Source organism: Metabacillus sp. 22489, from assembly GCF_052044855.1.
Taxonomy (GTDB): Bacteria; Bacillota; Bacilli; order Bacillales; family Bacillaceae; genus Metabacillus; species Metabacillus niabensis.
The window spans coordinates 1-57,671 of record NZ_JBQENT010000014.1; the positions used below are offsets into that span (position 1 = coordinate 1).

At 36.6% G+C, this 57,671-nt stretch carries 52 protein-coding genes (1 of these 52 running past the window's edge); 16 read left to right on the forward strand and 36 right to left on the reverse strand.

Annotation, left to right across the window (positions count from 1 at the left end; genetic code table 11):
• Positions 1–171 precede the first annotated feature (171 nt).
• Both ACTJJ9_RS10410 and ACTJJ9_RS10415 read right to left on the reverse strand, forming a co-directional pair.
• Positions 172–996 (reverse strand): aldo/keto reductase, encoded by an 825-nt coding sequence (locus ACTJJ9_RS10410; protein ID WP_145582429.1) that lies wholly within the window; start codon positions 994–996, stop codon positions 172–174.
• A gap of 73 nt (positions 997–1,069) precedes the next feature.
• Complete coding sequence (locus tag ACTJJ9_RS10415; protein ID WP_145582430.1) at positions 1,070–2,281, reverse strand: multidrug effflux MFS transporter; 1,212 nt, start codon at positions 2,279–2,281, stop codon at positions 1,070–1,072.
• Positions 2,282–2,700: 419 nt separating this feature from the next.
• Between ACTJJ9_RS10415 and ACTJJ9_RS10420 the strand changes: the two genes are divergently transcribed.
• Positions 2,701–3,366 carry a type 1 glutamine amidotransferase domain-containing protein gene (locus tag ACTJJ9_RS10420; RefSeq protein WP_145582431.1) on the forward strand — a complete coding sequence of 222 codons (666 nt, stop codon included), beginning with the start codon at positions 2,701–2,703 and terminating at the stop codon, positions 3,364–3,366.
• A gap of 22 nt (positions 3,367–3,388) precedes the next feature.
• A complete protein-coding gene (locus ACTJJ9_RS10425) occupies positions 3,389–3,583 on the forward strand; it encodes a tautomerase family protein (RefSeq protein WP_095302147.1) in 195 nt (64 codons plus the stop codon).
• A gap of 124 nt (positions 3,584–3,707) precedes the next feature.
• Here the strand turns inward: ACTJJ9_RS10425 and ACTJJ9_RS10430 are convergent, their stop codons facing one another.
• Positions 3,708–5,513, reverse strand: coding sequence for a M3 family oligoendopeptidase (locus ACTJJ9_RS10430; protein WP_145582432.1), 1,806 nt, complete (start codon positions 5,511–5,513; stop codon positions 3,708–3,710).
• Positions 5,514–5,964: 451 nt separating this feature from the next.
• On the opposite strand from ACTJJ9_RS10430, the gene ACTJJ9_RS10435 reads away from it, so the two are divergent.
• From ACTJJ9_RS10435 to uraH, 4 genes are read left to right on the forward strand one after another with little or no spacing between them, the layout of a single operon-like run.
• A complete protein-coding gene (locus ACTJJ9_RS10435; RefSeq protein WP_145582433.1) occupies positions 5,965–7,293 on the forward strand; it encodes a nucleobase:cation symporter-2 family protein in 1,329 nt (442 codons plus the stop codon).
• Positions 7,294–7,308: 15 nt separating this feature from the next.
• Positions 7,309–7,821, forward strand: a complete 513-nt coding sequence (uraD, locus tag ACTJJ9_RS10440) for a 2-oxo-4-hydroxy-4-carboxy-5-ureidoimidazoline decarboxylase (RefSeq protein ID WP_145582434.1) — start codon at positions 7,309–7,311, stop codon at positions 7,819–7,821.
• A 43-nt stretch (positions 7,822–7,864) separates the two neighbouring features.
• The gene (locus ACTJJ9_RS10445) at positions 7,865–9,292 is read left to right on the forward strand and encodes an NAD(P)-binding domain-containing protein (RefSeq protein WP_145582435.1); all 1,428 of its coding nucleotides are present in this window, start codon (positions 7,865–7,867) and stop codon (positions 9,290–9,292) included.
• 32 nt (positions 9,293–9,324) lie between these two features.
• Positions 9,325–9,678, forward strand: a complete 354-nt coding sequence (uraH, locus tag ACTJJ9_RS10450) for a hydroxyisourate hydrolase (protein ID WP_145582436.1) — start codon at positions 9,325–9,327, stop codon at positions 9,676–9,678.
• Positions 9,679–9,748: 70 nt separating this feature from the next.
• Here the strand turns inward: uraH and ACTJJ9_RS10455 are convergent, their stop codons facing one another.
• The 6 genes from ACTJJ9_RS10455 to allC all read right to left on the reverse strand — a co-directional run bounded on the left by ACTJJ9_RS10455 (position 9,749) and on the right by allC (position 17,293).
• Positions 9,749–11,125, reverse strand: coding sequence for an allantoinase (locus tag ACTJJ9_RS10455; RefSeq protein ID WP_145582437.1), 1,377 nt, complete (start codon positions 11,123–11,125; stop codon positions 9,749–9,751).
• Positions 11,126–11,312: 187 nt separating this feature from the next.
• A complete protein-coding gene (locus tag ACTJJ9_RS10460) occupies positions 11,313–12,179 on the reverse strand; it encodes a fumarylacetoacetate hydrolase family protein (RefSeq protein ID WP_440768652.1) in 867 nt (288 codons plus the stop codon).
• An 11-nt stretch (positions 12,180–12,190) separates the two neighbouring features.
• The gene (locus ACTJJ9_RS10465) at positions 12,191–13,348 is read right to left on the reverse strand and encodes an amidase (protein WP_145582439.1); all 1,158 of its coding nucleotides are present in this window, start codon (positions 13,346–13,348) and stop codon (positions 12,191–12,193) included.
• A 52-nt stretch (positions 13,349–13,400) separates the two neighbouring features.
• On the reverse strand, positions 13,401–14,717 hold the full coding sequence (locus ACTJJ9_RS10470) for a uracil/xanthine transporter (protein ID WP_145582440.1): 1,317 nt from the start codon (positions 14,715–14,717) through the stop codon (positions 13,401–13,403).
• A 69-nt stretch (positions 14,718–14,786) separates the two neighbouring features.
• Entirely contained in the window at positions 14,787–16,031 is a 1,245-nt protein-coding gene (locus ACTJJ9_RS10475) for a pyridoxal-phosphate-dependent aminotransferase family protein (protein WP_145582441.1), read from the reverse strand.
• Positions 16,028–17,293: an allantoate deiminase gene (gene allC, locus ACTJJ9_RS10480; RefSeq protein ID WP_145582442.1), complete on the reverse strand. Its 1,266-nt coding sequence runs from the start codon at positions 17,291–17,293 to the stop codon at positions 16,028–16,030. Before allC ends, ACTJJ9_RS10475 begins: the two co-directional genes overlap by 4 nt.
• A gap of 207 nt (positions 17,294–17,500) precedes the next feature.
• Here allC and ACTJJ9_RS10485 point away from each other — a divergent pair, with 207 nt between their 5' ends.
• Positions 17,501–19,123: a PucR family transcriptional regulator gene (locus ACTJJ9_RS10485; protein ID WP_145582443.1), complete on the forward strand. Its 1,623-nt coding sequence runs from the start codon at positions 17,501–17,503 to the stop codon at positions 19,121–19,123.
• 159 nt (positions 19,124–19,282) lie between these two features.
• On the opposite strand, the gene ACTJJ9_RS10490 is transcribed toward ACTJJ9_RS10485, so the two are convergent.
• Both ACTJJ9_RS10490 and ACTJJ9_RS10495 read right to left on the reverse strand, forming a co-directional pair.
• Positions 19,283–19,636, reverse strand: coding sequence for a hypothetical protein (locus tag ACTJJ9_RS10490; protein ID WP_440768653.1), 354 nt, complete (start codon positions 19,634–19,636; stop codon positions 19,283–19,285).
• Between the two features lie 42 nt (positions 19,637–19,678).
• Positions 19,679–20,053, reverse strand: coding sequence for a class I SAM-dependent methyltransferase (locus ACTJJ9_RS10495; protein WP_440768654.1), 375 nt, complete (start codon positions 20,051–20,053; stop codon positions 19,679–19,681).
• Between the two features lie 340 nt (positions 20,054–20,393).
• On the opposite strand from ACTJJ9_RS10495, the gene ACTJJ9_RS10500 reads away from it, so the two are divergent.
• Genes ACTJJ9_RS10500 through ACTJJ9_RS10510 form a run of 3 tightly spaced genes read left to right on the forward strand, consistent with a single transcriptional unit; the run spans position 20,394 to position 23,958 of the window.
• A complete protein-coding gene (locus ACTJJ9_RS10500) occupies positions 20,394–21,749 on the forward strand; it encodes a spore germination protein (RefSeq protein ID WP_145582444.1) in 1,356 nt (451 codons plus the stop codon).
• Positions 21,746–22,840 carry a GerAB/ArcD/ProY family transporter gene (locus ACTJJ9_RS10505; RefSeq protein WP_145582445.1) on the forward strand — a complete coding sequence of 365 codons (1,095 nt, stop codon included), beginning with the start codon at positions 21,746–21,748 and terminating at the stop codon, positions 22,838–22,840. The genes ACTJJ9_RS10500 and ACTJJ9_RS10505 overlap by 4 nt, the downstream gene beginning before the upstream one ends.
• Positions 22,837–23,958 (forward strand): Ger(x)C family spore germination protein, encoded by a 1,122-nt coding sequence (locus tag ACTJJ9_RS10510; RefSeq protein ID WP_145582446.1) that lies wholly within the window; start codon positions 22,837–22,839, stop codon positions 23,956–23,958. The genes ACTJJ9_RS10505 and ACTJJ9_RS10510 overlap by 4 nt, the downstream gene beginning before the upstream one ends.
• Positions 23,959–24,083: 125 nt before the next feature.
• On the opposite strand, the gene ACTJJ9_RS10515 is transcribed toward ACTJJ9_RS10510, so the two are convergent.
• Positions 24,084–27,497, reverse strand: coding sequence for a glycoside hydrolase family 2 TIM barrel-domain containing protein (locus ACTJJ9_RS10515; RefSeq protein ID WP_145582447.1), 3,414 nt, complete (start codon positions 27,495–27,497; stop codon positions 24,084–24,086).
• 241 nt (positions 27,498–27,738) lie between these two features.
• Here ACTJJ9_RS10515 and ACTJJ9_RS10520 point away from each other — a divergent pair, with 241 nt between their 5' ends.
• Complete coding sequence (locus ACTJJ9_RS10520; protein ID WP_249922082.1) at positions 27,739–28,059, forward strand: DUF3784 domain-containing protein; 321 nt, start codon at positions 27,739–27,741, stop codon at positions 28,057–28,059.
• A 73-nt stretch (positions 28,060–28,132) separates the two neighbouring features.
• Positions 28,133–28,432, forward strand: coding sequence for a TIGR04104 family putative zinc finger protein (locus ACTJJ9_RS10525; RefSeq protein WP_174880084.1), 300 nt, complete (start codon positions 28,133–28,135; stop codon positions 28,430–28,432).
• Between the two features lie 212 nt (positions 28,433–28,644).
• Here ACTJJ9_RS10525 and ACTJJ9_RS10530 read toward each other — a convergent pair whose 3' ends face one another.
• The 6 genes from ACTJJ9_RS10530 to ACTJJ9_RS10555 all read right to left on the reverse strand — a co-directional run bounded on the left by ACTJJ9_RS10530 (position 28,645) and on the right by ACTJJ9_RS10555 (position 34,359).
• Positions 28,645–28,965 (reverse strand): hypothetical protein, encoded by a 321-nt coding sequence (locus tag ACTJJ9_RS10530; RefSeq protein ID WP_145582448.1) that lies wholly within the window; start codon positions 28,963–28,965, stop codon positions 28,645–28,647.
• A 426-nt stretch (positions 28,966–29,391) separates the two neighbouring features.
• Positions 29,392–30,015 (reverse strand): YesL family protein, encoded by a 624-nt coding sequence (locus ACTJJ9_RS10535; protein WP_145582449.1) that lies wholly within the window; start codon positions 30,013–30,015, stop codon positions 29,392–29,394.
• 30 nt (positions 30,016–30,045) lie between these two features.
• Positions 30,046–30,924: a carbohydrate ABC transporter permease gene (locus ACTJJ9_RS10540; protein WP_145582450.1), complete on the reverse strand. Its 879-nt coding sequence runs from the start codon at positions 30,922–30,924 to the stop codon at positions 30,046–30,048.
• 14 nt (positions 30,925–30,938) lie between these two features.
• Positions 30,939–31,838, reverse strand: coding sequence for a carbohydrate ABC transporter permease (locus tag ACTJJ9_RS10545; RefSeq protein ID WP_440768655.1), 900 nt, complete (start codon positions 31,836–31,838; stop codon positions 30,939–30,941).
• 49 nt (positions 31,839–31,887) lie between these two features.
• Positions 31,888–33,159 (reverse strand): ABC transporter substrate-binding protein, encoded by a 1,272-nt coding sequence (locus ACTJJ9_RS10550; RefSeq protein WP_255451921.1) that lies wholly within the window; start codon positions 33,157–33,159, stop codon positions 31,888–31,890.
• Positions 33,160–33,546: 387 nt separating this feature from the next.
• A complete protein-coding gene (locus tag ACTJJ9_RS10555; RefSeq protein WP_145582452.1) occupies positions 33,547–34,359 on the reverse strand; it encodes a YwqG family protein in 813 nt (270 codons plus the stop codon).
• A 560-nt stretch (positions 34,360–34,919) separates the two neighbouring features.
• Between ACTJJ9_RS10555 and ACTJJ9_RS10560 the strand changes: the two genes are divergently transcribed.
• Positions 34,920–35,423, forward strand: coding sequence for a hypothetical protein (locus ACTJJ9_RS10560; RefSeq protein WP_145582453.1), 504 nt, complete (start codon positions 34,920–34,922; stop codon positions 35,421–35,423).
• Between the two features lie 172 nt (positions 35,424–35,595).
• Here the strand turns inward: ACTJJ9_RS10560 and ACTJJ9_RS10565 are convergent, their stop codons facing one another.
• The 7 genes from ACTJJ9_RS10565 to ACTJJ9_RS10595 all read right to left on the reverse strand — a co-directional run bounded on the left by ACTJJ9_RS10565 (position 35,596) and on the right by ACTJJ9_RS10595 (position 40,524).
• A complete protein-coding gene (locus ACTJJ9_RS10565) occupies positions 35,596–36,048 on the reverse strand; it encodes a YrhA family protein (protein WP_145582454.1) in 453 nt (150 codons plus the stop codon).
• Between the two features lie 74 nt (positions 36,049–36,122).
• A complete protein-coding gene (locus tag ACTJJ9_RS10570) occupies positions 36,123–37,304 on the reverse strand; it encodes a macrolide family glycosyltransferase (protein WP_145582455.1) in 1,182 nt (393 codons plus the stop codon).
• Complete coding sequence (locus ACTJJ9_RS10575) at positions 37,301–37,741, reverse strand: helix-turn-helix transcriptional regulator (protein ID WP_095303112.1); 441 nt, start codon at positions 37,739–37,741, stop codon at positions 37,301–37,303. Before ACTJJ9_RS10575 ends, ACTJJ9_RS10570 begins: the two co-directional genes overlap by 4 nt.
• Positions 37,742–37,999: 258 nt before the next feature.
• The gene (locus ACTJJ9_RS10580; protein ID WP_145582456.1) at positions 38,000–38,194 is read right to left on the reverse strand and encodes a cysteine-rich CWC family protein; all 195 of its coding nucleotides are present in this window, start codon (positions 38,192–38,194) and stop codon (positions 38,000–38,002) included.
• A 249-nt stretch (positions 38,195–38,443) separates the two neighbouring features.
• Positions 38,444–39,058 (reverse strand): C45 family peptidase, encoded by a 615-nt coding sequence (locus ACTJJ9_RS10585; RefSeq protein ID WP_145582457.1) that lies wholly within the window; start codon positions 39,056–39,058, stop codon positions 38,444–38,446.
• 131 nt (positions 39,059–39,189) lie between these two features.
• Positions 39,190–39,429, reverse strand: a complete 240-nt coding sequence (locus ACTJJ9_RS10590) for a hypothetical protein (RefSeq protein ID WP_095303109.1) — start codon at positions 39,427–39,429, stop codon at positions 39,190–39,192.
• Positions 39,430–39,687: 258 nt separating this feature from the next.
• Complete coding sequence (locus ACTJJ9_RS10595) at positions 39,688–40,524, reverse strand: AraC family transcriptional regulator (RefSeq protein WP_095303108.1); 837 nt, start codon at positions 40,522–40,524, stop codon at positions 39,688–39,690.
• Positions 40,525–40,670: 146 nt separating this feature from the next.
• Here ACTJJ9_RS10595 and ACTJJ9_RS10600 point away from each other — a divergent pair, with 146 nt between their 5' ends.
• Positions 40,671–41,792 carry a glycoside hydrolase family 88/105 protein gene (locus ACTJJ9_RS10600; protein ID WP_145582458.1) on the forward strand — a complete coding sequence of 374 codons (1,122 nt, stop codon included), beginning with the start codon at positions 40,671–40,673 and terminating at the stop codon, positions 41,790–41,792.
• A complete protein-coding gene (locus ACTJJ9_RS10605; protein ID WP_145582459.1) occupies positions 41,762–41,998 on the forward strand; it encodes a hypothetical protein in 237 nt (78 codons plus the stop codon). Before ACTJJ9_RS10600 ends, ACTJJ9_RS10605 begins: the two co-directional genes overlap by 31 nt.
• A gap of 56 nt (positions 41,999–42,054) precedes the next feature.
• On the opposite strand, the gene ACTJJ9_RS10610 is transcribed toward ACTJJ9_RS10605, so the two are convergent.
• The 8 genes from ACTJJ9_RS10610 to ACTJJ9_RS10645 form a co-directional block, all read right to left on the reverse strand.
• Positions 42,055–43,365 carry a prolyl oligopeptidase family serine peptidase gene (locus ACTJJ9_RS10610; RefSeq protein ID WP_145582474.1) on the reverse strand — a complete coding sequence of 437 codons (1,311 nt, stop codon included), beginning with the start codon at positions 43,363–43,365 and terminating at the stop codon, positions 42,055–42,057.
• A gap of 507 nt (positions 43,366–43,872) precedes the next feature.
• Positions 43,873–44,370, reverse strand: coding sequence for a PTS glucose transporter subunit IIA (locus tag ACTJJ9_RS10615; protein WP_145582460.1), 498 nt, complete (start codon positions 44,368–44,370; stop codon positions 43,873–43,875).
• Between the two features lie 120 nt (positions 44,371–44,490).
• Positions 44,491–45,777: an apiosidase-like domain-containing protein gene (locus ACTJJ9_RS10620; protein ID WP_145582461.1), complete on the reverse strand. Its 1,287-nt coding sequence runs from the start codon at positions 45,775–45,777 to the stop codon at positions 44,491–44,493.
• 131 nt (positions 45,778–45,908) lie between these two features.
• Positions 45,909–47,300, reverse strand: a complete 1,392-nt coding sequence (locus ACTJJ9_RS10625; RefSeq protein ID WP_145582462.1) for a PTS transporter subunit EIIC — start codon at positions 47,298–47,300, stop codon at positions 45,909–45,911.
• Between the two features lie 186 nt (positions 47,301–47,486).
• Positions 47,487–48,971 (reverse strand): glycerol kinase GlpK, encoded by a 1,485-nt coding sequence (glpK, locus tag ACTJJ9_RS10630; RefSeq protein WP_145582463.1) that lies wholly within the window; start codon positions 48,969–48,971, stop codon positions 47,487–47,489.
• A 12-nt stretch (positions 48,972–48,983) separates the two neighbouring features.
• Positions 48,984–49,949 carry a transketolase C-terminal domain-containing protein gene (locus ACTJJ9_RS10635; RefSeq protein ID WP_145582464.1) on the reverse strand — a complete coding sequence of 322 codons (966 nt, stop codon included), beginning with the start codon at positions 49,947–49,949 and terminating at the stop codon, positions 48,984–48,986.
• The gene (locus ACTJJ9_RS10640) at positions 49,946–50,776 is read right to left on the reverse strand and encodes a transketolase (protein ID WP_145582465.1); all 831 of its coding nucleotides are present in this window, start codon (positions 50,774–50,776) and stop codon (positions 49,946–49,948) included. The genes ACTJJ9_RS10635 and ACTJJ9_RS10640 overlap by 4 nt, the downstream gene beginning before the upstream one ends.
• Positions 50,777–50,807: 31 nt before the next feature.
• Positions 50,808–52,244 (reverse strand): L-fucose/L-arabinose isomerase family protein, encoded by a 1,437-nt coding sequence (locus ACTJJ9_RS10645; protein WP_145582466.1) that lies wholly within the window; start codon positions 52,242–52,244, stop codon positions 50,808–50,810.
• 419 nt (positions 52,245–52,663) lie between these two features.
• Here ACTJJ9_RS10645 and ACTJJ9_RS10650 point away from each other — a divergent pair, with 419 nt between their 5' ends.
• Entirely contained in the window at positions 52,664–53,698 is a 1,035-nt protein-coding gene (locus tag ACTJJ9_RS10650) for a LacI family DNA-binding transcriptional regulator (RefSeq protein ID WP_145582467.1), read from the forward strand.
• 452 nt (positions 53,699–54,150) lie between these two features.
• Here the strand turns inward: ACTJJ9_RS10650 and ACTJJ9_RS10655 are convergent, their stop codons facing one another.
• From ACTJJ9_RS10655 to ACTJJ9_RS10665, 3 genes are all read right to left on the reverse strand, one after another.
• Complete coding sequence (locus tag ACTJJ9_RS10655; RefSeq protein WP_145582468.1) at positions 54,151–55,785, reverse strand: extracellular solute-binding protein; 1,635 nt, start codon at positions 55,783–55,785, stop codon at positions 54,151–54,153.
• Positions 55,786–55,880: 95 nt separating this feature from the next.
• Entirely contained in the window at positions 55,881–56,777 is an 897-nt protein-coding gene (locus ACTJJ9_RS10660; protein WP_145582469.1) for a carbohydrate ABC transporter permease, read from the reverse strand.
• A 16-nt stretch (positions 56,778–56,793) separates the two neighbouring features.
• A protein-coding gene (locus ACTJJ9_RS10665; protein WP_370877257.1) for an ABC transporter permease crosses the window boundary here: on the reverse strand, positions 56,794–57,671 show its 3' portion. Its footprint extends 94 nt past the window's final position; the window shows 878 of its 972 coding nt (coding positions 95–972); its start codon lies off the right edge, out of view — the gene reads right to left on this strand; it ends in the stop codon at positions 56,794–56,796.

A 57,671-nucleotide genomic window follows, 5' to 3' on the forward strand; every position in this document is an offset into this window, starting at 1 on the left:
TATGCTCATATTTTGGTTGGGGAACCAAAAATATTTTAGCACCACGGAAGAGTTTTTTTAATACCACGCTGAAAGCTTTTTGGAACCCTAGGCCTAGCCTAGGGTTTTCTTTTTCACAATCAGCAAAACCCATTCCGAATTAGAATGGGTTTTAACCGTTGGATTTATTTTTTAACGAACATGTAATTCGTTAGGATGTGCCCCTTTACGACGATTGCGATTCAATTGATTGATTTGTTCCATTTCATCACTTGATAACTCGAAATCAAATACTTGAAAATTCTCTTCGATACGTGATGGAGTAACAGACTTAGGGATAATGATCGTATTGTTTTGCAAGTGCCAACGCAACACAACTTGAGCTGGAGATTTACTATATGACTTAGCGATGTTTTGAATCACTTCATCCTGCAACACTTCACCACCTTGGTCAAGCGGACTCCAAGCTTCAACAAAAATATTATGTTTTGCACAAAATTCCTTTAACTCATTTTGCGCAAGGTATGGATGACATTCAACCTGATTTAATACAGGTACAACTTCACATTCATTTAGAATCCGTTCTAAATGCTCGATTTCAAAGTTACATACACCAATTGCTTTAACACGACCATCATGATAAAGCTTTTCTAACGCCTTATATGTTTCAACATATTGGTCAAATTTCGGTGTTGGCCAATGTATCAAGTATAAATCGACATAATCAAGTCCTAGTCTTTCTAAGCTTTCATCAAATGCTCGTAATGTGTTTTCATAGCCTTGATCCGAGTTCCACACCTTTGTTGTAATAAATAACTCTTCCCGAGGAACCGAGGATTGCGCGATCGCCTTTCCAACACCTTTTTCATTTTTATAAATCATTGCTGTATCAATGGAGCGGTAACCAACTTCCAATGCTTTTGCAACTGCCGCTGTTGCTTCCTCATCTCCTACCTGCCAAACTCCAAATCCGAGCTGTGGCATCTTTAAACCATTATTAAGTGTGACGTAATTCATTTTATGTATCTCCTTTTTTATGTATTTTTACTAACCTTAAAGGAAATTTACCCCTAAAAGATTAGTTTACCGCTTATTTTGTAGCTTGAACCTTTAATGAAGCTTTTCGCACAAATCCATAATAGGATAAAAACGCTAAAAAGCTTGCTGAAAATATTATAATCCCCATAGGAATCGCTGAATATTCTCCTGCTACACCTACCAACGGGGCGGTTAATGAGCCAAGTAAAAATGGCAATAAACCTAACAATGCAGATGCGCTACCAGCAATATGCCCCTGTGTCTCCATTGCTAGGGAAAAAGAAGTAGTTGAAATGATTCCAATGGATGAGACAAAAAAGAAAATCGGAATCGCAACAACAATTAGCGGTGCCTTCATCAATAGCGCTATTAGTAAAACAGCACTTGCTATGTTCGAAATCGTTAATCCAATCTTTAAGAAGGTCTTCTCAGGAATAATATCTGTTAAGCGGCCAACTAATTGTGTTCCAATAATTAGAGCGAAACCATTTATTCCAAATAAGAGACTAAATACTTGAGGTGTTACCCCATAAATATTTTGATAAACAAAAGGAATTCCTGACACATAGGCAAAGATACCCGCAATGATAAAACCTTGAGTAAGGGCATATCCTGCGAACTTTCGATCCTTTAATAAAGAACCAAAATTTTTAAATGTTTGCGAAATATTACTTTGGACACGTTTATGTTCAGGAAGTGTTTCTTCAAGTTTTAAGGTTACGAGTATAACGAGTAAAATTCCAATACATGCCAATACAAGAAACACTCCAGACCAATTTGTAAATGCAAGGACACCACCCCCCGCAATCGGTGCAACAATCGGTCCAAGGTTACCAACTAACATTAATAAAGCAAAAAATTTCGTCAGTTCTCTCCCACTATAAACGTCACGGACAATCGCACGCGAAATGACGAGTCCACCTGCAGCTGAAAACCCTTGGATAAAGCGAGCTGCAATAAAAATTGATATCGATGGAGCGAAAGCACAAATGACAGAAGTAACCAAATACAAAATAAGGAATATTTGCAATGGTTTCCGACGGCCTTGTACATCACTCATCGGCCCTATAATCAATTGTCCTAACCCTAATCCTAATAGGCACGACGTTAAGCTTATTTGTACTAATGATGCTGTTGTCCCATACTCCTTAACAATCGTGGGGAAAGAAGGTAAATACATATCAATTGTAAAGGGACCTAATAGAGCAAGTGATCCTAGGAGCAATGCAAGCTGCAAACGTCTCCTGCCTGTTATTTCATTCATCTTTTTCCTACCTTTCTAGTAAACTTACTATAATAAATTTATGTATAGCCATGAATTAAAGTAAAAATCAAAAACAACTAAAATTTATTTAAATTTCAGGAAATCCTACGGTAAATTATCTAACATTTCATAGCATCCCCATTACAAATATACGGAACTTAATAGGATTTTAATAAGCTTGCTAAAGGTACTTGATGAAATAAATTAGATGTCCCCTGCTACGATTCGGTAACACAACTTCCACAATAACGATTGTATTCTTTCTCATACTAACTAATCAACAATTTTGATTCGAATCGGATTTATTATACGATGAAACTCTTTATTTCTATTCATAATCATTGTATTTATTCTTAAATGATCACCCATACTATCTTTGGATGAATGATGAATAGATGACATTTAGGAGGAAAGCAATAATGGGTGCTCAAAAAAATGTACTGTTTGTTGTCACTAACCATACGAAAATAACAAACGATCATAAAACAGGGCTTTGGTTAGAAGAATTTGCAGTTCCTTATTTAGTTTTTAAAGATAAGGGATATAACGTAAAGGTAACGAGTATTGAAGGTGGTGAAGTTCCGCTTGACCCAAATAGTATTGAAGATAAACCAGAGTGGAAAGCGGCGGAAGATGAATTGAAGAATACCTCTAAATTAAGCAAGGATGATGCGGGGCAATATGATGCCATTTTCCTTCCGGGTGGTCATGGCACAATGTTTGATTTCCCTGAAAACGAAACATTGCTTTCCATTTTACAGCAATTTGCTGAAAAAGAAAAAGTAATTGGTTCTGTTTGCCACGGTCCAGCTGGCCTTGTAAATGTTACCTATAAAGACGGGACCCCTTTTGTAAAAGGAAAAACACTGACTGCTTTTACAGATGAGGAAGAAGTTGACATGCAGCTCGACATCCATATGCCCTTTCTGCTTGAAACAAAGCTACGTGAAAAAGGAGCAAATTTTGTTCGAGGTGAAAAATGGTCAGACTTTTCCGTCCGTGATGGACAGTTAGTAACTGGACAAAATCCGCAATCAAGTCAAAGTGCTGCACTTAAAGTCGTTGAAGCTTTAGAAACAGTTTAATTGATTTGGAGGTTCTTGACCTATGCCCTTTATTACAATAAAGGTACTTGAAGGAAAAACGATTGAGCAAAAACGGAGCCTTGTGCAAAAAATGAGCAAGGTAGTTGCCGAAACATTTGATGTTGAACAAGATAAAATCTTTATTTTCTTTGAAGATTTAAAAAAAGAGGATTATGGCAAGCAGGGAGACCTAGCTCTATATTTTGAAAATTCTTGATTCACCTTAACTAGTAAAGCAGGTAAAGAAATATCCTGTTTTATCTTTACCTGCTTCTTACAATCGGAATGAAATTAGGAAATAAAAATACATTTACCTTTACGCTAGAAAATTATCAGTTCCTTTACAGTCTATCATTTGTTAAGCTTATAAACTCTTCGGCATCCTTTGCTATAAGCTGGACACCAGCCTCCCAAAAGTCCAGTTTTGTAATATCCACTCCTAAATGCTTCATCGCTAAATCTTCAACCTTCATTGAGCCTGTATCACGCAGTAAAGCAATGTACTTATCCTCAAAGCCCTCTGGATTTTTTAAGTATTCACTGTATACACCAAGACTGAATAAATAGCCAAAAGTATAAGGGAAGTTATAAAATGGGACATCATCAATAAAGAAGTGAAGCTTGCTGCACCAGAAATGTGGGTGGTAGCTCGATAAACTATCACCATACGCTTCTTTTTGCGCATTAACCATCAATTCATTGATTCGTTGCTCAGAAACGATTCCTTTTGAACGTTCTTCATAAAACGATTTTTCGAAAAGAAAGCGAGCATGAATATTTAAAAACATTGCCGTTGCGTTTTCTAATTTCGTGTTTAATAACGTGATTTTTTCTTCTGTCGTTTTTGCCTTTGCAATCGTTGCATTGCTAATGATTGTCTCAGCAAAGGTACTTGCCGTTTCCGCAACATTCATTGCATAATTTCGATTTAACGACGGCAAATCTCTCATCACATAGCTATGGAATGCATGGCCTAATTCATGAGCCAATGTACTAGTATCATTAGAAGAGCCTGTAAATGTCATAAATATCCGTGATTCCTCTGATTCAGGAAGCTCCTCACAATAGCCACCAGGACGTTTATTTGGACGATCCTCCGCTTCAACCCAGCGATTTTCCAATGCATGCTTCGCAAAGCTCGCAAGCTTCGGTCCAAAGCTAGCAAAGTTTTCAATCACAAAATCACATGCTTCATCATACGTATACCGTGGTGGTTTCACATCACCAAAGGCTACAGGGGCATCAACATCCTGCCAGCCTAATTTATCCATTCCTAAAATCTTAGCTTTTTGCTTCAATAAAGCGATAAACGGCTGTTTATGTTTGGACACCGCTTGCCACATCGCATTTAAAGTCTCTTCAGACATTCGGTTATATTCCAAGGGCTCCTCTAGGAAGTTTTCCCGGCCATGAGCCTTTTGCAAGGTGAGACGATAGCCATCTAAATGATTTAACGTATCAGCAAAAATTGGCGCATATTTTGTCCATGCTGCCTCCCAATTGTCAAACAGTTGCTTTCTCACTTCAGGGTCTGGGTCAGCGTACATACGATTCATTGCTTGCCCAACTGAATATTCCGTTGTGTTTCCTTCTTTATCGGTATACGGAATAGTGATAATCGAAACGGTTGTATCATACAATTGACTCCATGCAGCTAAGCCATCCTTATTTAAATTAGTGATTAGCTTTTCTTCTTCCTCTGATAATAAACGTTTCCCATTATCACGAATTTCGTTTAATGCGAAAGCCACTTCTTTTAATTGGTCATCCTCTAACAGAGTTTGCCATGCCTCATCCGAAATAGAGACGAGCTTCTTTGAGAAAATCGTTGAATAGGTTTCAACCTCACCTAATAAATCAATAATTTGCCCCATAACAACATTTGCGTGCTCATCATTTGTATATGCATCATGCCACATTTGGACAAATGTTCTAGCTTGACCTAAACCCTTTTCAACGCTTTCTTCTTTATGTAAGATTTTTTTCAGTGGCTCTTGTGAATTATTTTCAGCAACATTCCACGATATGATAAGTGTTTGATACTCTTTTATTTCTTCTTTAAGATTATGTAATTTTTCTTGCAGCTCCTGTGATTTGGTACCACCCGGAAAAATCGCATCTAAGTCCCATGTATCTGCGTACTTCAATTGAATCACTCCTTTTCTACTACCATTTTAACCCTTTATTTTACGAAGGCAAATAATAAAGTATGACAAAGAAGAAAACCTCCCTATAAAACTTCTACTTCCAATTAACTTTCTGCAAACACTTACATATTTTTGCTTCGAGCTTTCCTTCAAGCCTTTATTATCAGTTTCAGTCTTGAAGTTTCCGTTTAAATATTATCTTTAGACAATTACTTAAAACAATGGAACAAAATGTGACATAACTAAAATAAACTCCACACGATTTGTGATTCTTTTTTTAATATTCTTCTTTTATAAATTAGAAAAATATCATTTTTTATACAACATGCCTAATAAAAAAACCGTTTTTTGTCAGTTTATACAATGACAGTTTTCAGAATATTTATTATTATGTAAACATTAGATACATTATACGTTAGAATTTCTAACACGTAAAATAAGGAGGTTCATTATGACTAAAAAAATTGGAAAACCAGAAATTTTCTCTTTAGGCTTACAGCATGTACTCGCGATGTATGCCGGTGCAATTTTAGTTCCGCTTGTTGTTGGAGGTGCCCTGCAATTCACCCCCCAGCAAATCGCCTTTCTTGTCTCAATTGATTTGCTGACATGTGGAATTGCTACAATTCTACAATCGATGAAAGGGAAATATATCGGACTTGGACTTCCTGTCGTATTAGGAACTTCGTTTGTCGCGGTTTCCCCAATGATTATGATCGGGACGAATTATGGGATTTCTGCGATTTACGGGTCAATTATAGCAGCAGGAATTTTCATTATCCTATTTTCGGGTTTGTTCGGTAAATTAATTAAGCTATTTCCACCAGTTGTAACAGGAACCGTTGTTAGCATTATCGGATTATCGCTCATCCCAACTGGAATAAAAAACATGGGCGGAGGTGCTTCAAGTTCTGACTTTGGTTCGGCTGAAAACCTCATCCTCTCATTTGGAGTTTTAGCAGTCATTTTAGTGATGAATCGGTTTTTAAAAGGGTTTCTTCGTGCCATTTCTGTACTGACAGGGATTATTGTCGGAACAATTGCCGCAGCTTTCATGGGAAAAATAGATACAGTGGCTGTAGCAGATGCAAATTGGTTCCATATCCCAACACCTTTTCATTTCAGTACTCCTTCCTTTGAAATCGTCCCAATCTTAACGATGATTTTAGTCGGGATCGTTATTCTCGTCGAATCAACAGGAGCCTTTCTTGCACTTGCGAAAATGACTGACAGAGAATTAACTGAAAAAGAAATTACCCGTGGGTATAGAACGGAAGGAATTGCATTTACTCTTGGGGGAATTTTTAACGCCTTTCCTTATAGTACGTTCGCACAAAATGTTGGGCTCATTCAATTATCAGGAATCAAAACAAGGTCTGTCACGATTGCTGCTGGTTTTATCTTAATCGGATTAGGGTTAGTACCGAAAATCGCAGCTTTAGCAACCTTAATCCCAACTGCGGTATTAGGTGGGGCAACAGTTATTATGTTTGGAATGGTAGTGTCATCTGGGATTAAGATGCTAAACGGTGTTGATTTTACAGATAACAACAATCTATTAATTATTGCTTGCTCGATTTCATTAGGTCTAGGTGCAACAGTTGTACCAGAGCTTTTCGCCGGCTTACCAGCTACCCTTCGAATCATTGTTAGTGATGGGATTATTACAGGAAGCCTAACTGCCATTATCTTAAATATGATTTTTAATATGCGTCCAAAGCGTTCTATACAAGTGATACCTGATGCGACGTTAGAGCCGAAAGTAAAAAATTTATCGTAAATGGAGTTTGATGACATGTATACACTCGAAACATTAAATAGCTCTTCCTCTAAGCAATTCATCGAAATTGTCGAAGGGATATTCGAACATTCACCATGGATTGCTGAAAAAGCTGAAAAATCAAAACCATTCACCTCCATCGAGCAGCTATTTCAGAAAATGGTTAGTATTGTCGAAAATTCTTCACTAGAAAAAAAGCTCAAGCTCATTAAAGCCCATCCTAATTTAGGAGAAAGAGTAGCAATGACGACAGATTCAATCAACGAACAAAAAGGTGCAGGATTACAAGATCTAACCCCTGAAGAATACAGCAACTTTATCAACTTAAATAAAAGGTACATGGAAAAGTTTGACTTCCCCTTCATCATTGCAGTTCGCGGTAAAAATAAGGAGCAAATTTACGACGCAATGAAAGCGAGAATCGATCACGAAATCGATCTTGAGTTTCACACCGCGTTAAAGGAAATCTTCAAAATTGCAAAGTTTCGTTTAGAAGAAAAAATAATCCCAACTGCTGTTACTGAATAAGAAAGACATCTTAAAGAATTTTTGAAATGAAAGGATGAAAATGATGAGTCTCGAAGCATTAAATGAACGAGTAAAAAAAGAATTATCCTATCTTGCCATCGATCTTAAGGAATGGGAACAGCAAATACCTTATTCTGAAGGACATGTGTATGATGTAATTATTGTCGGCGGTGGTCTAGGAGGTCTAGGAACAGCATTTGGTCTTAAGCGCGAACGAATATCGAATATTCTCGTCCTTGATGAAAATGTCGCAGGGTTTGAAGGTCCATGGGAAACATACGCACGGATGGTTACTTTACGTACACCTAAACATTTGACCTCAATTGATCTTGGCATCCCCTCCCTCACCTTTCGTTCATACTGGGAAGCGCAATTTGGAGAAAAGAGCTGGGAAGCGATCGATAAAATTCCTCGCGGAGATTGGATGAATTACTTACGGTGGTATCGCAAAGTGCTTCATTTACCAGTCATCAATGAGGTAAAATTAACATTGATTGAGCCTTTAGAAAATGGAATATATAGGCTTCATGTCACTGGTAATGGAGCACCTGCAAGTTCACTATTAGCACGTAAAGTTATTTTAGCTACAGGAATTCAAGGTGGTGGTGAATGGCATGTGCCTACATTCATTTCAGAAAACTTACCAGCAAATCTATACAGTCATACGTCACAGCCAATCGACATTTCTTCGTTAAAAGGGAAAAGGATTGCGATTTTAGGAGGAGGAGCTTCTGCGTTTGATAACGCTAATTTCGCCCTTTCCGAAGGGGTATCAGAAGCACATGTATTTGTTCGTCGTAATGAGCTGCCGCGAATCAACCCGATTCGGCAAATGGAAAAATCCGGTCTCATCGAACGATTTCATTCATTGCCAGACGAAGATAAATATGCTGTTATGTCCCATTTCTTTAAAAATAATCAGCCACCGACAAACGACACTTACGAGCGGGCAGCCTCATGGACAGGATTCCATCTTCACTTAGGTTCACCTTGGCTAAATGTTGAGTCTAAAGGAAATGAAGCGATCGTAACAACACCAAAAGGGACATTTTCATTTGATTTCTTAATGATTAGTACCGGTCTCATTACCGATCCTGCCCTTCGTCCTGAATTAAGACTTATCGAAAAACATATTGCCCGCTGGGGTGACCGCTATAAAGCTCCAAAGGATGTCGCTAATCCAATGATTGATGCTCATCCATATTTAACTCCAGGCTTTGGACTTCAAAGCAAGGAAAAAGCAGAAAAAAAACTGCTAGAAGGCATTTTCACATATAATTATTCAGCATTAATTAGCTGCGGAATTGTTGCTTCTGCTCTTTCTGGTATGAAATTTGGGATTCCTAGATTAGTAGTAGCCGTTTCTGAACAGCTTTTTCTTGACAAGCGAAAAGACGTGCTTGAGCAATACTATTCGTACAATGAGCCTGAATTCGTTAGTGACCTGAAAAAACCTATTCGAAACATATAATCTGTTACAAAATGCAAAGGAGAATCCTATAAATGTCTGGACTTACAACACATGTGCTCGATTTGACTCATGGCCAACCAGCCAAAAATGTTAAAATTGAGTTATATTATTTGCAATCTGGCGAATCAACATTACTAAAATCAGTTGCAACAAATGAAGATGGACGGCTCGATTCCCCTCTTTTATTAGAAAACGAGATGAAGATCGGAACTTACGAGATCATCTTTCATGTCGGAGACTACTTTCACAGCAAAAGCATTGACCTTCCGAGCCCTGCCTTTTTAGAAACCGTGCCTGTCCGCTTCGGGATCGCAAATCTAGAAAGTCACTATCATGTCCCACTATTAATCTCTCCTTGGGGCTATCAAGTTTATCGTGGAAGTTAAAAAAGAGACATTCTTTTCGGTTTGATCCGATTGGAATGTCTCTTTTTAGTAGAAAAATGGAATCAGAAACTCATTTTACATATTCAACTTTTTCAGGTTTAACCCACTCCCCTTTAGCTTTCCCTGCCACAACCTTACCATCCTGGTAAACGATTTTTCCTTTACTAATTGTTGCAACAACCTTACTCGGGAATGTATGGCCAATATATAAACTTTCTTTATGCTTGGCAAGGAAATTTTCCTTTGTTACTGTAAAGGAATCTTCTAATGATAGAATCGCTAAATCAGCATCATAGCCTACTGCAATTTTCCCTTTCCGTTCTGAAAGCCCAAATCTCTCCGCTGGTGCCGATGCTGTTAATTGCGCGATCGTTTCAAACGGAATATTATATTTAATGGCTAGTTCAAGCAACGATAATAATGTGAATTGTCCACCGCTAATTCCACCCCACGCAGCAAATAAATGATGCTTTTTCGGATCTTTTAAATCAAAAGGACATGGCGAATGATCCGAGGAGACCATATCAAATTTTTGGTTGATGACAAGTGAAATTAACTTCTCCTGCTCTTCTTTTTCCCGTAATGGTGGTGCACATTTTGCAATGGTTCCCAATTCACGTAAGTGTTGGTGATTGAACAGTAAATAATGCGGACAAGTTTCAACTGTAATATCCATTCCACTATGTTTTGCTTGTTCGATTTTTTCAATCGCCAACGCGGAGCTTATATGGACGAAATGAAGCGGACAACCTGTAAGCTCTGCATAGTATATCGCCCGCTCCACCGCTTCAACCTCCGCCATAATCGGTCTTGATTCGAGATAATCATCCGCACTAAAAGCGCCAGCCTGTTCTTTCTCAGCTTTTAACCAATTCGTAATCGAAGCACTTTCTGAATGAAGTGCTAATACCTTCCCCGTTTTTGCAATTATTTTCATCCCATTAAGCAATGTCATATCATCTACTGAGGCAAATTCTTTGTTGCCTGTTTCAGAAAGAAACGCTTTAAAACCAATAACTCCAGCTTCAGCAAGTGGTTCTAAATCCTTTTCACTTCCAGGAACAAGCCCACCCCATAAGCTAAAGTCGACGAACGACTTCAACTTCCCGATCTCTGCCTTCTCGGTTAATGCCTTAACATTAACGGTTGAAGGAATGCCATTCAACGGCATATCAAAGTAAGTCGTACAGCCTCCTGCCGCCATCATCATCGAACCTGTATGGAAGCCCTCCCAACTCTCTCTACCAGGTTCACTAAAATGTACATGTACATCAATCACCCCCGGAAAAATATAATGATTTTCTGCATTTAGCATCACACTAGCGTTAGCTTGGATACCTTTTTGAAGTGCGACAATCCGTCCATCCTTTATCCCAATATCCGTTTCCTTTACTCCATCAGGAAGGACAGCTTTGCCATTTTTAATTACAACGTCTAATCGTTCCATTACAAGTGCCCCTTTCACAAAACAAAATGATATATATTCTGACATGAGATGTTAATTGTGTTTCCTATATTTTAAATCAACTACTAATACGAATCATTAATAAATTCGTGAATTTTTCATTTTTGCTTTGTATAAAATAACTAAAAAACCAAGCACCTATTGTGATTGGTTCTTCCTTCAAATAATTTTATTTAAAATCAATAACAGGGTTTCGTAATGCTTTAAAACCATCAATCTGGCATTCTATAAAATCTCCATCTCGAATTACGACTGAACCTGGTGTACCCGTCATGATGACATCACCTGGATTGAGCGTCATAATCTGTGAAAAATAGGAAACGATAAATGAAGGCTTGTACATCATATTAGCAACCGTATTATGATGTGCCTCTTCTCCATTTAAAACGGTTTTAACGATTATCTGCTTGAGATCTGTATATTCATCAGCCGTGATGAAATAAGGACCGAAGCTAAAAAATGTATCAAAGCTTTTTGACCTTTGCAAAAAACGAGGATTTTTCGCATGAATATCCTTTGTTGTTACATCAATCGCTGTTGTGTATCCAGCAATTACCGATAGTGCATCCGCCTCAGCAATATCCTTGCATGATTCCCCGATGATAATCGCAAGTTCTGCTTCTGCCGTTACTTGCCTTGATTGACGAGGGAGAGTAATCGCTTCTCCATGTCCTATTAAACTCGTAACTGGTTTCATAAAAATAATCGGATCTTCCTCAGGTGGCTTCCCCGTTAATTCGATTGCCTTATCGAAATAATTCATCCCTACACCCCAAATGCTTTGGGGATGCCGATAAAGTGGAGCGAACACTGCTTCTTCTACTGAAATGCTTGGAAGATGAGACAGTTTACGTTCACCTTCATTTTTATACCAATCGATTAATTCTACTAATTGGTTTGTTTGTAAAAGCTGAAAAAGGTCAGTACCCCATTTTTTCTTTTCCAGTTCATTGATTGTTTGAATGAGAATGAACCGTCCTGAAAAAATAATCGTTGCCTCTTCTTTTCCAGCTATTTGAACCGTTGCTAGCTTCATATTTTTTCTCCTTATTTTTCACCATATAATTTATTTACCCAATGTAGTAGCTTACGATCATTGTTTTGATTAGCTATAAATGATAGCCCTAGTGGTAAGCCATGAACGTTTACCGGAACCGTCACCTGTGGTAAACCAGCCAAGCCAGCAATACAAGTTAATTGCATCGCTCTTGCGCGATACTTGTCAGCTTTTTCTCCATGCAAATTTAATAACGGGGCTGCACCAGGAGCAGTTGGAATGATAAGAATGCCATCATTACCTAAAAGACTTGATAGATCCTGAATAATTTTTTCCCTTAATAGAATTGGCTCGTTGCATTCAAGTTTATTCAACGTACTTGCCCATTGAAATCTTTCGGCAATTCCTGGTCCAAATGTAGGGTTTTCTGCTTGAATCCATTCGCCATGCTCTTCCCAAATCTCTATGCCTTGGAGGATACGAAACGTGTTAGCCCATTCATCAAGACCTTCAGCGGAGATCTGCTTCCACTCAGCATTGTCCGTGTTTTCAATCGTCGATAATAATGCTTGTTTGTCATGCTTCTTCAATAACGCCCATGCGTCCTCACCTAATAAAATTTGCTGAAAGCATCCTTCTTCGCTTTGGTCATTAAGGAGAACATCTCCTACCTTGATTAATAAATTGAGGTCCTTTGACATCCAGCCAACGGTATCAAAGCTTTTTGCTAATGGGATCACACCTTCAATTGGCACTACTCCATGCGTCGGTCTGAACCCATAAATTCCACAATACGATGAAGGAATTCGTACAGAGCCACCTGTATCTGTTCCTAATGAAAAATCAACTAATCCAGCCGAAACTGCAACAGCTGACCCACTTGAGGATCCTCCTGGTATCCTCGTTTTATCTATCGGGTTTACTGGTGTACCATAATGAACGTTTTCCCCGTTTAAGCTATACATAAGTTCATCTGTATGAACAGTTCCCGTTAGCTTTGCACCATGATGGAGGAGCGTTTTTATGACTTTTGCATGATCAGTTGCATATTCATGTGTTCGATACCAATCAGGATTTCCCGCATGATTCCTATAACCTGCAATAGAAAACACATCTTTAACAGCAAAAGTTAACCCGTTTAACCGTCCACTTCCTGTTGGTTCTACTATAATCTTTTCATCAACGAATGCATTCCATTTATCTGACATTTTCATAACCTCCACCAAATTAGATTTGCTCTATATGCTGTTTTTTAAATCTTTAGCTTAAAAAGAGCCGTTTTTTCTTTCGATATTGTTTGAATTTAATATTTTCTAGTAAAATCGATAATAAAATCCCTATTAACAAACCATTGCTCATTAACGGACGATTAAAGGAAGGAATTGATTGAAAATAGGACAAAGGAAAGGTCATAAAAATAACTCCAGTAAATAATGGTATGCCTAAGCGATAAAGATTCGCTGTCGTTAAAGTAATTTGCATAAAATACTGGAGCGAGGATTGTAAAAGCCGTAAATATGCAACAAATAACACTGCGCTTCCAACACTTAAAGGTAATTTTGCCATGAACTGGCTAACCTGAGGTATGATACCCATTGCCATAAACATCGCACTACCGAGAATAAAGGGAAGTATTTCGATAATCTTCGTTTGCCGAAGTAATCCGATTGATGAAACATATGGTGCAAATGGAACAAGCCCTAATATTCCCGCGATAATCGTAAACATCCCACTAATTGTAAATGAACGTCGAAATTCATTTGTTGTCGTATGTGATTGATAAATTGAATCTGTTCCTATTAAAGCGCCAAATGTATTTGAGGTGTTAAGAAAGCCAGCAACGATGACAGTGAAAATAATCCCTAAATCAATGGAAGGCGTACCGAGCGGAAACAATTCGATGACCATTTTACCAGCCACATCAATCCCCTCTCTATTTAACAACAGTTCAAACAAAACCCACCCAACAATAATTCCGGTTAGTAAAGAATACTTCCTAATTATCGGCGTTGCTTTCAAACTTATGACCATAACGATGCCTGCTATACTGCAGGAAAGAAGAAAAACAGGCAGATCAATTTCCCCCGTTTTTTCTTGCCCTCCGAAAGGTATGCCTAGCATCCCTTGTAGAAAGATCGTATTCAGCCTACATCCTAACAAAAACATAAAAACTGCCATCACACCAGAATTAAATAGCTTTGAAAAATAGGGAGCTAGACCACATAATCCGATCAATATCGTCAAGATTCCCGCAAGAATAACTCCAACAGCAAGGCTACCCCCAAGAGATGCAAGCGACATCCCTTGGGAGGGGGCCGCGTAGCATAAGCTTAGAATAACTCCCCACCATAGTCCAGACTGCCCTTCCATCACTGAACGTTTATGTCCAGTAACTGCTTGTAGCATAGATGCTAATCCTGTAAATAGAAATGAAAATTGCAGTAATGTAATGATTTTTTCCTGAGGGAGTTGGAAGGCAGCACCGATTGTAATCGGAATCACAACTGTATTTGTAAATAGGAAAAAAAGCCATTGCAGCCCTGCTAGCCAAGGTTGTAAATTGAAAAGCCGTTTCATATAACCACCTTCTAATCGCTTAGAGAAATAGCATACCGCTACAAAAGCCTCGCTATTTTTATTCTTTCCCTATGATTTCACGACGATATTTTTACTTTCGTAAACATTTAAGGCTGCTTGCAAGGCATTTCCTGCTTGAACCTTCACTTGATGGCGAAGCAATACAGCTTCAAGAGCTGCTAAAACAAATAAGATATTTTCCTTTCGACAGCTGTAGCCCATTGTCCCGATGCGCCAAATTTTCCCGTGTAATGGACCAAATGAGCTAGCAATTTCAATTCCAAACTGATGTAAAAGCATCATTCTGACAGATTCACCATCAACACCATCCGGAATTTTCACACAGGTTACCATTGGCAGCTTCCATGGGACATCATTAAATAATTCTAATCCCATAGCCTTTACTCCTTCGATTAATGCTTTTTCGTGAAAACGATGTCTAGCAAACCTTTCTTCAAGCCCTTCCTGCAGGACGATTCTTACCCCCTCGCGCAAAGCATAAAGCATCGAGGTTGCTTCAGTATGGTGATTCAATCTTCTCGGTCCCCAATAATCCTGAAGCTGGCTCAAGTCAAAATAATTACTACGGATCGGATTAAGCACATCCTTCTGATCCGCTTCAGTAGAAATTCCTCTTTCAACCTTTTTTCGCGCTGCCACTACCTGTTCAACGCGGGCATTATACGTAATCGGCGCCATACCAGATGGAACGGATAAGCATTTTTGCGTGCCTCCGATAACTGCATCTAATTGCCATTCATCTACTTTTACGTCTGTCCCACCAATCGTAGCTACTGCATCAACAATACATAGAACGTCAAGCTCACGGCAGGCTGGACCGATCTGGTCCAACGGCTGCATACAGCCTGTTGATGTTTCACCGTGAACAATCGCCAGTACATCCGGCTTGACACGTTTCATTTCCTCGATGATTACCTCTTGCTCGAATACTTCTCCCCATTCACATTCGATAATATGGATTTCCGCTCCATTCCGTTCCGCAATTTCCGTTAATAAATGTCCAAATCTCCCGTAAATTGGAATCAATACTTTATCACCTTGTTTAATTACACTGCATAAAACAGCCTCAAGACCAGATCGCGATGTTCCATCAATCGGAAACGCCCACTGATTTTTCGTTTGAAATACGTCCCTTAGCATTTCCATTGTTTCATTCATTAGTTGTGTAAACGCTGGGTCAAACTGACCTAATATGGGCGTGCTCATCGCACGAAGCACTCTCGGGTCAACCTCAACAGGTCCTGGTGTCATAATCGTTCGTAATGGTGTATTGATTTCATGAAACGTACTCATTCGAAATTTCCTCCTTCATAAGCTAATTTATATAAAATCTTGATTAATAGTTGAATTCCTCTTTCTAGATCCTCTGTTTTCGTAAATTCGTTCGGGGAATGGCTAACCCCATTTTTACTTGGTACAAATAGTAAAGAGGTTGGGCAAAATTCCCCAAATATTTGCGAGTCATGGCCGGCACCACTTGTCATTTTTTTGTATGGAATTTGCTCTTTTATTAGTAAAGCCTCTGAAATGCTATTCAGCTTTTCAGACATTTTTACCGGTTTCTCCTTCATCCAATTATGAACCGTTACTTCTGTCTGGTGCTTGCTTGCAATCAATAAAAATTGCTCAAATATAACCTGGCAAAAAGATTCGAGAACATGCTCATCACGATGACGGATATCAAGAGAAAATGTAATCGCGCCTGGAATGACATTCGCTAGATTTGGCTCGATAACCATTTGTCCAACCGTAGCTACTAAATCAGGAGATGTTTCCTTTGCTTTTTTCATCACATATTGAATAAGCTCTGCAGCCGTATGCATCGCATCCTTGCGCCATGACATCGGTGTTGTCCCAGCATGATTACTCTCACCGATTACCGTAACATTGTATCTTCTTTGACCGACGATATGACTAACGATCCCAATCGATTTCTCTTCACGTTCCAACATTTCACCTTGTTCAATATGCAGCTCAACAAAGCATTCAAGATCATTGCGTAAAGACTGTTGGTAGTTTCCTTTCCCAAATCCCGCTTCCTGCATCGCTGTGACAAAGGAAATCCCTTGTGAATCAGTCAAATGTTCGATATCGTTTATCGTCTTAACACCAGTAATACTTCCTGAACCCCAATATGTCATCGGAAAACGACTTCCCTCTTCCTCACATAATGAGACGACCTCGATATTTTTTTTCGGTTGCCCGTAATTCTCATATAAATATTGAAGGGCAATGATCCCTGCAATTATTCCGTACGCACCATCATATTTACCGCCATCTATTACCGTATCAATATGCGAACCTGTTAAAATTGTCGTATTACTTTTTGTATAAGCTGGCAATCTACCAAATAAATTACCGACATCATCATAATAGACTTCAAGTCCAATCTGTTTCATTTGTTTTTCTAACCCTTGCTGTGCAGCCTGCCAGCTAGACGAATACAACGGTCGAGTGACACCGTTTTTTTCGCTTTTACCGAATGATGCGAGCCACTCGACCATTTCTTCGATTTGCTCAAAAAACGTAGGTGTTTTCGTTTCATCTATAATCAATCGAATCCCCCTCTATATCGTAAATCATTTTTCTTATGTTATAATTCTTTACATCATCAGGAATATAAATCGATTGTAAAAGAAAAACATCGTAAAATCATTCACATAAATGTAGAATATTTGGTCATTTCATTGTATAAATTAACTAAAATTTTGCTTGATTGATAATCTGTTATGTAAATCATCCTTACAAGGGAGCGAACATGAATGAAATTATATGATTTATTAAAGCTGCCAATTTTTAACGGGGCAACAATTGCTGCTGGTGAAAACGGTATTTCACGTGAAGTTAATACGGTAAATATGATGGATGCGCCTGATATTATTCATTTTTTAAAGGAGCATGATTTACTTGTCACAACCGCCTTTCATTTTAAAGATGACCTAGAATCATTACTGTGCCTCATTGTGGAAATGAATAAGCAAGGATGCGCTGCATTAGGCATTAAAACAAAGAGATTCATAGATAACATTCCTGAAAAAGCAATTGCCCTTGCAAATGAGCTTGAGTTTCCACTAATTGAACTGCCTGTTCAAACCTCTTTAGGGGATATTGTTAATCAGTCTTTAAGCTACATTCTTGATATTCGAACAAACGAACTCCATCAAGCAATGCAAGCACATCAACAATTTACAAATGATGTTATGAGCGGGCAAGGGATCGAAAAAATTTTAAAAAGCCTATCCTCTCTTATAAATTTTCCGGTTGTGTTATTAAATCATCATCTACGGCCAATCGATAAGCTTGTAAAGAAAATCACATTTTTAGAAAGTCTAGAAAAAATGGTGATAAGAGGGTATTCGTTCCATTGGCCAAAAACAATGATGTCTAGCTTTTCTTTGTTAACTGAAACGAGAGATACAATTACCCTTTTCCCTGTTTATACACATAAAAAGCAGTTCAGTTACCTTGCAATTATTGGATTCATCCCCTCAACAGACAGATCAACGATTTTAACGATTGAACAGGCAACAAATGTCATCGCATTTGAGCTGATGAAAAAAAATGCCTTAAACCAGCATTCAAGACGGATTCGAAATGAATTTTTTACAAAGTTCATTAATCAAACATTTTCAACAAATGAAGAGGTAATCAGCAGAGGACTCGAATTTGGCTTACAAAATGAGCAAAGGTATCTTTGCATCGTAGGGGATATTGACATACAGGACAAAAGCACACGGGCGCTTCAATTTCAGTCTGAGCAAGAGCTTATTTATGAAACGATCGAAGCGGAAATAAAGTCTTTCGAGCAAACGATTCATATGTTTACGATTGACCGTTCATACATACTTCTTGCTGAGCTAGAACGAAACTGGAAAACGGTTGAGGCTTCTTTTCTTCATTTACTCGAAACGATTCAATTAAAAATTTCAACCCATTTTCGCCAAAGCATTTCCTTTGGAATAAGCAATTATGCTGAACAGCTTCTCCACATACCTGTTTCATATAAGGAAGCATTGGATGCGTTATACTATGGAAATATGTTAGGGAAAAAACAATTTATTGAAGTTTACCAGCCAAAGGAGGTACCTGAAATTCTTCGTATGCTCCCCTATGATCAATTAAAAAAGTTTTATGTTGATACGTTCCAAGCATTTGCCAATGAACCGAAAAAGGATCATGAGGAGCTTCTTAAAACATTATCAGTATATTTAGAAACACACTGTCAGCTTTCAGAAACAGCTAAACGGTTGTATATCCATCGAAATACCGTCATTTACCGTTTAGAAAAATGTGAAGAAATAATTGGCAGAAGCATAAAGGATCCAGAGGAAACACTCCGTTTACGTCTTGGATTTCGGATTAAAGCGTTACTTCAAGGGATATAACATTTATTTTTTTTATATACGAATGATTCATAAACAGGCAAAAAGCTCTCAATAGATGAACTGCCCCATAAACGTTAGTTCGATGCCTAGCTTTCTTGGATCAGATTCATTGACGAGAAGCTTTTTGTTTGCAGTGTACTCCTTCAATTACCAAAGGCGTTAATTCGCAACTGCTTTTACGATTATCGCTTCACCTTGGAAGGAGATGACTTGGTTATTCTCAATTACAATCTTAAATTTTGTTTTTATTTTTTCAGAAGCATTCGCGATATATTTGTTTAATGCATTCTTTTCTTCCTGAGGGAGGTTCATGCGATTGCACCATGTGTCAAATTGAAATGTTTTTACAAAACGATGCCATTCAACTATTTCAAATCCTGATAATTCAAGCATCTGAATCCATTCACTCTTTTTCCAAGCTCGAAAATGACTGTAATCTCGAGTTTTTTCGATGTAATTATAAAACTGATCAAGATCATTGTCCTCTGGGACAACATTATCAATAAGTAACAACTGTCCGTTTTGCTTTAATACGCGCTGAACCTCGGAAACAAACTATTGCACATTCGGAAAATGATGTGGAGCAATTCTACATGTAACGAGATCAAAAACATCATTAGAAAATGGTAGATGTTCAGCGTCTCCTTCGATATATTCAACATTCTCATTCCGATTGTTCTTTATAAAGGTTTGAGCCGAGTCTAACCTTTCTCGTGTTAAGTCTAGGGCGGTAACTTTTTTTACATGAGGTGCAAATGCATTTGCGGTATGGCCACCACCTGTTGCGACATCGAGTAATAATTCATCTCCAGATATTGTAGCGATCTCAAGGAGCTTGTTGAGATCCTTCCCATCTTTATGAATCGGACTATGAACATATGATTCTGCACTTTTACTAAATTGTTGCTGAACTGCCTTTTTAATATTCATGACTTACCCTCCATTCACTTTTATATCTTTACTATATAGCTAATATCTCATAAAGAAAATGAATGTTATTTTATAGATAGTCATAAGGAAAACTTATTCCTTATTACTGGATATAGCATAGTAGCTTTTAAAAAAATAAGGCTGTTGTTTTTTAAGCATTTTGTTGATTAGAATAGATAAATCTTGTCATCTCAATACACCCTCTCTTCATGCCCGTTCTTCCCTTTCTAAAAACACATAATTAAATGTATGAGGATTGTTATTCAGGTAAAGATATACATAAAAATTCCTTAACAATTAAATCCTTAAATGAAGGAAAAATCTACTAGGAGAGCATTTGATGCAATCAACAAAAGAATCTCGTGAGACATTGGACTGGTTAGCAGAACAATTAAAGCCATCTAATGATTTCGTATCAAAGCCCTTACATATGGATGAAAAACATATGGAGCTTTTATACATCAAGACAGTTATCGATGGAGACAAGCTCCAGCAGCTTATTATAAAGCCCTTTTTTGAATTGGTTAACGATTTGCATGTAGAAGCATATTTGAACTCACTTCCTAACGTACAGGACATAAATGGTAAAGAACAAATTGCACTTGAATTAACGAAGGGTAGCGTTGTTGTTGCCATTCGAGATCAGCTGGTCTTGTTGGATATAAAAAAGGTCAACACAGATACGGTATTGCAAACAAGTATCGAACCAACGATTCAAGGACCGCAATTATCTCTAAGTGAGGATATCTCGACAAATATCAATCTTATCCGCCAACGCTATCACAAACCATCGCTAACAGTAGAGATGATGGAAATTGGAGAAAAAACCCATCAATCATTAGCAATTATTTATGATGAAGACGTTGTCCTAAAGGATGTTCTTGAACGTATTAAAAGAAAGCTAAATTCCCTTAAAATACCTGCAATCCAATCAACATCAGAGCTTAACCGTTTATTAAACGAAAAAAAACGCTCGTTAATGCCTATTATGATGTTGACCGAGCGAACGGACCGGGTCGTCTATAATCTTGCTGGCGGGAAAGTGATCCTTTTACTTGATGGTGGGCATACGACTGTTATGGCACCTGTCGTGTTTATGGATTTTATGACCTCGATGGATGACAAATACCAATCTTATTGGATTACGAAATTTTTGAAATTCCTCCGCTATTTTGGCTTGTTTGCTTGTTTAACCCTTCCTGGATTATATGTAGCAGCTACTTCCTACAATCCAGAGGTTTTCCGGGTGGAGCTTGCCCTTACGATTGCTGGAAGTCGTATTGGTGTGCCATACCCTTCGTTTATTGAGGTTTTATTTATGCTTATTATTATGGAGCTATTGACTGAAGCAAGCATACGCCTGCCAAAGGCCGTTACAGGAACGGCTACGACAGTTGGAGGATTAATTCTCGGACAAGCTGCAACCGAAGCAGCGCTAGCCTCAAACATAATGATCATTCTTGTCGCAGCAGTCGCCATCTCAACCTTTGTTATTCCGATCAATGAAATGAGCTTTGCCATTCGAGTTATTCGTTTTATCCTTTTAGCCTTCGCGAGTTTCGCTGGCTTGGCAGGATTGGTATTTGGATTAATTTGGCTACTCATGTATTTAACCCAATTGGATAGCTTTGGGCAACCATATTTCAAAATCTATCTTCAAAGCAAGCGTTCAGAAACGAGAGGATCATCAACATGAACCGTTACTTTTTTTACCTTGTCTTTGTTAATATGATCGCAAATGTTGTTTCCTCTGTCCCAAAAATTTTAATCGGACAAAGGATGAATGGTGCAATCATTTCCATGGTCGTGTCCTATATTTTAGGACTCGCCTTCTGTTATATTTGTGCCCGCTTTTTTAATCTTTTTCCAGGGCAAGGGCTTCCTGATTTGACGAAAAAATATCTACCTCGCTGGCTATCAGGTGCAATTGTTCTTGTCTTTGCGTCCACTTGGTATATTGCAGGTCTTATCACCTTAGTCACCTTCACGTTTTTATTAAATCGGTTTTTAACACCTGATATGCCTTTACTTTGGATCACCTTTACCTTCCTGCTCTTTCTTACGTATGGAATCTTAATGAACAGCAGGAGCGTTCTTTATACGATTGAATTTGTGCTTATTTGCTGTATACCGATTATTGCATTTATTACACTAAAAGCTTACACATCTCCTGAGCTTAACTGGGATTTCATAAAGGAATCATTTATGTATATTAATCATTATCCTAGTTATACTGGCATCTCTGCCTCCAGCTATTTATTATTGGGAGGATTCAATCTTATTATCTTTAATCGTTTGTTTAAAAGGAACCAGCAAATCAATTGGAAAAACATGCTTATCATAGGCTTTTTTGGTGGTGTATCACTTGTTACGACATATTTTATCCCAATTGGAATGCTTGGTTTTGAAGGTGTTAGTGATATTGTATACCCTTGGATTACAACGAGTGATACTTTACGCTTAGAATTCTTTGTAGTAGAGCGAGTCGTATATATCTTCCTCCTACTCTATTTAGCAATTTCATTCTTAAGTGTTTTGATTCACTGGCATGTTACGTTGGAGTTATTAAAAAGCGTGATGTCATTTAAAAGGTTAAAATGGAAAAAACGAAACCTTACACCTTATTTATTTATCGTCATTTTTTGGCTTGGTGCCTTTGCTACCGTTTCTTATTTAACAGAATATGAACTGACAACCTATACTAGCTACTTTCTCAATTACTTACTTAGTTCGTTTGCTGTTATGTTTACCCTTTTTTTCTATATTAAAAGGAGGGCGAAGGTTTGAGATTTTCTGTTTATCAATTTCGCAGATCGATTTTCATCACGATTATTGCACTTTCATTGGTCCTCCAATTTGGATGTGGGTTTAAAGATATTGATAAAAGGATTTTCGTCCTTTCTATAGGAATTGACCATAGCGATAATGATGAAAAGCCGTATAAAATAACACTTAAACTCGCTGTTCCCTCAGGATCGATAAAGGAGACTGGTGCAAAATATACATATCTCACAAAGGAAAGCGAATCAATTGCATCTGCCGTTCGTCTATTAAAATCACATGTTGATAAGGAACTCGATTTTGGTCATGCAAAGGTCATCGTTTTTGGGGAAGAAATTCTTAACCATGACATGAATGAAGTAATTGACTTTTTTGTTCGAAGAAGAGATATCCAAAAGATTTCATGGGTTGCTGTAGGAAATCCATCAGCTGAAAGCGTTCTGAAAACCGAACCATCCTCAGAGAAGGCAGGCTCACATGCTTTGTTTAATTTTTTTGATGAAAATGGAGTGGAAAGCGCCTATATCGTCTCTACTTATCTTTTCGATTTTCAAAGGAGGTTGTCTGAGAAGGGCTATGATCCAATTTTACCTGTTTTCAATTCAAGTGAGGACAAGAAGAAAATAGTCGTAAATAGCTCTTCCCTTCTCGCAAATAAAAAAGAACCATTAAATTTGTCCCCTGAAGAAACAAAACTATATAATGTAATGGCTAATAATGTTGAAAAACTGAATCTCACCATAAAAAGAGATGATCTTCTCTTTACCGTTTCGATCGATTCATCAAAAACAAAATTCAAGCTCGATACAGCTGCTAAACAAAAGCCTGTTTTAAAAATGGATGTGACGATGAAAGGGGTTATGGAAGAAGCAAATCAGCCAATGAACCCTAAAAAACTATCTACCTACAGTCATTATGCGAGTAAGGAAGTGGAGAAGCAGTTAACAGAGTTATTAACAATGCTTCAGGAAAATGATGCCGATCCGATCGGGTTTGGCCTTCGATATCAAGCTTCTAAGCTACATACGGAAAAAACGTATAAAGAATGGCGGCAGATTTATCCTGAGCTTTCCTTTGATGTACACGTAAAGGTCTCGATTATGAGCACAGGGATAGTTGAATAGAAAATGACAATCTGCTGATGTTTGTGGATATTATCGTAAGAAATAGTTGTCATTATTGGGAAAATAGAAAAATCCTTAGAAAATTAAGGTTTCTAAGGATTTTTCTTTTTTTCATTCAATTGTTCCTACCTTTCAAAACGGAACCAGGCAAAATCAAATTGACTTCCTGGAAGAAAGATGAATGTGACCTTTTGTTCACCCGTGATTTTTTCCAAATCGTATACCCTTTCAACATATCCATCTGAATGGGTAAATTCAACGAGCTGATTGCTTTCTCCATTTTCGTTTGCAAACCGAATATGAATAGTATTTTTATCAATCGGTGAACGACCTGAGACAACAAGCTTTGTTGCTCCTTCAGTGGTAAAATCCATCTGGTCATATTCTAGGGAAACATTATTACCGATCCCTTCGATATTGTCTTCTGTTTTCGTAAACGTATCTCCATAAATATGGTCACAGTCGATTGCACGATTTTGTTCAAAGGCTCTATTGTATTTCTTAAAAGAAAAGCCTTTAATGTGAACCTTATTGAGGAGGACAAAGCAGATGGAGCTAATCCCTGTTAGTCGCTTCTTCAAGCGGTAGGTTTCCTCCTGATACACATTCCATTTTGATTCCTTCTGATAGATAACATCTGCTAAGAGCTCACTGCCATTTTCACCAGGCATCCCTTGCCAAATCTGCAAAGAATATTCCTCATCTGTTAATGCAAAGATTGGAATCGTTATTGTATCTGAGCCGTATGGACCAAAGTCAATATTTCTAAAGCCGACTTGTGTTTCACCATCACGACTTGTAGCTACACCACGCTCGTTTCCACTCCCTAGCTCACCTTTACTATAGTCATACAGTCCAGCAGAGATAAATTCATACGGATTTTTATATGCAGTTCCAAGCCCTGTTGCTTTAAATTCAAGCTGTGAAATCAATCTTGTTTTATCTCCGCCATTTTTACTTGTACAACGAAGTCGGAACTCTCCATCACCAAATGCGCTCACTTTCGCTTCAAGACCATTCGCTTCAACCTTTGCAATGTTTGAGACGATTCCAGAATCATTGACAACACTCCATTCAACTTCTTTATATGAAGTATTTTCCGGATATAAATGTGCCCTAACATTGATTTCTTTCCTCGTTTCATCGATTAATTGGCCATGCTCACTAATAAGTTCAATTTTTCGTAACGGGATTTCCTCTTCGGTTCCTAAAACAATTGGTAAAGGTTGATTGCTCATCATTGCTGAAATCCCTTCTATGTTCTCACCTGAAGGAAGCGCTTTATATTCAGCTTTACATGATTCGATCCCTTGTGAACTTACCTCAATTTGGATGAAGCCCGGTTCTACTGTTGCGGCAATAATTGCCATAAGCTTGCCACTAAACAAGCGTCGGCTTTGCCCTTTATACTGATCATAATCCGTACTATCGCCATTATCTAGTCCGACTAAACGACCTGCTCCTGTTACGTTAACAAAGACGCGGTTAGTAGCATTTTCAACGAGATGTCCGTTCACATCCTCCATCGAAATTTCAACGAAAATCAGATCAGTCCCATTTGCAATTAACTGCTCTTTATCAGCCTGCACTTTAAGTCTCTTCGCATCACCGAATGATTTTTTCACATCTGTTGCAATCACATTTCCTGCTTCATCGTAGGCTATTGCCTGTAGTTCCCCTGCTTGATATGGAACTTTCCACCACCCTACTAGCTCTTTCCCCCGACAATGGTCGATATCATAAGCACCAATTGTTTCCCCATTAAGCTGGAGCTCAATTCGTGGTGCATTTGAACACACTCTTACATCGATTAGCTGACCATCGTTAAAATCCCAGTACGGAAAGATATGAATCATTGGGTTTTCTTTATAATTCGTCCATGCTGCCTGATAAAGATGAAACGAATCCTTTTTAAAGGTTGCTGTATCAAGCTGTCCAAAATATGAGTTTTTCGTATGATAAGGTGTTGGCTCCCCAATGTAATCAAAGCCAGTCCAAATAAATTGACCAAGGGAAAACGGTGTATCTCTTTCAGCGAGTATGCATGCCTCTGCTGATTTTGCTCCCCAGCTTGTCGTACTATTTCCAAGAGCTGAGCATTGTTCATCATCATCTGTAAGAATCGCTTTTTCAAATGGAAAATGATAAATCCCTCTGCTTTGAACTACTGACGCCGTCTCACTCCCATATATAATCCAATCCGGATGCTCGTTATGATGCTTTTGATAATATTTTTCTGCATAATTATAGCCGGCAAGCTTCACAATGTCGGCACATTTCTGCGCATTTTCCCATGGCATATAATTTGAACCAATCGTTACGCTCGCATTGCCCTTTGGATCATATTTCTCTACATACTCCTTCAGTAGCTTTGTTATTTCCTGCCCACGCTCATCGACATGTGTATCATAAATCTCATTGCCAATGCTCCACATAAGCAAGCTCGGATGATTCCGGTCACGCAGAACCCAGCTTTTCACATCGGATTCAGCCCATTCTTTAAAAAATCGTGCATAATCATACTTCGTCTTTGGCCTTTCCCACATATCAAATGCCTCTGAAACGATAAAAAATCCCATTTCATCAGCTAAGTCCATAAGTTCAACTGCAGGCATATTGTGCGCGGTTCTAATTGCATTTACACCCATTTCTTTCAGCAGCTTAAGTCTTCTTTTTAAAGCAGCTTCATTAAACGCAGCACCTAATGCCCCTAAATCGTGATGCTCACAAACACCATTTAATTTCATTTTTTGCCCATTTAACAACATGCCTTCATTCGGATCAAGTACGATTTTGCGGAATCCGAGATTTTGCGAGATTAATTCAAGTACTCTTCCGCCCTCAGTTTCTAACTTCGTTATTAGCTTGTACAGATTTGGCTGTTCAGGACTCCATAGCAAAGGATTTTCAATGATTAACGTTTGTTGATTTACTAGTTTCTTAGATTGATTTGGAGCTAGCGTATCCGAAATTGTCGCAATCACTTTGTCATTATCGACAATTGTATGTGTAAGAACAAGCTCCTCTGTCACATTCAATTCGGTATCGATTTCAACGTGAAAGCGTGAATCTTCTTGTTTTGTATGAACATAAATTCCATTTGTTGCGATATGACTTTCTTCGCGTGTCTTTAGCCAAACATTTCGATAGATTCCCGCACCTGAATACCATCTGCTGTTCGGACTTTGAAAGACAACCTTGACAAGAACTTCATTATCTCCTTCTTTTAATGCATCTGTAATGTCATGCTCAAACGATGAGTAACCGTATTTCCATTCTCCAACAAATTGCTGGTTAACATAAACAGACGAGTCCATATAAACACCATCAAACGATAAAAGAACTTGACTGGCTTCTATTGGCCTAGAAAACGTTTTTCGATACCAGCCGATGCTATTTTCATATAAATCTAACGTATTATAAATCAACCAATCATGTGGAAGGTCGACTTGTTGAAAATTCAAGCTTGAATGCTCTGTAACCTCTAAACTACTTTTTGCGAATTCCCATCCGTCGTTAAACAGTATTTTTTTGTTCATTAAATATACCCCTTTTTTTGCTTCGTTTTAGAAACTTTTAATGACGAGCAATTTTAATTAGTGCAACTTAGTTTGTTCGCTCAATTAATTAATTCAACAAGTTTCCGACCTTATCCTTTTTTTATATTCATTTTTTAAATAGTTCGCCAAATAAACGAAACATAGCATGCATTAAATACGTATAATGATTAAATACGGGTGTTTGACCAACGAAGAATTTTATAGAAAAGGAGGTTGCTCGTTGGAGATTGGTATTCTCATTATTTCAGTTCCTTTTATTATATTTGCTATTATACTTTCGAAAGGAAAAGGAGCATCCATACTTGCAGGTTATAATACAATGTCAGATAGTGAAAAGGCTCAATACGATGAAGTCGCTTTGTGCAAATTTATCGGTAAAATTATGTATGGGATTAGCTTTAGCATCATCATATTCGCCGTGAGCGAGATGTTAGAAAATCAAGTTTTATTTATTATTGGTCTTATCCTATTTTTAACTTTAATTATTTTTATGTTGGTGTACTCCAATAAAAGAGATCGATTCAAGAAGATTAATGATTAAAGAAAGTTATTGACTTATACATAAAGAACAATGGGGATTTATATTAAAAATTTCAATGAGGTGGTAGATTTTGTTGCCAAATTGCCAAAATTGTGGATCTAAGTGGACTTGGAAGGATACTTTTGTAAAAATGTTTACTTTCAAAAATAAATTAAGATGCCCCTCCTGTGAACACTTTCAGTATTTGTCAAAAAAATCAAGGAATCAGTTAAGCCTATTTGTCATGTGTCCCTTTTTGATTTGGGTACCATTAGTATCATTTAATGTACCGATTCAATATATATTTGCTGTTGAGATAGCCTCCTATTTTATTGTATTAATGAGTATGCCTTTTTTCTATAGGTTAAGTAATAAAGAGGAACCTATGTGGTAATTATGGATGAATAAACAAAAATGATAAAAACGCGTGGATATGGACTGAACTACACCTTGGTAACAATTGAGGTTCAATTCATATCCAAGCTTTTAATGTGCTATATTGCTATAAGATTCATAGGTATATCGTTAATGAACTTAATTTCTTTTAAAAACTGTCTACTCGAACGGAAGTACTTTCAACAAAGTCTATTGGTCATTTTGAAATGATTAGTAGACTTTTTCTCTCCCTTTAACAAGAAACAAAACCCACCAGACGACTATAAATATGTAACCGATTATCGTGTAAATAGACCATAAAGTCCCTTGTTGCAATTGACTAATGAAATGCTCAAATTCATTCATTCCCTCTCCTCTACCAATACTATTAAAAAAAGAAATGATAGGAACAGTTAGGGAAAAAATAATCGTCAATACAGACAAAGCTCTTATTTTTTTTCTAAAAATACTAAAGATTCCAGCTGCTAATGTTGTTATTAAAATGAAGTAATAGATTGCCCAAAACCAATTTGGTAGTGTTTCAAGCGCCATATTTCCACCTCACCACTTGGAATTAATTGGTAGGTACGTAACATATTTTAACAGAAATATAATAGAACTTAAACAGACTTATCTACATGTTCACGCAAAAATAGCATTCGTTTAGAATTACTTCGAATGCTAAAAATATTACTCCGATTATATTATTCCTTACTCCACATACATCTTTAGAGATTTTTTAGAAAAGCGTCCACACGTACTTTATCAAAATCATGATAACCCTGTGCTTGTTCCCATTTCTGAAACTGCTTCGACATTTAATGCTCTAATAATTTCTTTGATCATTGGATGAACAAGTATTATGCGCTCCTCCATTATCAAATTTATTAGTTTTACGTTGCCTCATACTAAATACATATTTTTAAAAAACAACACTACTTTTAAATGACAGTGTTGCTTTTAACTTCTATTCAAAAATTACTTCTGCTGCTCGAGCTCAATCTTCTTAAACGACCGATAACCAAACCACATAATATTTAAGCAAAATAAACTAACACATAGCAGTGGGATGAGTCCGGAAACGTACCAGTATAGGCAAAAGATGATGATGCTGCCGAAAATCATCATAAGTGTCGATGAAAGCTGAGATAATCCAATAAGAAAGGCGTATTTTACATAATTGAAAATGGAAAGGTCAAAATGAACATAGACTGGAAAGAAATTCACTATTGTAATGAAGTATAGCAAGCTTAGACAAATCATTAAAACGAATAAAATCTGAAATACTATATTAGAAGAATCTTGAAAAAAGAGAATGTCTAAACGAATGATTAACCCGATCACAAGGAACATGACACCAAACAGATTCGCCTTTAAAAATTCCTTACGGTAATTCGTCCAAAAGAACGTGAAGGCCGATTCGACTTCATTCCCGATGATCCACTTTCGTAATAATGCAAATAAGCTAACTGTTGCAGGCATGAAACCGAAGATTCCGAGACCTAAAAGGGTGAAAAGCATCCATAGTAAATTGGCATAAACTAATCGAATTATCCATTCTCCAGCTTGATAGACTACCTTCATTGCTCCATTTAATTGCATGGCTCTCTCACCCTTTCTTTTTTCTTAAAATTACCCCTTCACCGCACCAATTGCGACACTACCAATAATTCGTTTCGAAAAAATGGCAAATACGATAATGATCGGCAATACCGATAAGGCGACACCTAAATACTGGACACCATAATTCGTCCCATAATAACCTTGGAGTAATTGGACTAATAACGGGAGCGGATATTTTTCATTCGTAAACAGTAAAACTAGCGGACCCATAAAGTTATTCCAGGAACCGATAAATGAGAAAATCCCTAGTGCAGCAAGTGCTGGCATTAGCATCGGGAGAATAATCCGATTAAAGGTTTTGAACTCTCCTGCTCCATCCACCCTTGCCGACTCGATGACTTCATCAGGAATTGTGCCATCAATAAATTGCTTAACGAAGAAAACCGCAAATGCATTTGCTGCGGCAGGCAAAATAAGCGCAGCATATGTGTCAATTAAATTTAATAGGTACATAATTCGGAACGTCCCAACTAAGCCGAGCTGCTGCGGCACCATCATTGTTGCCAAAACGAAAATAAATAGAAATTTTTTCCCTTTAAATTTATATTTCGCAAAGCCATATGCATTAAGTGCACCGAAATAAAGAGTAAGTGCTGTTGAACAGCAGGAAATGATTAAACTATTTAAAAAACCTCGCCAAATATTTACGTTTTCATTCATAGAGTGATAGTTTTCAATGAGCGCATTTCCAGGTAAAAAGATAAATTTTGATGCAATATCGGCATTTGTATGTGTTCCATAAATGAGCATGATATAGAATGGAATAATACAAATTATCGCCAAGCATATGAGAAATACATGTATCAAAACATGGCTTAGCTTAATTTTTCGTTTTTTCGTGATTGCAGTTTCACTAACTGATGATTCCAGTGTGAGATTTCGCGACATGTTTCATACCTCCTTTAATTTGATTCACCCTTTGTTCTTCGGTTCATAAGTGTAAACGACAGGATCGAGAAAATAACAATCACAAGGAATAAACCGAAGGCAATCGCAGAACCATATCCATACTGATACCGCGTAAACGCCGTCTCATACAAATACATGACACTTGTCAATGTCGCATTATCAGGATTACCGGTTCCGTTCGTTAACGTATAAGGCTGATCAAAGATTTGCATTCCCCCTATAATTGATGTAACGATCTGAAAAAGAATAATAGGTTTTAATAATGGAAGTGTTATGTGAAAAAACACCTTTAATTTGGAAGCGCCATCAATTTCAGCAGCCTCTAATAAATCTCGCGAAATCCCCTGGAGTCCTGCAATATAAATAATCATTGAATAGCCAAAGTATTGCCAAAACAAAATCGATGATACTAAAATCCTCATAAACATCGGCTTATCAGCCCAATTAATTGGATCTTGTATAAACCCAAGGCTCATTAATAATTGATTAAAGCTCCCTGTTTGCCAGCTAAAAATTAACGCAACTAAAAGTCCTAAAGAAGCAGCTGTTACGATGTTCGGAAAGAAAAACACAGCTCTGAAAAGGCTCTTACCTTTAACAAATTTCTCATGTAAAATTACTGCAAGAACAAGGCTCACCGTTAGCTGTGGGATAACAGAAACTCCCCAGATTAACAACGTATTACCAAGTGATTTATAGAAGAAAAAATCACCGAACAGCCTTTGATAATTCTCAAGCCCAATCAGCGTCGGATTGCCAAAGCCATCCCAATTTGTAAAGCTTAAATACAACGAATACAAAATCGGATATAATCCGAAAATCAAGAAAATGATAAAAAACGGTGCAATAAACAAATAACCGTAATGATCTTTTCGTAATGACCGTGAAAACATATCCATTTCCCCTTTCGAGCAGCTTCATTCATAAACCTGCCTCGATGGTTTAATTGACTTCAATCTCAGGAAAATTGTGGCCAACCTCTGTTTTAAATGATTCAAGCATGTCTTCCTTCGTTTTTAACCGTCCATTTAAAAAGTCATTGACCTTTTCTGTCCAAAGCTTATTAATATCATTATCATATTTGGATTGTGGTGCTGATGGAACCTGTTCACCAGCTTCAACGAAAAATTCAAAATATTTCTGACCTGCGAGGAAATCAGACGTTAACTCAGGTGCTAGCTCTTCATCAATTTCTTTATTACTTAAGAAATATTGCTGACTTTCCGCTAATTCCTTTAAAAATTCCTCATCCGTTGTATAAAACTTCATAAATTCCCATGCAAGGTCTTTATTTTGACTCTTGTTGTACATCGCTAAATACGTACCACCGCTGCTAAATGATTTTGGACCATGTGCCAAGCCCCATTTCCCTGCTGTTTCTGGCGCGTTCTTTTCGAAAATATATGGTAAGCCCCACGTAGGTTCAGCATAAAACATCACACTTCCCTTTTGCATCGATGCCGTCCAAGCTGGCCCCCATACCTCATATTTTGCTTCAACATTCGTATCTCGCGCTTCCTTCACTAAATCCAGTTCTTTAACACGGACATCATCAATGACTAGCTTTCCATCAACTACCCATGGTTCTTTAATATTTGAGCTTTCAACGATATCGATATCTGACCAGCTCGATAATGCATGAACCTTACCATCGCTCTCCTCATAAACTCGTTTACCAATTTCCATCACTTTATCCCAGCTTGATATCAATTCACTAACTTCCTTCGGATCATCTGTTCCTAAATATTTCTTCGTTAAATCTCGTCGATAATAAAAGGCACCAGGTGTTCCTTGATAGCCTAACCCTCGAACAATTCCTTCCTCATCCTTTTCAATATCCTGAATATAAGGGAATTGCTTAGCTAGTATTTCCTCTGCATTATACGGTTCCTTTGATAAATTCTCTAAACGAGGAATTTGTTTAATTTGTGGCCAGTAAGCATTCTCAACAAAAAACACATCAGGGACATTTTTCTCAACCTGCAATACAGAAATAAGCTTTTGAACATAATTATCATTCGTAATAAACAGCAAATTAACATCAACATCAGGATGCTTTTCCTTGAATTTCTCAACCGCATATTTTGCTTCATCAGTAAACGTCCAAATAGTCAGCTCTTTCTTATTTTCATTTGAAGCTTGCGAACAACCTGTAAGAAGGAATGTTAAAGCTAAACCGACAATCATCGAGAGAGAAAAGAGCCTTTTCTTCACGTTTGCACCACCCCTATTAAAGATTCGTTATTTAAGAACGAAAGCTAAATGAGAGCATCCCCCCTTTTAAAAGGACAATACTGTGAATCACCACAAAATATGAAGCGCTTACATTTTCCGTTTTACACTTTGGTTAACTGATAAACTAAGTGGCTGCAAGGAACCAATTTGTTAAACATGATTATTCCCATTCCTCATTAAAAAGAACTACTTTTCCTAAAAAGCTGACAAAAACTTGGACAAACCTAGTAAATTACTGTTAGAAATTAGGCTTCTTAATAGCCATAAAGTATGCAAGGCAAAATAAAAAAGTGCTAGGTTATGTTTTTTAGACATATCCTAGCACGTCTAATATTAAATCTTTCATTCAAATCCAAAATATTTCGTTTAATGACAATCCCAATTATACAATACCTTTGAAAAGTCTAAATTCTTTAAGTCCTCTTCACAAATAAAGAAATTGCCGACACCTGAATCTCCCCACATAATGTCATTTTCGTCATCTGTATCAATTTGCAAGAGGAGAATGCTATAGTCTTTTACTCCATTACTACTATACTCTCGTGGATCTGTTTGTGTAAAAAAGGCATATCCGCCAATCTTATGCCCTTCATTTGAAATTTCCTCAGCAAAAATATCCCACATTTCTGTTCCATCTTCATCTACGATTTCATCGAGATCGACATCTTTAAGCTGTTCATTTGCACGAAAATCAGCGATACCTAGTGCTTCATAGCCTATTTCAAAAGTGAGACCAACCTCTGACTCAAACGGAAAGCAGAAATCCTCATGTTGTTCATCCACTTCTGGAAACTCAATTACTAGCATTTCTTCCGGTAAAATTTCCTCGTGGTAAATTACTTTATATGTATCCCCATCAACCTTACGATCAAAATCAAGCCCCATTAAATCATCATATGCAGTGACAAAAAACTGCAAAATGCCCTTTTCTGGATAAGGATCCAAATGAGGAATTTCCGCAAAATTGAGTTGAGCCATTAGTTTCATTGGCTTGTTGTTATAGTCTAAAGGGTATTCCATATCCTTTGGAAAATATGGTGTGCCTCCAAATTTGCTCTCATAGACTCCTGTTTTTCTCATTTCTCCATTTATCCGAATATAAGGAACGACTGTTTTTTGGATAATATCGTTGTATTTGATTAGTTGCTTCGGTAAAAAGATTTGCGGTTTATTTCGCATGAGTTCACCTCTATTTTCACTTTATAGAGTAAATTATGACAAAACTGCAAATCTATTACAATCAGTTTTTACTTTTACATTCCTATAAATCTGTTAAAAGTTACTATTTTCACAAAAAGAAATACCATATAATGGATACAAGGGGGTTGGTATCATTATTTACGATTATCTTGTGCCCATTCTCTTTATGTGGGGGATACCTGGGTTACTAGTTATTAGATCCTATTTAAAGTTAAGCGCGGAGGAAAAAAGGTCTGTCATCAACGAATTTAAACATCCACAACTAATTTTTACAGTTGGTTTTACTCTTTTAGGGGTATTTATCACACACCTTGTCGCTATAGGATCGAATGATTTCGTTAGAATAATTGGCAATGTTTTTTTTGCTTATTGGAGGTCTAGTAACAATGGTCGTTATATGGAGGATAAGCAAGATTCGAAGTTTGTTCGTGTTTATTCTAATGCTGATGTTTGTCGTCTTTTTCTGGTAAAAACTCTACGTATTTTATTTAAATTATGAAAAAACAAGTACATTCCAAATGATTTAGGAGTTGGCTAATATGAAAACAAAATGTCTATTTATAATTTGCAGTCTATTGCTTTTATTAGCAGCTTGTCAGTCAAATGATGCAAGTGAAACTAAGTTTAAGAAAGTCACTATTCCCGATGATGTACCTGAATATGTTCAAGAAAGTGATTTCAAGAAAATTGATTGGGATAAAAAAGCTACTATGCTTGTAAATGGAATAATTGGAAATGAAGGAAAATCGGGTGTAATTGGTGCAGATACGCCGAGCTTAGATGGCCAGAAATGGATGTGGCATCTTTGGGGAGTAGATGACCCTAGTAAGTCCACCATAACCGTAGTCGGATACCATAAAGAAACAGAAACTGTACATCAAATTCTGACAGATGGTTGGACCACTAGTCTCGGGGCAAAACAGAATGGAGCTGATGCACACATTCCTTCTTCTGTTAAAATACCAAAGCCAGGCGAATGGGCAATCCTGCTTTATGTTGATAATAAACTATTTGATCTATTAGTCTATGACATTAATGAATAAGTAAGCAATTTTTTCATTTGGTAGCTGGCGAAAACTAAAAGCAAAGATCCTAATATAGGAAATGATTTCTTACCTATATTAGGATCTTTAAAAACAGTTTTTCGCTAAAACAAAATTAAGAATGCATCCACCACTTTTAACACTACTATTCTATGATATTAAGGCAACTTCACTATTGTAATGCGTCTGACATTATTCGTTCAATCATTTCATCAAAGCCGTTAAAATCCTCTAATTCATCTCCTTCAGGTTTAGCAATTAATTTATATCGTTTCATTTCTTTATCAAGGACATACCAACTTAAACTGCCATCACCGAAAAACAAATATTGCTTTTGATGTTCAACTTCATGCCACACCTGATTTGAATCAATGAAACCGTCTATTTTATTTTTCGGCTTTTTTTCTACTAATTCCTGATCAATTCCATAAATCGTGTAGCCATTAAATTCTAGACCATTAATCACTTGCAAAAAACGAATATATTCCAGAGGTAATTCAACGTTTAATTTTTCATTCACTTTCTTTTTGAATTTTTCTATATCTTCGTCACTAGCTGCTCCATTTAGTTCTGCACCAACTATTTTTTCTTCCTCTTTTATTTCAGTAAGCTTTTCTTGCCACATTGTATCACCCTATTATCATTTACAATCCACATCTTTATTTACATTTTCAAATAAAGCATAATGTAAATTATTTATTATTCCTTATCGGAAATTTTAGCCACTATACAATTTGCAGCTTCAACTGCGCCCCCTGCTTTTCGGAGGCTTTCAGACAGCATTATCGCATTTTCATAGTATTTCTTCTCACCTAGCAGCTCAGTCACTGCCTTTACTATCTGTTTCGGCTTGCTTCCTTTTAGTTTAACGCCCGCACCTAGTTCAGCAGCGCGGTTTGCGACTACCCTTTGTTCGCTATGCAATGGATATAGAACCATTGGCACTCCGTGATACAAACTTTCATTCACACTATTCATTCCGCAATGGGTAATAAATGCATCTGCAATTTGCAGGATGGCAATCTGGTCTACTGATTTTTTTATTGTAAAGTTATCAGGTATGCGTCCAAAAGAAGTGATGTCTGTTTTTTCCCCAACAGACATTACAATATTATAATGGCTGTCAGTAAATGCTTTAAGACAATTTTGGTAAAAATCCTTATTTTGATTTAGGACTGTCCCTAATGAAATATAGATAAGCTTTTGATTTTTTTCTTTATTGACTTTTTCACTTGGCTTACGAATCGATGGTCCTACGAAGGCATATTTGTCAGAAAACGTTTCGGCCATCGGTTGGAATTGTTTTGATGTATAGACAATCGTGTCTGTTTCATTATCGTTTTGTATAATTGAAATAAAATTATCTACTTTATAGCCGTGTGCTCGTAGCTCCTGAATTTTTTTGTTAATTCGCGGCATCCCTGTCATCATTTTTATCAGTTCTTTAAAGCTTCGTTTCATTAGCTTAGCCGTATGCTGATTAAACGCAAACGTCGTTGTTGAACAAATATAGTTTTTTCCTAGCTTTTCAGCAAATAACTTTCCCCAAAAGCAGACTGAATCTGAAACTATGCAATCTGGCTGAAAATCTCTTAACTCTGAACAAACCTTATCATCTAAGGCAATTGTCGTATCAACAACCATTTCAATAAGTGCGGCAAAATCCTTTCCAGCCTTGCGTTCCAATTCCTCCTCAGAAATTGGTGGTAAGTACTTGTCACAGGAGATAAATTTTGCTCCCGCTGCCTCTATTTTTTCTTTAAATTCATCAAACGAATAGTACCACACTTCATGTCCTCGCCTTACTAATTCGGAAACAACTGGTATAGTCGGATTTGTATGTCCGTGCGCTGGGATTGAAAAGAACACAATTTTCCTCATTCTGCTTCCTCTTCCGCCAGTTCAGCTTTCCGAATCATATCGGCAAACTCTAAAAAGCTATCTGTTTTAAGAATGGCAATCCCTTTTGTTACATCTTCGCCTAAAACAACAAGCTTATCACCTGCTTGGATGTGATACATGTCCCGAGCTTGCTTTGGAATGACAATCTGTCCCCGCTCCCCAACTTTTACAACTCCGAAAAACTGTTTCCCCTTTGGAGCTAAATTTTCAACCTCTTCCTCACTCAAACCTCCTGATAATTGGTCCAATGAGATTTGAAAGATTTCTGCTAATTGTTTACTTTTATAAAGATCAGGTATCGCCTCATCGTTTTCCCATTTTGCTACCGTTTGACGTGAGACATTTACCTTTTCTGCCAACTGCTCCTGACTCATTTTATTCCTCTTTCGTAAAATACGAATATTCATACCAATCATATTTCCAACTCCTTATATCGTTAACTATATATAAGGGGTTTAGGAAAGTCTATCAATGGTTTGCTACATTTTTTGTTAACAATTGTGGCATTGGTTATCAATCCTCTTCCGAACGATAAACCGAATGAGCAATTTTTCTAAAATCTTAAACAGGAATCGCAACAATCTCTCTTTATCCAAAAGCACTACTTTACGTCAAGACTCGCATCATTCACCCTTAACTCGCATCAAATATATATTGTTAACCATTGTTCTTTTTCATTTGTTGCTCTTTATTTTAAAGTCTTGCAAACATTTTTTACAGATACATTGTTTTCCTTTACTTTCCAACGGAACCAATTCGAAGATTTCCTTTGGGAAGGTTTCAAGATTACACCAACAACTACCGTTTTCTTCACTACCTAGCATGCACCCATTTTCTTCTTTACATATAGGACAATATGTATTTGCCAATTGTCACCACTCCTAAGTTCTTACAAGTTTGTATTTACCAATCTATTTTTCATCCTTTTTCTTTCACTATATCTCAGCTATAGTCAAAAGGAAAAGATTAGCTAATTTTTTGAGGAATCGTATTTTACTGGAATGACGAAGGTGAAATTTAGTGAAAAGTTAATTGGTAGAGGATCATATAAAAGAAACGCTCCGAGCATTTTCACTCAGGAGCGTAATTGTGCATTTATATACTTTTATGAGTCCTTATTATTTAAACCAATCCGCTCTTTCCATATGGGCAAAAGGAATATCTGTATCAATGTCCCCTTCAATCGTTTTAAGCGAAAGGTCTTCTCCTTTTAACCAGCTGGAAAAGCTGAATTTAGCTGGCTCCTGATCGCCACCGAGTACAATCCATGCTTCAAGGTCCTTCGGAAAATAAGCGGTAGTATGGATCGTTCCTGCCCAGCTGCCATATAGCTTGGAGAACCCTCCATCTGTAGGTTGAAATAGCACGAAGCGTCCATCATAGGTTTTCGGATGATAATCATAATTGCGAATCATATAATCGTCACCAACGTAAATTGAGCAACCAGAAGGATTAATATTCACTCGATAACCACCAAATTCTTGTAAAACCCTTTCTATTGGCCACTTTAACGCATCCTGTAAGCCGATAAATTCCTCCCAAATATTTGGTGCTAATTTTTTAAAAACCTGTTCAGTTTCTTCTTTATCAATTCGAAAAAGAGGCTTCCGAACAAGCCATTGTCTTTCTCGATTTTTTAGTAGTATTGAATCTTTTATTAATTCTCCCTGCATGTAGCCAAAATCGTAATGTGTGTTACGAAATTGAATGACATCTGCGTATACCTTTTTCATGGTGCTGTCCTCCAATTGTTTCTGTATCTTAAGGATATATTGAATTAGGAGAAAAAGAAAGGAAGAGGCATTTGTAGATGTTATATCGTTTGTTGCTAGAGAAGATATGTTTATGTATATATCCACTTACACTATTTTTCATTCGTTCCTATCTCATCTAAAGCTCTATAAAAGCATTCAATATCTTCAAATTCAGCCCTTTTATTCAGACAAGTACATCTTTCATCAATAAAGCCTTGCTTTAATTCTTGTAGATTCATCTGCTCTCTTTTTAGCTGCCTTACTTCTTGATAGCTGTTATTCTCGTCCACTTTCATTCTCCAGTCCTGATAAAGCTTTTTCCCTAATTCATACTGGTTAACATTACTCATGTTTGTATCCCCTTTTAAATTTTAAATGTTTGCAATTTCATAAATATTCTTTAATAAAAATATACATCATTAACACTTTTGTTAACAGGGTATAAAGGGAGATTTTAGGGAATGGTCATTACTCATTTAGGAGGGATTTACCACGGCAGATGGAAAATATTCAGACTTATGTTGACGAGGGTGGAAAAAGAAGAATCACTACTAAATTGTAAATTTAGTCTATTACTCATAAAAATCTAAGAAGGTATTCTAAATCTATCACTTCCTTTTTCTATAATGTAACGGAGCATAACCAGTAACTGCCTTAAACACCCTACCGAAATGTGTAATACTACCGAATCCTACCTTCTTATAAATCAAATTGACCTTCATCGAGGAGTGTTCCAACAGCTTTTTCGCTTCTTTAATTCTAACGCTGTTCAAGTATTCTACAAATGTAAAGCCTGTTGCTTCTTTAAAAAATCGACTTAAATAGTATGGACTAACGTAAAATTTCTCAGCGACGAATTGAAGCGAAAGATCGTGCATATAGTTGTTGTTGATATAGCGGACAACCTCCGAAATTCTTTCATGCATGGGACTCGGATATTCTAATGCCTCTATGTTATTTTTCTGCATATGCCGACAGCAAATAATGACTAGCTGGAGTACTAACGTTTGCGCGTACATTTCAAAGCCCGGTCTTTTCTCGTCTATCTCCTGTATTATCGACTGTGATAGTGTTTCAATTTTAAGGCGCTCTTGCAAATGACACCTAACAATGATGTAATCTCGTTCGAACAACGGTTGAAGGATTTTCCTATAGGAAGGATTCCCAACAGACATACAGGTCTCATGTATATTAACAATAAGCCGCTCATGCTTTGGCATTTCTGTATTGGTTGTCCGATGCAGGATATTTGGTGAAATAATGACGATATCCCCTTCGTTAATCACTAACGTCCTATCCTTAATAAAAAATTCCCGTTTACCTGAGATTAAGTAAAATATTTCAAACGTACTATGAAAATGATTTTCTGGCATATTGTGGCTTAGCGCTTTCCGATGTGAGACGATGAATGTCTCTTCTGCGTTTTTAAATAGAAGTTCTTTCATCTTGAACCTCCTCGCTTTTTACTACTATTATTAGACGCGTTCTATTTCATTTCCTGCAAAATATAAGAAGGTTTTAGATAATTCCGCAAAAAATGTACATATTCCTGTGCTAACCTAGATGTAAACCGAGTAGGAGGGATTTTATGATGAATTTTCCAAAGTCTAATACCTATAAACCATCAACTGAGACACTGCTCCCTATCCAATGGGCTGAGAAAGCCTGCGAAACGATAATGGCCAAATTTCAGCCTGAGCAGCTTCCACCGGAGCGATTTCACTATCATCAGGGGGTATTTCTATCTGGTATGGAGAAGGTTTGGAGGCTTACTCAAAAGGAGCATTATTTCAACTATATCAAAAGCTGGGTAGACAGCCATATTCTTGCAGACGGTAGTGTCCCAAAATGCAAAACAGATGAACTTGATGACATCCAGCCTGGCGTCCTTCTTTACACGCTTTATGAGATAACAGGTGATGAACGATATAATAAAGCTTTGCACAACCTTGTTCCGCTATTAAAATCATGGCCAACTAATCCATCAGGTGGCTTTTGGCACAAGGGGCATTACCCTAATCAAATGTGGCTGGACGGATTATATATGGCTGGTCCGATTGCTGTCCAGTTTGGGAAGACTTTCGGGGAAAGTGACTATTTTGATATGATGGCCTATCAAGCGATTCTCATGGAGAAGTATACGAAGGACCGAGAAACAGGCTTGCTTTATCATGGCTGGGATGAAACGAAAGCAGCGCATTGGGCAGACCCTATTTCGGGAACAGCTCCTGAGTTCTGGGGTCGTGCAATCGGTTGGTACCCTGTTGCTCTGTTGGAAATGTTTGATCACCTTCCTGAAGACCATAAGGATAAGAAAAAGCTAGTTGCGATCCTTCAAGACCTGCTCATTGCCATAACAAACTACCAAGATCCCGAAACAGGCTTATGGTATCAAGTGGTAGACAAAGGTCATCTGTCTGATAATTGGCTAGAAAACTCTTGCTCTTCTCTGTTTGTTCAAGCCATTGCGAAAGCTGTTCGTATGGGTTATTTGGATAGCAAATATATGGAATATGCTTGGAAGGGATATCAAGGTGTAATTGATACGTTGAAGTTTGATGAAAATGGAAACGTACTCATCGGCAATATTTGCATCGGTACAGGGATTGGTGATTATGCTCATTATATTGCCCGTCCTACTAGTGAAAATGACCTTCATGGAGCTGGAGCTTTTATATTGATGTGTGCGGAGATGAGTTTGGCAAAAAAATAATTGCTAATCTAGAAAAAACAGAAGAGCTTTTTCAGTCTTCTGTTTTTGTGTTTGGTGTTTTATCATCGATATATGATCGCTTTTTAACAAAATTTGCAGATATTACAATGATGCAACGAAAGAAAAATCTTTGGTGTTACAGATACCATTTTAAGACCAAAATGGCAGTTACATCAATTATATACTTATTGCTTGTTATCGAATAAAAGAAACTGCCCGTCCTTAAAAAGGGAGCAGTTCTTTTATCACTTCACTTCACAAATTAATTTGACTGTGCAGCCATCCATTCCATAATAGATGTTTTCTCACCATTAATAGTTATGATAGGCTCGTTATTGAAAACATATATCCAAGACCAGTGACCATCATATTGATGCGGATCGCCATTAGCATTTTTATATAGCCCTGAAGTATCATGCACATCTTCAAATAATGATAAATATACTTCTTTTGCCCCAGCTTCAATCAAACGGTTATATGTTGGAATCGTGTTTACCTCAGGATTTAAAACGGTATCATTTTTGGCATGAACAAACCATATAGAGGTATTCATCATATTTAGAATATCCTCATCTGTCAGCAATGTATCATTTAAACCTTCACACACTGGAAATGCAGCTGCAAAATATCCAGGATTATCTCGAATCATTAGCATTGTCATATAACCACCATTTGAAGCACCACCGATATAAATTCTATTCGGATCGATATCAGGGTTATTTGCTACGTAGTCTTTAATTAATTCCATTAGAGCATGACTATAAATAGAAGTACCGTCAGCAGTTCCAGTTTCCCCCTGCATCCAATAAGTTGGTGCTTGCGGAGCTAAAACATACGCACCGCCATAGATTTCTTGTACTTCTTTAGAAGCGAAAGCAACAGCTTTATTAGCACCTATTGCAATTGTAGGATCAGTACCACCCTCTCCACCACCATGCAACCATATAATTAATGGGTTTTTACCTTTGTCTTTTGAGGGTTTGAAATCAGCATAAGATAATGTAACATCCCCGTAAGTTGCTTTACCAGTAGAGAACTCATCTATAAGGACTCTAGTTTCTCCTCCAAATGTGTCAATGACTAAATTAGAAATTGTTCCACCCTTTCCAGGATGAACTTTGATATCTTCTACTTGAGTGATCGTATAGTCATAATCAACCCAATCATTATGACCTGATGCTTGGTCATAATTTACAGTTGAACCTAATAAATCATTAGGTCCAATTTCCATTTCTAATACAACAAATTTCCCCTTACCATTTTTAATTTGCTTACCATCTTTGTCAGAAACATAAGCTTTTGTTACAGTACGGTCACCTTCTACATATGCTCCCCATCCACCCACAGGAACCCTAGGATCAACCTTTTTAACATGTACATTAAAAGTATCCTCTGTCACTGCACCTTGTGGAACTGGTATACCTAACTCAACTATTACCTTAGTAATTACTGGACCAAAGTCTTGGACTTCAATCACTGTTCTGTACGTTTCTTTTTTCTCTTTTGCAGAAGCACTAATAACAAAGGAAAATGTAACAGCTATGACTAAAACAAGAAGAAACATTTCTTTCATCTTTAACACGGTATACTACCTCCTCTAATCTACCAACTTTTTTTCAGCATTTTAAAACGATAAAATGAACACTCTTACATTGATAGAAGAAATTACACTCCCTTCACCTAGAATTATTTTAAAAGTTGTAAATAATTATATAGTATACTTATCTACCACTAATAAACGAATGTAATTGGAAATTTTGCTAGATAACCATTTTAATTAATACCGAATACCTTAAATTTTACAGCTACTAATCTTCTACTGTTTTGTATACGTTGTCATTTATACGTAGAATAAACGTATAAATAATTTTTTGACTGTAGTTCAACAACTGAAGAAAGTTTGGCTAATTATATTTTTCTTAATCGATTTCAAAAATAAGACCTGCTTGTTTTAGAATTTATTTCTCTTTTTATTTCCATGGAGAACATCAGAACTAATATTAAAACCACTTTGCAGCTTTAACTCCATCTAGTTAACTAGTTCTCTGAAAAAAACACTACTCGCCTAATTCATTTAGCATTATTTAATATTGCACATAAACAGCATGTCTTCTTTAGAAATTACACCGTTCTTAACCTGTACTATGCCATCTACCTTATCAGAATAATTCGTAATAATGATCGGTGTAACAATTTCCTTATTTTCACTCTTTAGAAATGAAATATCAAAATTCACTAAAGGATCTCCTACTTTGACTTTTTGTCCTTTGGCAATTTGTACGTCAAATCCCTCGCCATTCAATTCCACTGTCTCTAAGCCAATATGTATGAGGATTTCTAAGCCAGAAATAGATCTAATTCCAATCGCGTGTTTTGTATGAAAAACTTGAATGACTTCACCTTCCACAGGAGATACAAGCATACCTTCCTCTGGGATAATAGCTACACCTTCACCCATCATTTTTCCTGCAAACACCGGATCAGGAACATTTTCTAGTGGTATTAATTCACCAGAAAGAGGAGCATAAATTTGTTCTTTAACAATTTCCTTTTTACTCTTAAATATCTTATCTATCATTATCATTTCTCCTTTTATTATCACTTCAATTTAAGCCAAGAATTTGAATGGAGAAGATGGAAAAACAGGTTTTTCTTCTTCTCCAACTGAAAATAAGATAGATGGTTATGAGCTATGAGCTCAAAGTCTTTTCTCTCCAATGATTAATACATCTGAATCAAACAAATGCATATCAATAACTGTATGTTTCTCTTCAAACGATACATTTGCTTCAGCAAAACGCCTTTTCTTTAAATCTATAATAGTGAATTCATAATTTTCAAAAAGTCTATTTAATCGTAGCACTGTGTTAACTGGAACATATATAACAATCTTGGATGAATCATTGCTTATTGCCGCCCTAATCTCTTCTGTATTTTTTAGCACAACATCAATTGGTTGTAAGTCATCAAGGTTATATAATGAGAAAATTTTCTTAGCAAAGGAATAATCCCAAGCACCCTCAAACTTTATTGCATCCTTCCAATCATAAGGTTTGTCAAATGCCTCTCCAATTAATCCAAACCCTTTTCCTTTTTTATGCCAACTCCATATGCCATGAGCTCCATACGTAATACCAGCACTTGCACCAGCTAGTAAGCTTTGCCATGCAGCTTTTCTAACATCAAATTGGTTAAATCGACCATATAAATTCCTACTATACCCAATTTGCTCATAGCATGGCTCTGAATTAAGGGAAGGTCTTTTTACTGGTTTGTTACTAAATTCTTCCGCAAGCTTGTAGGACATATTTTGAAATTGTATATTGTGTCCAGATTGAAACATATAAAAATCTAATTTGTCACTATACAAAAAATCATTAGGAATTTCCATTAATCTTCCTCTAATGTGTAGACTAGTTACGCAATGGGGACTTAATTCTTTAATAGTGTTTAATGCTAATAGATAATATTCAATTGACCGTTTAGTTGGAAAATCTGTATCTCCACTTACAAGATAAATAGGATGATACTTAGAAAATCTTTCATTGACATATTTGACATATTCCTCTACTAATTCAAATGGCATATTATTTACATCATTTATCTCTGATCCCCATGTATCAGGAACATAATTACACCACAATAGAACAAGCGCAGGCACAAATCCCTTTTCTACCGCCATCGCTATCATCTTTTCAGCACGATCGAAATAAGCATCGTTTCGCTCATAGAAATTGAAGGAACCATCTTCCTTATAATTAAATGGTTTTATATTCAAATCTGTTTCACTTGCGTCCCATTGCTGCAGGATATTTATTTGGAGGACATTAAAGCCCTGCATTTTTCTATAGTCAAGGTAAGACTCCCACTCTTCTAATGTGGCATTAGTGAATGCACTCCAAACTGTATCAGCTAAATAAAAGAAGCGGTCTCCTTTTTCCGTTTCAAATTGCTTTTTATTTTCTGATATTCTTATTTTTATCAAGAATATACCCTCCCTTTTCATATCGTAGAGAAAATAGTTTATAGAACTATTTTCTCTCGATATCATTACAATTCCTTAAAACTACTAAATTATTTTACTAATTCATATTTGTAAGCGATTTCTAAAATTGGTTATGCAGACTTTTTCTCTACTTGTTTTTCAGCTATTTCCTTAGTATAGCCAAATAGTAAAGTAAGAACAAATGCTGTCGCGAGAGATATAAGAAGTGATAAAGCAAATCCATAGAATTGTGCTGAAAGACCTTCTGGGTCAATAAACATCGGGATTCCAAATACCCCACCTGATGCAAATCCGCCATACATTTTAGCACTAAAGAATCCTGCAACTGCACCACCTAGTCCACCACCGATACACGCCATAATAAACGGACGTTTAAGTGGTAAGTTAACTCCATAGATGGCAGGTTCTGTAATCCCTAAAAAACCAGATATTGAAGCCGTTGTAGATAATGACTTTAATTTTGTTTGTTTTGTCTTTAAGGCAACTGCTAAAGCTGCACCTGTTTGAGCAAAAACTGTACAATATAGTAAACCATTAATTGGATCAAAACCAATTGTTGTAATATTATTAATCATAATTGGTATGAATGCCCAATGAAGACCAAACATTACAGCAATTTGCCAAACTCCTGCAAGGAACAAGCCTGTAATAACTGGACTTAACGAGTACAACGCCATTGCTCCATCTGCTAATAGTTGACTTGCGTATACAGATATAGGCCCTATTACAATGAACGAAAGTGGAACAACTATAACTAAAATGATCAAAGAAACAAAAATTAACTGAAGAGATTTCGGTATGATTTTTAGTAAGACTTTCTCTAATTTTGCAACAAAGAATGCTGCAAGAATAATCGGCACAACAGATTGCGTATAGTTCATTAAGACTACTGGAATTTGAAGAAAGGATAACGCTTCACCAGCATTGTACATTTCAACCATTGTAGGATATACAAGTGCTGCTCCGACTGTAGCGGTAATATATGAATTCGTTTTAAATGTCTTACCAGCAGAGAATCCTAATAGAATCGGCATAAAATAAAAGAACCCATCTGAGGCAACAAATAAAATTTTATATACTCCCATTTCCTCTGACATCCAACCAAGAACTGTCAAGGCAACTAGAAATCCTTTTAGTATACCAGCAGCAGCCATTACTCCCATAACCGGCATAAATATACCTGATATCAATGAAACAAATCTACTAAATATACTTCCTTTCTCAGTAGTTTCTTCTGTATCAACATCCTCAGTTGCTTTTCCAATTAATTTCGTTACTTCAGCAAAAACTTTAGAGACATGCTCCCCGATAACAACCTGGAATTGTCCTCCACTAATCACGACAGTCATGACTCCATCTAAATTTTTTATCGTTTCCTTATTCGCAAGTGATTCATTTTTAAGCTTAAATCTTAGACGTGTTACACAGTGGATTACACTATTAATATTTTCTTTACCACCAACTTCTTGGATGATTTGTTTAGCTAGCCTTTCGTAACTCATAATTCAATCCCCCAATCTTATTTTTAATTCGATCATTCAACCCATTTATTGTTAATTAAGATAAGTATTAAAAGAAATGAACTATTCACCACCTTATATAGAATAAATGCCAGCATTAACTAATGCGCTTACATTTTCTTTAAAGACTTATATTTTATCAAGCCTATCAATAAACACTTCACTATATTAGATTAATAGTGAATGAATAGCGTTTTTCCATTCTATATAAAGCTGTGCTCTTTTTTCTTCACTCATTTTCGGTTCAAATATTTGTATCTCACTATTTAACATGCTAATCTCTTCAACAGAAACCCACATACCTGTTCCAAGTCCGCCAATAAAAGCAGATCCTAATGCAGATAATTCAGCTATGTCAGAAACCATTACCTTCATATTTACTAAATCAGATAGAAACCTCATTAAGAAATTATTTGTTGTTGCACCCCCATCTACTTTTAACTCCACTACAGATATTTGATTTTTTTCTTGGAACAGTTCGATAATATCTTTCACTTGATACACAATGCTTTCTAGCCCGGCTCTCACAATGTGAGATTTTTTTGTACTTCTACTCATGCCTATGATTCCCGCTCTAGTATTTGGGCTCCAATACGGTGCACCTAATCCAACGAATGCGGGAACTAAATAAACCCCAGCATTATCCTCAAGCATTTCTGCTAAAGCTTCAGCTTCACTGAATTCATTAAATAAGGTTAAATCATCCTTCATCCATCTAATGATGTCACCTGTTGTGTTTATGATTCCTTCTAAAGCAAAATGAACCTTTCCATTTAATCCCCAAGCAATAGATGTAACTAAACCATCTCTTGCCTCTACTAAATCTTCTGTATATACCATTACAGAAGTTCCTGTACCAAAAGTTGCTTTTGCCATCCCTTTATCAAAGCATTTTTGCCCGAATAGTGCCGCTTGTGAATCACCTATAACACCAGATATAGGGAGCTTGGTAACCTGTAAGTTCCTATCTTCAATTAATCCATATAATTCATCTGAAAATTTTACTTTTGGTAGCATTAGCTTAGGAATATTAAAGATTTCTAGTAATTCCTCATCCCAACATAAACTATGGATATTAAAAAGAAGTGTTCGACTAGCATTTGTAACATCAGTTGCATGGACTTCACCTTCAGTTAGCTTCCAAATTAACCAGCTATCGATTGTTCCTAGCAATAAATCTCCCTTTTCTGCTCTTTCTCTTGCTTCTGGTACATTATCAAGCATCCATTTTACCTTTGTGGCGGAGAAATATGGGTCAATTGGTAAGCCTGTTTTCTCTCTGACCTTATCACCATATCCTTTAGCATTCAAAATTTTACACATTTCAGTTGTTCTTCGACACTGCCATACAATTGCGTTGTAGACTGGCTTACCAGTCTTTTTATCCCACACCACAACAGTCTCTCGCTGATTTGTTAATGTAAGTGCCTTCAAATTATTCTTCAAAAAGGTTTTTGATTCAATTGTTTCATTTATCACTCTTTTTACATTTTCATAGATTTCAATCGGGTCATGCTCTACCCAACCCGATTGAGGATATAATTGTTTGTGAAGCGCTGTCTTATTTGAAATAATAGTACCTTTCTTGTCAACTACAATCGCTTTTGTACCAGAGGTGCTTTGATCTATTGTAAGAATATAACTCTCATTCATATAAGCACCACCTTAATTGTCAATCATTTGTTTTGCAAGATTTGATACATTATTTACGCTTAACCCATAATAGTTAAAAACTTCCTTTGAATTTCCTGTTATAGCTGGCTCATCCGGGATGCCGAGAATTTTAACAGGAACCGGATAATTTTGTGAAATGACTTCTGAAACAGCTGAACCTAGTCCGCCATAGACACTATGTTCTTCAATCGTAATAATTCTACCTGTTTCTTTAGCTGCCTTAATAATCGCCTTCTCGTCTAACGGCTTGATCGTGTGCATATTGATGACTCGACAACTAATACCTTCAGACATAAGTGCGTCAGCAGTATCAAGAGCAACGCGCACCGTTTCACCAGCTGCAATGATCGTTATATCGTTTCCTTCATTCATTGTTACTGCCTTACCAATTTCAAATTTATAGTCTTCTGATAGGTATGAATCTTCTACTGGATTTCGCCCAATCCGAACGTAAACAGGACGCTCATAATCAACTAATGCTTCAATCATTTTTTTGGCTTCATGTCGATCAGCCGGCATCATGACATCTAACCCAGGTATCGCTCTTGTAACTGCTAAATCTTGTACAGAGTGGTGTGACATTCCAAGTGCTCCATAACTAACACCACCACTTATTCCAATTAATTTAACATTTGTTTGAGAATACGCGATATCCACCTTAATTTGTTCAATACTTCTCATGCTTAAGAAACAAGCTGGTGAAGCTACAAATGGCTTTTTACCTGAATGCGCTAAGCCTGAAGCTATCCCTACGATGTTTTGTTCGGCAATTCCAACCTCTACGATTTGTTCTGGAAGTTCTTCTCCAAAATTAATCATAGATGCTGATCCTCTTGAATCACTTGTTAATACTAATAAATCTCGATTCTTTCTACCCAATTCCAACAATGTTTTGCTAATGGCTTGACGATTTGCAATTTTATTTCCTTTAGTAGGCCTTAAAGCGATATTTTTCATACTAGGACCTCCAGTTGTTTCGAAAGTTCTTCCATTGCTAAGTCGTATTCTTCTTTTGTAGGTACATGATGATGCCATGCGCCTACATTTTCTGCAAAGGAGATTCCTTTTCCCTTTACTGTATTGGCAATAACCATTGTAGGTTTCCCTTCTACACTAGGAGTGTGTGAAAATACATCTACTAGTTGCTCAACATCATGACCATCAACTTCAATTACTTCCCAGCCAAAACTTCTCCATTTGTCTGGTAATGGTTCTAAAGCCATTACATCTTCGGTACTTCCTGTAATTTGCAATTTATTACGGTCAATAATTGCGATTAAATTATCAAGTTTATATTGCGCAGCTGCCATTGCTCCTTCCCATACTGAGCCTTCAGCTTGCTCTCCATCACCCATAAGTGTATATACTTTATATGATTTCCCGTCCATTTTTGCCGCTAATGCCATCCCCACCGAAATTGGCAGTCCATGTCCTAGAGCCCCAGTATTCATTTCAATCCCCGGAACTTTATTATTTGGATGACCAATTAATCTTGAACCAAATTGTGAGAAGGTCTTTAATTCTTCTTTTGGAAAAAAGCCTTTATCTGCTAAAATTGCCCATAAAGATTCTACAGAATGCCCTTTGCTTTGAACATAACGATCTCGTTCATCCCAGTTAGGATTGCTCGGATCAATATTCATAATCTTATAATATAAAACTGTTAAAATATCAGTATTTGATAAAGAACCACCAGTATGACCGGTTCGTGCATTATATATCATTGTTAATAAATCCATGCGAATTTCAACTGCTTTTCTTTTTAAGAACGTTATCTCATCCATGAATATGTCCTCCTTATTTTCATCTAACACATTACTTATTTAGATCACTCCCCCGGAGCCAAGCTTTAATTTCTTCAACCGTTGGATCAACAGGGTCTGGAGTTAAACCAGGGATATATTCGCATGCTTCAAACAGAACAGGAATAACATTGGCATGAATACCGACAGTATGATGAATGTACGGGCCTTTCACTAATTTTTCTTCCCAAAGCGGCCAATCATTTACTTCCACCCATACATATGAACCTCTAGTAAATGGACCTTCAATCCCTTTTGCTTTTCCAAGGAATATTGAATACTCTCCATGATCTCCATCAAATCTTGCTAACGTCATGTCTCCACCCATAATTTGTCCTTCATGAGTTCCTGGAGAATGGTCATCAAATAAAAAGTGTTTATTTAGCTTTGGTCTTTTTTCTACACTTAATGAGACTGGAAAATTACCACAATGGAATAATAATTCGCCATTCGGATTCTCAGGATGGCGTATTGTAATATCTGCAAAGAATGTTGGAGCAGTATTTAAAGTCGCTGCCTGAACCATAATAGATGTAATTGCACCATGAATATCTGTTTCACAAGTTACGGGAATCTGTTCATCTGTTAAAATTGCATTTGCCAAACACGGCATAATACCAATAATATCCTGCAAGGTTGACCAACATTGAATAGCAATGGCTGTGCTTCTAGTCTCTGATGCTAATTTTTTCATCGCGACCTTTAATGAAGCTATACGTCTAACGTCCTCTTCCGTAACAGTACTCCAATCAAGCTTTTCCTTAATATAGTTCACGGCCTCTTCTAGTTCAGGACTGTCTGTTTTTTCAATCTTCAATGTTTCTTTTTTCAACTCATCAAGTGTAATCGGATGAATTTGAATTCCAAATGTTTCTAATAATTCACCTTCGTTACAAATAACAGACCAAAAATCTGACGGTCTAGTAGAGATTTGTAAGATTCGTAGATTAGTAAAATGTTTTACAACATTTGCTGCTGCTATAAAGTTCTTAAATCCTCTTTCAAAAATAGGATCATCTACACGACAGTTTGTAATATATGTAAACTTCACATTAAATCTTCTTAACACTTTTCCTGTCGCAAAGATTCCACATTGTGTATCACGTAGGCGCATCCCATCTTCTAATGGCGCTTCATCTCTAGGCCCCCAAATTAATACAGGCTTTCCTATCGCTTTAGCTACACGTGCTACAATATCCTCGGTTCCAAAGTTACAGTGAGGAAAAAATAAAGCATCAACCTCTTCATCTCTAAATCGTTTTATAATGGCAGCTTCTTCATTCCGTTCATGTAACAATCCTTCCTCATTGATTCCTTCTAAATCAACGATATCAATATCCAATCCAAAGCTTTCCATCTTCTCTCTAATTAAAACTTTATATTTCAATGCATCTTCCTTACTAAAAACAAATCTTCTTGTAGGCGCATAACCTAGCTTTAACTTCCCCATAATCGTACCTCCTAAATACTACAACCTTAAACTTTTCCTTCTTTTCATCACCAATTAAAAATTCAAATATACAGAGAATATTTTGATATACGAGTTCTATTTAGACACCTTACATGGACTAAACTTGTTTAGTAAATATATTCTGTATGTCTGTATATTAACAACTGTTTATTAATGAGTCAATGATTTTTACGAAATATTTTTAGCTAAAGTTTAGTTGATGAGTTATTCAGTAAAATAGATTAATCCGCTTTCATTATTAATAATAAACTATTTCTATATTTCATTTAATATTTATCACCAAAAGTCTAACTACTTATCTGGAACTAAACAAGAACTAAACTTTTTATTTATGGTATAATAAATTATAAAATAATTACTAAATAAATTATTCTTAAATAAGTAGGTGTAATTCATAAATGAAAATAGATGATATCGCTAAGTTAGCGAATGTCTCCAAATCTGCAGTATCTCTAGCACTTAATGGTAAAAATGGAGTCAGCAAGGAAACTCGAGATAAAATCATAAAAATAGCACAAGAACATGGTTATATTCCTCGTCCAATTATCAAGGCCGACCAATACTTTCAAACAAGCTCAAAACTATTAAGGTTTGTTGCATGTACAAACGAAGGAATTGTAACAGAACATTACGAAACAATGCCATTTTTCACAGAATTAATAAACAATATAGATAAACAAATTGGCTCAAATGGATATTCTTTAATTGTTTCTGCCATAAGTATTAAAAACTTAAAGGAAGAAATAGCGAGATTAGAACAAGAACAAAAATCCGCTGGAATATTATTATTAGGTACAAACTTAACACCTGAACAAATAAATATTGTTTCTAGTGTCCAACCAAACTTAGTTGTATTAGATACCTGTTTTGAAACGCTAGATGTGAATTTTGTTGTTATGAATAATATTTATGGGGCCTATCAGGCAGGAAAGTATTTAATTGAATTAGGACATAAAAATATTGGCTATGTTGAATCAACAACTAGAATGTATAATTTTGATATGAGAAGGAAAGGTTTTTTACAAGCATTGGAAGAAAATGATTTAAAGATTGCTGAACACAATTATTTTTCAATATCACCAACTGTCATCACTTCTCAAGAAGAATTTAAGATTAAAATTAAAAACCAGATAAACAAATTACCATCAGCTCTATTTTGTGAAGCTGATTATATGGCCATTAGTGTGATAAAATCATTAAGTGAGTTAGGTATTCAAGTTCCAAACGATATCTCAATCATTGGCTTTGATAATATCTTTGAGTCACAAGTAATTACTCCCGAACTAACTACAATTAATGTAAAAAAAGATAGAATTGCTTTATTAGCTGTTGAAAAACTTATAAGAGAAATTGATAATAATGAAAACGATAAAATTAAACTATTTGTAGATACAGATCTTATTGAGAGAAATTCTTGTAAGGCAGTTCGATAATGTAAATAAAGCCCAGAGCTTTGCATAGGAAATATGCAAAGCTCTGGGCTTTTTGCAAAGTTTAAAGCTTCTCACATCACTTACATTTCACCTTTAAACATCAAAAAATCGTACACAGGTAGATTCCTCAGTACGATAACTCAGTGAAGAATTCAATAAGAATAAATTAAATTACTAGGACGATCGTAAATGTAATTATGAGCTATTTAGGTAATATTCTTCCCTTCGGAAAATAGGCACTCTTCCTATCGTAAATTTTCAACCTATCCTCTTTGACACCATTAAAAATCAATGCATTAAGTCTACCATTTCCAATAGGAGTTCTACGTTCCCATATACCTTTATGCTAAATTTTACCCTTTAAGTTGTAATAATATAGATCAAAGAAAATACCGATGAAAGATAGAAACCATCGGTATTTCATTCAATTGATAACCTAGCATTTCACAGCCTTATAAATTAGAGTTATCATATGACTCTTGCATAATTTCAAGATAGCGTTTTAAATTTAATTGTTCAAAACCTTCGACATAAGCATCCCATTCTGTTTCTAAATCTTTTGAACCAGTAATAAATTGGAGCGAATTCTGCTCGATATAATCCTCGATGTTCGTCCGAATCATTGCTGCTTCATCTGCAACTGCAGGGTCAATCCAAATTGCCCAATGAGGGAAAACCTCAGAAGGCTCTTTTCCTTCATATAAATGTGTAGCTTCCTGTAATCTGCGCTCATATCCTGCTGATGAATAAATGTCAGTCGATTGTATCCATCCATCCCTGAAATCCCTCGGCTGATAATATTGTGCCATTGATCCCCAATTATCATTTCTAGGTTCTTCCCCTTCCTTAGAAGGAATTTGTGCTAAAATTGGTTCTGCTCCTTCCTCAATGGCTACATCACCTTCTTGAGGCTTTCGCCAGCTTACATCTTCTTCCCCGAAATGGCTTCGAATTTGTCCTTCTTGAGTAAACATATAGTCAACAAGCTTAATGGCAGCGATCTGTGCCTCTTCACTTGCACTACTCGTTAAAACAAATGTCCCCCCTGGACTGCTTGGAAAATTATATGTTGCATAAGCAGAGTTTGGTCCATTAAGTGGAGCAATCGCATCATAGTCATTTTGATATTCCGACTCTGTTACAAAAATTGACGGATGCATGGAAGTAGCTGCTCCTAAAATTTGAGCATCTGCATTATTTCCTGTTTTTTGTAACGCCTCCGTATTTTGTGAGAATGCACCCTTGTCAATTAACCCTTCATCATATAAGGATTTAATATAAGCTAGCCCTTGTTTCCACTCTTCTTTATTCGCCGCAAAATCTACCTTTCCATTTTCAAGGAGTAATCGCGATCTCGCATCATCATATATAAAGCCATTCATTAAATATGGAATAACGGAAGATTCAATTAAACCAGGAGAACCACTTAATGGAACTTCATCCTGTTTACCGTTTCCATTGGGATCTTGTGTTTTAAAGGCTTTTAATACATTTTTTAACTCTTCTGGTGTTGACGGTGTTTGTAGGTTCAATTTTTCCATCCATTTTGAATTCAGCCATAATTTGTTTCCGTATGAACAATGGAAGCACTCATTTAATTGAGGTAGTCCATAAATATTGCCGTCAGGTGCAGCCGCCATAGACTTATAATATGGATGATTTTCTAACACTTTCTTTATGTTCGGAGCATATTTATCAATTAAATCATTTAACGGCAGGATAACGCCCTGTTTACCATATCGTAGTAAGTCTGTTTGTGAAAACTGATCTACCCAAGGTATTAAAAGAAAGAGATCCGGAAAGTCACCACTAGCTAAAGCAATATTTCGTACTTCACTTGCAGAAGTCGTATCAAAAGTTGTTGTTTGCCATTCTAAATCAAGATTAAACTTCTCTTCAGCTAATTTTGTAAAGGAGTTCGTTTCAAGATCTGTTTCAGCATTCTGGGGTGCAAACACTTTAATTTTAATAGGTCCATCTCCATTTTCTTGTTGAGACACATCGGTTTTATCATTTGAACTACAACCAGCTAAAGCAAGGCTTACAATAAGCATCAGTGTAAATAACAGCATTATTGTTTTTTTCAATGTAATCATCCCCTTTGCTTGATAATATTGAATAGAATCACAATCAAGAAAACTCCTAGTATTTAGCATCCCCTCCTTTATGTCTCTCTCACCTATTATCCTTTTACTGAACCAATCATCATGCCTTTTACAAAATGACGTTGTACAAATGGATAAATGAGCATAACAGGTAAACTTGCCACAACAATTAGGGCATATTTCATGAGGTCAGCAAGCTGTTGCCTTTCTAACATTTCAGAGGCCTCCATTCCAGCAGTGTTTGTATTCAAAATAATAATATTTCTAAGAACCAATTGAAGAGGATGCAAATCTGGGTTCTTTAAATAAATCAATGCGTCAAAATACGCATTCCATTGTCCAACTGCATACATTAAAACTAGAACTGCGATAATAGGTTTTGCTAAAGGAAGTACAACTGACCAAAGAAAACGCAAATCACTGCAGCCATCCATTTCGCTTGCTTCCACTAATTCGTCTGGTATTGAAGTTTGAAAGAATGTTCTTGCAATAATCACTTGCCAAACTGCAATTGCATTAGGAATTAGGAGGGCCCATCTTGTATCAATCATTCCTAATGATTTCACAACAAGATACGTTGGGATCAAGCCACCATAAAAGAGCATGGTGAACACGATAAAAAACATTAAAGCATTTCTACCAAAAAATGATTTTCTCGAAAGCGGATAAGCTATCAATACAGTTAACGTCACACTGATTAACGTACCGAGAGTAGTATAAAGAAGTGAATTTACATAGCCCGTTACAATTTGTGAATTACTAAAGATAATTTCATACCCTTTAAAAGAAATATCAACAGGCCATAACCAAACCTTTCCAGATGAAACAGCCCCAGGACTACTTATAGATGCACTGATGATATAGATAAGTGGATAAAGTACGATGACTAAAACAATTGTTAAGAAAATATATACACCAGCAAGAAACAGTCGATCGGTAAATGATTCTTTAATTTTATTTTTCTGACCTAGCATGATTCGCTCCCCCTTTTTACCACAAACCGTTTTTAGATATTCTTTTCGCAACCGTATTGACAGCTACAAGTAAAACTAAATTGATTATTGAATTGAACAAACCGACTGCAGTTGCAAAACTAAAGTTAGCATTGAGCAAACCTATTTTATAAACATATGTTGCAATAACTTCAGAGGTTGAGAGATTAAGAGGGTTTTGTAATAAAAAGACTTTTTCAAATCCTAGTGCCATCATATTACCTACGTTTAAGATGAGTATGATTGTCGCTACAGGCATGATACTCGGCAAATCAATGTAGAGGATTTTTTGAAATCTAGTTGCTCCATCAACCTTTGCCGCTTCATAATGTGATGGGTCTACACCTGAAAGTGCCGCTAAATAAATAACGGCGGAATAACCTGCATGCTGCCAAATATCTGACCACACATAGATATCTCTAAACATTTCTGGCATTCCAAGAAAATTAATTGATTCAACGCCTAAATATCCCAAAAGCTGATTAACAATTCCAAGCCTAGGAGAAAAAATTAACGTTAACATTGAAACGATGATAACCGTTGAAATGAAATATGGAGCATACGTAATCAGTTGAACTGTCTTTTTAAAAATCCCATTTCGAATTTCGTTTAAGCAGAGTGCTAGAATAATTGGAATCGGAAAACCGACAGCTAATCCATACAAACTAAGGAAAAACGTATTTTTTATAAGAACCCAAAATTGTGGATTACTAAAAAACATTTCAAAATGCTTAAAACCAACCCACTCACTTCCCCATATCCCTTTAACGACACTATAATCTTTAAAGGCAATGACAGAATTGACCATAGGTATATACTTAAAAACAACAAAATATAAAACCGGTGGGATAATCAGAAGATAAAATTGCCAATGTC

Coding starts and splice junctions, on each gene's coding strand:
- ACTJJ9_RS10410 (WP_145582429.1), bottom strand. CDS start 996: ATGAATTACGTCACACTTAATAATGGTTTAAAGATGCCACAGCTCGGA.
- ACTJJ9_RS10415 (WP_145582430.1), bottom strand. CDS start 2,281: ATGAATGAAATAACAGGCAGGAGACGTTTGCAGCTTGCATTGCTCCTA.
- ACTJJ9_RS10420 (WP_145582431.1), top strand. CDS start 2,701: ATGGGTGCTCAAAAAAATGTACTGTTTGTTGTCACTAACCATACGAAA.
- ACTJJ9_RS10425 (WP_095302147.1), top strand. CDS start 3,389: ATGCCCTTTATTACAATAAAGGTACTTGAAGGAAAAACGATTGAGCAA.
- ACTJJ9_RS10435 (WP_145582433.1), top strand. CDS start 5,965: ATGACTAAAAAAATTGGAAAACCAGAAATTTTCTCTTTAGGCTTACAG.
- uraD (WP_145582434.1), top strand. CDS start 7,309: ATGTATACACTCGAAACATTAAATAGCTCTTCCTCTAAGCAATTCATC.
- ACTJJ9_RS10445 (WP_145582435.1), top strand. CDS start 7,865: ATGAGTCTCGAAGCATTAAATGAACGAGTAAAAAAAGAATTATCCTAT.
- uraH (WP_145582436.1), top strand. CDS start 9,325: ATGTCTGGACTTACAACACATGTGCTCGATTTGACTCATGGCCAACCA.
- ACTJJ9_RS10455 (WP_145582437.1), bottom strand. CDS start 11,125: ATGGAACGATTAGACGTTGTAATTAAAAATGGCAAAGCTGTCCTTCCT.
- ACTJJ9_RS10460 (WP_440768652.1), bottom strand. CDS start 12,179: ATGAAGCTAGCAACGGTTCAAATAGCTGGAAAAGAAGAGGCAACGATT.
- ACTJJ9_RS10465 (WP_145582439.1), bottom strand. CDS start 13,348: ATGTCAGATAAATGGAATGCATTCGTTGATGAAAAGATTATAGTAGAA.
- ACTJJ9_RS10470 (WP_145582440.1), bottom strand. CDS start 14,717: ATGAAACGGCTTTTCAATTTACAACCTTGGCTAGCAGGGCTGCAATGG.
- ACTJJ9_RS10475 (WP_145582441.1), bottom strand. CDS start 16,031: ATGAGTACGTTTCATGAAATCAATACACCATTACGAACGATTATGACA.
- ACTJJ9_RS10485 (WP_145582443.1), top strand. CDS start 17,501: ATGAAATTATATGATTTATTAAAGCTGCCAATTTTTAACGGGGCAACA.
- ACTJJ9_RS10495 (WP_440768654.1), bottom strand. CDS start 20,053: ATGAATATTAAAAAGGCAGTTCAGCAACAATTTAGTAAAAGTGCAGAA.
- ACTJJ9_RS10500 (WP_145582444.1), top strand. CDS start 20,394: ATGCAATCAACAAAAGAATCTCGTGAGACATTGGACTGGTTAGCAGAA.
- ACTJJ9_RS10505 (WP_145582445.1), top strand. CDS start 21,746: ATGAACCGTTACTTTTTTTACCTTGTCTTTGTTAATATGATCGCAAAT.
- ACTJJ9_RS10515 (WP_145582447.1), bottom strand. CDS start 27,497: ATGAACAAAAAAATACTGTTTAACGACGGATGGGAATTCGCAAAAAGT.
- ACTJJ9_RS10530 (WP_145582448.1), bottom strand. CDS start 28,965: ATGGCGCTTGAAACACTACCAAATTGGTTTTGGGCAATCTATTACTTC.
- ACTJJ9_RS10535 (WP_145582449.1), bottom strand. CDS start 30,015: ATGCAATTAAATGGAGCAATGAAGGTAGTCTATCAAGCTGGAGAATGG.
- ACTJJ9_RS10540 (WP_145582450.1), bottom strand. CDS start 30,924: ATGTCGCGAAATCTCACACTGGAATCATCAGTTAGTGAAACTGCAATC.
- ACTJJ9_RS10545 (WP_440768655.1), bottom strand. CDS start 31,838: ATGTTTTCACGGTCATTACGAAAAGATCATTACGGTTATTTGTTTATT.
- ACTJJ9_RS10555 (WP_145582452.1), bottom strand. CDS start 34,359: ATGCGAAATAAACCGCAAATCTTTTTACCGAAGCAACTAATCAAATAC.
- ACTJJ9_RS10560 (WP_145582453.1), top strand. CDS start 34,920: ATGAAAACAAAATGTCTATTTATAATTTGCAGTCTATTGCTTTTATTA.
- ACTJJ9_RS10565 (WP_145582454.1), bottom strand. CDS start 36,048: ATGTGGCAAGAAAAGCTTACTGAAATAAAAGAGGAAGAAAAAATAGTT.
- ACTJJ9_RS10570 (WP_145582455.1), bottom strand. CDS start 37,304: ATGAGGAAAATTGTGTTCTTTTCAATCCCAGCGCACGGACATACAAAT.
- ACTJJ9_RS10575 (WP_095303112.1), bottom strand. CDS start 37,741: ATGATTGGTATGAATATTCGTATTTTACGAAAGAGGAATAAAATGAGT.
- ACTJJ9_RS10585 (WP_145582457.1), bottom strand. CDS start 39,058: ATGAAAAAGGTATACGCAGATGTCATTCAATTTCGTAACACACATTAC.
- ACTJJ9_RS10590 (WP_095303109.1), bottom strand. CDS start 39,429: ATGAGTAATGTTAACCAGTATGAATTAGGGAAAAAGCTTTATCAGGAC.
- ACTJJ9_RS10595 (WP_095303108.1), bottom strand. CDS start 40,524: ATGAAAGAACTTCTATTTAAAAACGCAGAAGAGACATTCATCGTCTCA.
- ACTJJ9_RS10600 (WP_145582458.1), top strand. CDS start 40,671: ATGAATTTTCCAAAGTCTAATACCTATAAACCATCAACTGAGACACTG.
- ACTJJ9_RS10610 (WP_145582474.1), bottom strand. CDS start 43,365: ATGAAAGAAATGTTTCTTCTTGTTTTAGTCATAGCTGTTACATTTTCC.
- ACTJJ9_RS10615 (WP_145582460.1), bottom strand. CDS start 44,370: ATGATAGATAAGATATTTAAGAGTAAAAAGGAAATTGTTAAAGAACAA.
- ACTJJ9_RS10625 (WP_145582462.1), bottom strand. CDS start 47,300: ATGAGTTACGAAAGGCTAGCTAAACAAATCATCCAAGAAGTTGGTGGT.
- glpK (WP_145582463.1), bottom strand. CDS start 48,971: ATGAATGAGAGTTATATTCTTACAATAGATCAAAGCACCTCTGGTACA.
- ACTJJ9_RS10635 (WP_145582464.1), bottom strand. CDS start 49,949: ATGAAAAATATCGCTTTAAGGCCTACTAAAGGAAATAAAATTGCAAAT.
- ACTJJ9_RS10640 (WP_145582465.1), bottom strand. CDS start 50,776: ATGGATGAGATAACGTTCTTAAAAAGAAAAGCAGTTGAAATTCGCATG.
- ACTJJ9_RS10645 (WP_145582466.1), bottom strand. CDS start 52,244: ATGGGGAAGTTAAAGCTAGGTTATGCGCCTACAAGAAGATTTGTTTTT.
- ACTJJ9_RS10650 (WP_145582467.1), top strand. CDS start 52,664: ATGAAAATAGATGATATCGCTAAGTTAGCGAATGTCTCCAAATCTGCA.
- ACTJJ9_RS10660 (WP_145582469.1), bottom strand. CDS start 56,777: ATGCTAGGTCAGAAAAATAAAATTAAAGAATCATTTACCGATCGACTG.